Below are 57671 nucleotides of genomic sequence, written 5' to 3' on the forward strand. Positions count from 1 at the left end.
GCCTTCTTTAAAAATATATGCTTATTAGTCTTGTATAGTTTTTCTTTGGTAATTGTATAGCCTAATTCTGAAACATAGTCTATATCTGTATCAAGACTGGCTTCTACTATAATGGTGGTTTCGTTAGAAATATAGCTTTTGTTTGCTAGTGATTCTAAAACCTGTTTTTCTATAAGTTTGTTATATGGAGGATCCATAAAAACAAAATCAAATTCTTCATTTCCATTTAGCTTATTCAAAGCTGAAAATACGTCCTCTTTGTAAAGTGTAGCTTCATCTGTGAACTTTGCTTTGGATAAATTATTTTCGATGCATGAGATGGCTGTTTTATCTTTTTCTACAAAAACAGCTTCACTTGCTCCTCTACTAAGAGCTTCGATACCCATTTGACCGCTACCTGAAAACAAATCTAAGAATCTGCAACCAGGTATATCAAAAGAAATCATATTAAATAATGTTTCTTTGATTCTATCAGAAGTAGGTCTGGTGCCGAGGCCTTCGGGAGTCTGTAAATTCATCCCACGTTTACTTCCGGAAATTATTCTCAAAATTATTACCTCATTATATGTTAAGTTCTCTCATGCATTCATCTAGAAGCTGGAATGCGAGATTTGTAGCCTGCGCTCTAACCTCTGTTCTGCTTCCAGTCAAATGCAATTCTTTAACCTTTACGTTGGACTCACCATATGAACATCCAATATAAACTAGGCCTACTGGCTTAGTTGGAGAACCGCCTCCTGGACCAGCTATACCGGTTGAGGATAAACCGAAATCAGCCTTTGCCTTTTTCTTGACTCCGATAGCCATTTCTTTTGCAGTCTGTTCACTAACAGCACCGTAAGCCATAAGTGTTTCATCTTTTACGCCTAAATTCTTGATTTTGGCCTCGTTGGAATATGTAACATATCCTTCATTGAAACAATTTGAAGCTCCTGGAAAATCTACAATAGAGCTTGCAATCATACCACCTGTACAAGATTCAGAAGTTGAAACTGTAAGCTTGTTAGCTATCAATCTTTCAAGAATATTGGAAATTTCCATAATTAGTTCTGCTCCTTGAGAACTTCACTATTCTGGTAAATGTATATTACAAGTGAAAGAACTGTAAGTACAAGTGATACCCAAATGAACACCTGTCCTAATACCTGCAACCAACCGAATGGAAGGTTTGCAACAAGGATGATAATCATAATCATCTGTGAAACAGTCTTAAGCTTTCCAAAAATATTTGCAGCTATAACAACACCATTCTCAGCAGCTATAAGTCTAAAGCCGGAAATAATAAACTCTCTTGCTACGATAATAATAACAATCCAAGCATATAACTGGCCTGTAGAAATAAGACAAATCATTGCTGAGCAAACTAAAAGCTTATCTGCCAATGGGTCCATAAACTTTCCAAAATTAGTAACAAGATTGTATTTACGTGCAATCTTTCCATCTAACATATCTGTTAGAGACGCTACAATAAAGATTAAATCAGCAATAATACGAAGTGCTTGATTTTCAGGGTTGATAAGTAAAAATAAAACAAAAAAAGGAATAAGTACAACTCTGAATAATGTAAGTTTGTTAGGTAAATTCATTTCCTTTAAATTCATAACTTTACATCTCCTATTAAATCATATTCGTCAAAACCTGTAACTTCAACATCTACGAACTGTCCGCTGGTAAGTTCAGTATCGCTATTTACAAAAATAAAACCATCCACTGAAGGTGTGTCGCGATATGTTCTACCTATAAAGACTCCATCTTCTGGAAGCTTTCCTTCGATGAAAACTCTCAGTGTTCTTCCGATGTATTTTTTATTGTTAGATAAAGATATATCTTTTTGGCAAAGCATAACCTCATCTAACCATTTTTTCTTTAAATCTTCATCTACTTGATTGTCCCAAGTAGCAGCTACAGTACCTTCTTCTTTTGAGTAAGCAAATGCGCCAAGTCTATCAAAAGACATATCCTTGATAAACTGTAAAAGCTCTTCATGCATCTCTTCTGTTTCACCTGGGAAGCCACAAATCAAAGTGGTTCTAAGGGAAATATCTGGCATAGCCTTGCGCAATCTGTCTGCTATATTCATAATGTCAGCTTTATTTGTTTTTCTAGCCATATTATGGAGAAGCTGATCATTACAATGCTGTATAGGCATATCGATATAGTGGCAAATCTTTGGCTCAGATGCCATGCATTCTATAAGCTCATCAGTGATTTCCTCAGGGTAAGCATAAAGAATACGAATCCATTCAATTCCATCGATTTCACAAAGCTTGTGAAGAAGATCTGTGAGTGATTTCTTGCCATAAATATCCATACCGTAGACGGTTGTTTCCTGGGCAACAAGAATGAGTTCCTTTACTCCATCTGCAGCCAGCTGTTTTGCTTCTGTCAAAAGCTTTTCCATAGGTACAGAGCGATAATCACCGCGTAAGAATGGAATTATACAGTAGGTGCAGCGTTTGTTGCAGCCTTCAGCAATCTTAAGGTACGCATAGTGACCACCTGTTGTAAGAACTCTTCGGCCATCCTTAGGAAGCCCTTTTAATTCTTTCTTGAAAACAGGCTTTTCACCGTTCTTTTCTAAGACTATATTGATTGCATTTATTAATTCATCATAGGAATTAGTTCCAATGATAGCGTCAACCTCAGGAAGTTCTTCGAGAATATCCTCAGTAAAACGCTGAGCCAGACACCCTGAAACAATAAGTCCCTTAAGCTTGCCTGACTCCTTATATGCTCCTAAATCGATGATAGTCTGGATACTTTCCTCCATTGCATCAGCGATAAAAGAACATGTATTAACAACAATGATATCTGCGTCTTCCTCGTTGTCACAAATTGTGAAATCGTGGTCAATAAGATCACCAAGCATGTGCTCTGAATCAACAAGGTTTTTATCGCAGCCTAATGAAACAAATAATACATTCATAGGTTAGTTGTTTGCATCCTCATTAATAATTTTGATAGCGCCTTCGTTAAGCTCATTAACAGCGATTGAAAGTGGCTTTTCACCCTTCTGGCAGTTGATGAGTGGCTCAGCTCCGTCGATAATCTGACGAGCACGCTTTGCTGTAGCAGCAACGATTGTGTAACGACTGTTTACAACTGGCTCCTCTCCAACCTCAACATTTTCATTTACCTTTTCCATAAGTTCAACATAAGATGGATGTATCATAATTAATTACTCCTTTCAAATATCTTTAATTCTTCTTGCATTTCTTTAATAGCTGAATGATTTCTTTCTACTCTATAATGTTCAGCCTGAATTATATTATGAACCTGATCTACAGCTTTTTCCAATGAATCGTTTACAATCAGGTAATCATACTTGTCCATGTTTTGAGATTCCTTGCATGAAATTGCTAGTCTCTCTTTGATTACTTCATCTGTTTCTGTGCCTCTGCCAACAAGTCTGTTTTCAAGCTCCTTGGCTGATGGTGGCATTGTGAAAAGTAAAAGTGCATCAGGGAACATTTTCTTAACCTGAAGTGCACCCTGGATTTCTATTTCAAGGATAACATCCTTTTTACGCTCGATTAACTGCTCAACGTAAGCACGAGGTGTTCCGTATGAGTTACCATTGAAAGTTGCATACTCAAGTAACTCGTCGTTTTCTATCATTTTGTCGAATTCTTCTCTTGTTTTAAAGAAGTATTCTCTTCCATCCTTCTCCCCTGCACGAATATCACGTGTTGTAGCGGAAATTGAAAGATTGTAATCATTAGGATGTGCCTCAAGCAAATGCTTCATGATTGTTCCTTTACCAGCTCCTGAAAAGCCTGAAAGAACAATTACAAGACCTTTATCACTAATCATTGTCTATCTCCTCCTTAAATGAATTATCGCTAATTCTATTTGCTATTGTATCTGGCATAAGTGCAGATAAAACCACATACTCATCGCATATTATCACACATCTAGTGCGACGCCCCTGTGTTGCGTCAATTATGTTGCCTTTTTCTTTTGCATTGGCAACTATACGCTTTGAAGGTGCCGAATCGGAGGTGATCATCGATACAATTTTATTGCTATTAATAATGTTTCCAAAACCTATATTTATAAAAGCCATATTATTCTATATTTTGGATTTGCTCCCTAACCTTTTCGATAAGTGTTTTAAGAGTGATGCCGATATCAGCAATTTCAACATCTGTTGATTTTGAAAGAATGGTATTTGCTTCACGATTAAGTTCCTGGGCAAGGAAATCAAGCTTTCTACCAACTTCCTTATCTAAATCAAATACAGATCTTGTTTCTGCTACATGACTCTTTAAACGAACCATTTCTTCATCGATACAAATCTTATCTGCGTACATAGTGACTTCCTGAGCGATACGTGCCTCGTCGATTTTAGTATCATCAAGAAGCTCTTGAATCTTTGAAGTAAGACGAGCTTTGTATTCTTCGATAATCTGTGGACTACGTTTTTCAAGCTTGTCAACGAGAACAAGCATGTCATCCATTTTAGAAACTAAATCAGATTCTAAACGCTGGCCCTCTGCTATTCTTGACTCTACGAATTGATCGATGCAATCTGAAAGAGCTGAAAGCACTAATTCCTTCAGGCTATCTTCATCAGCATCATTTTCTGTAAGCTCAATAACATCTGGAAGACGAACAATGCTGCTAGCCTTCATATCGTTGTCGACACCGAGCTTTTCAGCCATAGCAGAAATAGATTCATAGTATTTAGCTGCCATAGCATCGTTGATAGATACCTGATAGCAGGCATCAGAATGCTCGAGTAAAGTGATGTAAACATCTACCTTTCCTCTGAAAATACTTTCGCTAATTTTGTTGCGAACTACACTCTCTAAAAAATTAAGTTTCTTTGGGAGTTTGATATTTAAATCAAGATATCTGTGATTAACAGACTTCATTTCTATTGTGACACGGGCATCGGAATTTTCAGCAAAGCCCTTGCCGTATCCAGTCATACTACGAACCATGTGAAGATGTCTCTCCTTAGAATTTTATAATAAAAATTACATTACTCTGAAGTGTACACAGTTGTAATTAATTATAATTAAATGTATCATGATAGTCAACAATAAAGGATGAAGTACTAGTACTTTGAAAGGACAAGAAAATGGCATTAGATGGTATTTCTATTCATGCATTAGTACATGAATTTAACGAGACATTTTTGAATGGAAAAATCAATAAAATTTCTCAGCCTGAAAAAGAGGAATTATTGATTACTATAAATACTCAAAATGGAAACAAACGATTGTTAATATCAGCAAACGCTTCTCTTCCATTTATGTATATCACAGATGAAAATAAAACTGCACCAGCCCAAGCTCCAGGATTTTGTATGTTGCTTAGAAAGCATATAGGCGCAGGAAGAATTATTGAGATTTCTCAAATGGGAATGGAGCGCGCCGTTCGTTTTAAAATCCAGCATTTAAACGAAATGGGCGATATTACATACAAATATCTTTATATTGAGATTATGGGTAAACATTCTAACATAATCTTTTGTAACGAAGATAATATGATTTTGGATTCCATAAAGCATATTCCTTCTTCAGTTAGTTCTGTAAGAGAAGTTTTGCCTGGTAGAGACTACTTTATTCCAACTCAGGAAGGCAAAACAAATCCTTTGGAGTCATCAGAGGATTCCTTTAAGAATACAGTTCTTAAACGAAGTGAATCCGTGTTTAGAGCACTTATGTCATCATATATTGGTATAAGCCCTACAATTACCAACGAAATTTGTTTCAGAGCAGGAATAGATTCTGATGCAAGCTGCGCTTCTCTTTTTGACGAACACAAAGATAAGCTTTGGAATAACTTTACCGGCTTGATGGATGATATTCGAAATGATAACTACTCTTACAATATTATTGTAGATGGAGCAAATGGCAAGCCGATTGAATATGCGCCTGTTAACCTTACAATGTATCAGGATATGGAAGCAAAATCTTTCCAGACAATGTCTGAAGTATTAATTGAGTTTTATGCTAAGCGTAATCAATACACAAACATTCGTCAGAAATCCTCTGATTTACGTAAGATTATTACAAATCATATAGAGCGAGCTTCTAAGAAGCTTGATTTGCAATTAAAACAGCAAAAAGATACAGAGAAACGCGATAAATACAAGATTTACGGTGAAATGCTGCACACCTACGGCTACGAAGCAAAACCAAAGGATAAATCCATAACGGTTATTAATTACTATGACAACAAGGAATTAACAATACCTCTTGATCCTGATTTGTCTGCTACCGAAAATGCCAAGAAATATTTTGATAAATATGCAAAGTTAAAAAGAACAGCAGAAGCTCTCAATATTTATATTGAACAGTCAAAGCAGGAATTGGAATTACTACAATCTATCGAGGCTGCTTTGAATATCGCTGAAAATGAAAATGATTTAGCTGAAATTCGACGCGAATTATCTGATCACGGATTCATTAAGAAACATTCTGGTAATAAAAAAGAAAAAATCAAGAAAAGCAAACCATTACATTTTGTTGATGATAATGGATTCGATATTTATGTTGGTAAAAACAACTACCAGAACGATGAACTTACTTTTAAATTTGCTACAGGAAATGATTGGTGGTTCCATACAAAAAAGATACATGGCAGTCATGTAATTGTTAAAACAAATGGTAAGGAATTACCAGACAGTACATATGAATATGCTGCAGAGTTGGCCGCTTACTATTCTTCTGGTCGTGATTCTCAAAAAGTTGAGATTGATTACTTGCAAAAGAAGAACGTAAAAAAGCCCGCTAGCGCTGTAGCAGGCTTTGTAGTTTATTACACTAATTACTCTCTTATGGCTACTCCTACCTTAGAGCACGTAAAATTGATTAGCCAAGAATGAGTTTAATGTGGACCTTAGAGCTGGATGTTTTTCCAGTTCAGGGTCCTTTTTTAATATCTCATTTACATCAGATGAAGCCATCTCTAGCTCGTCAGCATCTTGATAAATATCTGCAACCTTAAAGCTGAATTCGCCACTTTGACGAACTCCAAACATATCGCCTGGACCACGTAATTTCAAATCTTCTTTAGCGATATAGAAACCATCGTTTGATTTAAGCATTATATTTAAACGTTCTGATTCGTGATTATCAGAGCTCGAATTCATCAAAATACAGTAGCTCTGAGCGTCGCCTCTACCAACTCGTCCTCGTAATTGATGAAGAGCTGCAAGACCAAATCTATTGGCGTTTTCAATCATCATGACTGTTGCGTTTGGAACATTTACACCTACTTCTACAACAGTTGTAGAAACTAATATATCAGTTTTATGATTAGCAAAATCATCCATTACCTGGTTTTTTTCTGCAGGCTTCATTTTTCCATGCAATACACCAATTTGATATTTATCTTTAAAGCGTTCTTTAAGTTTCTTGCTGTAATCCGTAACGTTTTGCGCTTCAGTTGTTTCTGATGCCTCAACAAGTGGGCAAATTATATATACCTGATGTCCTTTTGCAATTTCATCGGAAACAAATTTGTAAGCGGTTGCTCGCATACTTTCTTTGATTACACATGTTTTTATAGGTAATCGATTAGCTGGAAGCTCCTTGATTGCAGAAACATGCATATTTCCATAGAGTATCATAGCCAAGGTTCTAGGAATTGGGGTTGCTGACATGACAACAATATGAGGATGATTTCCCTTTGAGGAAAGCTTATCTCGTTGCTGTACGCCAAATCTATGCTGTTCATCGGTGATTACTAATGCCAATTCTCCAAAAGTTCGGCCTTCTGAAATCAATGCATGGGTGCCAATGATTAAGCATTGCTCATTTTCATCTACAAGCTTTTGCATAGCTTTCTTTTCAGAAACCTTCATAGAGCCTGTAAATAAAGCTACTGGAATATCTAATCCGGCATCATCAACCCATTTTTTGAAGCTTTCATAGTGCTGCTTTGCAAGCACTTCTGTAGGCGCCATGATTGCTGCCTGATATCCAGATAACGCAACATCCAACATGGCCAAAAAGGCAACGATGGTTTTACCACTTCCTACATCACCTTGAATTAATCTCTGAGTAATGTATTCTCCTGTCAAATCAGTAGAAATGTCATTAATAACCTTTAATTGATCATTAGTTAAAGCGAAAGGTAATGATTTTTTAAAATCGTCTGTTTCCTGATGATGTGTGATATTGAATGTATTCGGATATGAAACGCTCTTTTCTTCCTGTAAACGGGAATTAAGTATAAAGAAAAACATTTCTTCATAAGCAAGGCGACGGCGTGCTTTTACCAGCTCATCAAAATTCTTAGGAAAATGATAGGCGTAAATTGCATCCTTATATGACATAAAATCATTTTTGGATTCTATATCCTCAGGTAACCTGTTTTCTGGAATGTTACAGTGCTCAAATCCGCTTTTAACTGATTTTAATACAAGATTGTTGCTGAGGCCTTTAGTTAAATGATAAATAGGCTGTATTTGCTTGCGGATTTCCTCGTATTTATCTCTTTCAAATATTAAAGGCTGTGTAATCTTGTATCGACCCTTGTCAAATAATAGCCTTCCGTAGAAAACATATATTTTGCCTGGCTCCAAGCTGGATTTAATATAATTTGAATTAAACCAAGCTAAATCAACTGCCATATCATCCACATAGGCTGTTGTTGATAATACATCCAGTTTGTTTCTTGTTCTAAATATCTTTGGGCTTGTCTTGATGCGCCCGGCTATACTAACAAGTGAATTGACGTTATCTTTGTTTGGTATAGATACTTCAGGATAAATTAAATAGGTACGCGGAAAAAAAAGGAGTATATCCTCTATGGTATATACTCCTAACTTATTTAATAATTTAGTTGTCTTCTCTCCAACGCCCTTAATAGTGTCAATCGGTGATAACAACTCCATAATATTACTCCACTGAAACGATGTATGCGTATACAGCCTGTCCGCCTTCTGAAATTTCAACTTCAAGATCTGGATACTTCTCAAGGACCTTGTCTCCAAGTGCCTGAGCATCATCCTGATTTGAACCTTCACCCCAGTAGATAGAAACTACAGCGGAATCATCAGAAACCATCTCGTCGATCATCTCGAGGAATGCAGTTGAAATATCAGCATTTACAGAAAGGAGGCCTGAATCGCCCATACCCATCCAGTCGTCTTTTCTGATTTCTTTGTCATCAATAACTGTATCACGAACAGCGTATGTAACCTGACCAGTCTTAACATTAGAAATTTCTTCTGTCATTGCTGCCTGGTTATCTTCAACGCTAGCGTCTGCAGCGAATGAAATAAGAGCTGTAATTCCCTGAGGAATTGTCTTTGTAGGGATAACAATAATCTTTTTATCCTCACAAATAGCAGCTGCCTGATTTGCTGCAAGAATGATATTTTTATTGTTTGGTAAAACAAATACAGTCTTTGCATTAACCTTTTCTACAGCTGAAAGAATATCGTCTGTAGAAGGGTTCATTGTCTGACCACCTGGAATCATGTAGTCACAACCAAGCTCTGTAAAGATAGATGTAAGACCATCACCTGTAGCAATTGAAACGAATCCCATTTCCTTTGCAGGCTCTGTAAACTTTGGAGCTTCTTCTTTAACATCTTCTTTTTCGCTAGAGAATACTACTTCATCAGAATTTGTCTCTGTGATTGTAAGATCAGAAACCTTTCCAGATGCTAACTTCTCTAATTTTGCTCTTAATTCTTTGATCTGGTATGAAGCAAGTGGCTTCTCAGATTCGATAACGAATTCAACAGCATACTTAGAAATAGCTGGCTTAGCCTTTGGAGCCTCTACAGCTTCTGTTGTGTAATCAACTTCCTTACCAATAAGGGCATCGTAAGCTCCCTTAAGAACTTGAACAAGACCCTGTCCGCCTGAATCTACAACACCAGCCTGCTTCAAAACTGGAAGCATATCTGGAGTTCTTGCAAGTGTATCCTCTGCTTCTGCGATAACAGCTTCAGCAAATTCTACGATGTTGTCTGTCTTTGTAGCCATCTCTGCAGCCTTGTCAGCAGCAGCACGGGCAACTGTAAGAATTGTACCTTCCTTTGGTTGCATAACTGCCTTGTAAGCAGTCTGAACAGCCTTTTCAAAGGCCTCATTTAAAAGTGGAATATCAACTTCGTCGTGGCTTGAAATAACCTTTGTAAAACCACGGAAAAGCTGAGACAAAATAACACCTGAATTACCTCTAGCGCCTCTAAGTGAGCCAGATGAAATAGCCTTAGACAATGTCTTCATGTCTGGATCCTGAAGTTCCATTACAGCATTTGCTGCAGACATAATAGTCATAGTCATGTTTGTACCTGTATCACCATCAGGAACTGGAAAAACGTTTAATTCGTTAATCCATTCCTTTTTAGATTCAAGATTTTTTGCGCCCGAAAGGAACATCTTTGATAATAAAGACGCATCGATAGTTTGAATCTCCACGTATAAATCCTCCTTAGTCAATAACTCTTACGCCTTCAACGTAGATATTGATTGTATCAACAGTTAAACCAGTAAAAGACGAAACTTTATATTTTACTGTTTCGATGAGGTTTTCTGCTACTGCAGCAACGCTAACACCATATGAAACAATAACATGAAAATCTAACGAAATTGTGTTGTCCTCATTGATATTGACACTAATTCCGTGATTTAAATAATCTTTCTTGAGAAGCTTAACTAAGCCATCTTTCATATTGACAGCAGCCATGCCTACAATGCCGAAGCACTCTACTGCAACTGAACCGGCATAAGTAGCAATAACATCTGTGTCTATAACAATCTTACCAAGCTCTGTTTCCATTTGACCTTGCATAAAATTACCTCCAAATTCGCATATTTACTCATGATGAGAACATTATATACTATGTTTACTAAAAATGAAAGTAAGGATTAATGCCTAAAACAAAAAATAAAAGCCACCCTTCCGAGTGACTTTCAATATCGTGTGTAAGATTAAGCACGCTCAACCTTGCCAGAACGTAAACAAGAAGTACATACATATAACTTCTTAGGTGTTCCATTCACATTACACTTAACGGACTTCACATTAGACTTCCACATATGATTGGATCTTCTATGAGAATGGCTCACATTGTTACCGAAATGAGCGCCTTTTCCACAAACTGCACATTTTGCCATGATTGCACCTCCTTGTAATTTATTTCAAAAACAAATTGCATTGACTAAACGCAACAAACGAATTATAGCAAAGCAAATTGTAAATTGCAATGATTTTTTCACTATATCTTGATTTTATTTTTTAAATATAGTGTGTTACTGGAAATATGCATTAAAAACCTTTGCTGCCAATGGTGCTGCATGCTTACTTCCGTATCCTGCTCCTTCCATTATAACAGCAATAGCCAGTTCTTTTCCAGTATTATCTATCGCGTATCCAACAAACCAGGAATGGGTCATACTTTTATTTGTTGTATACTCTGCTGTTCCAGTTTTGCCATATACTTTTAAATTGCCAAAATCTACGCTATCAGCAGTTCCATCCATTACAACAGCTTCCATGTATTCATTAAGTAAGTCTACCTCAGAATCGGACATAATTTGTCCATAACTCTTTTCATCTGTCTGACTAACAATATCGCCTTCGGCGCTTACCAGTTTATCAGCGTAATATGGTTCCATCAACTCACCGTCGTTTGCAATTGCAGAAACAAGCATGCACATGTGAAGTGGTGAAACTGTGGTGTTACCCTGACCTATGGATGTTTGACCGACAAGCTTATCGTCACTATTTGCAAGAGAAAAATAGGATGCTTTAGTAGCTTCAATCTGAGTAGGCAATGTATCGTTAAATAATAATTCCTCTGCTGTTTCAGTGAACTCATCTTTATCAAGATTGATTCCCATATATGCATAGGCGCTATTGCAGGAGTTGGAAAATGCTTTTAATAGATTCTCTGAACCGTGAGATTCATTACTACTACAATGAATGGTATAATCTCCTACTTTAAGGGAACCCTTACAATTAAAGCTAAAATCAGAATTACCATTATTTGCTCTTAAATAGGCAATGGTGGTGACAATTTTAAATGTCGAGCCTGGTGGATACGCTCCTTGTGTGGCTCTGTTTAAAAGAACTGATTTGCTGTTTGATTCACTATTGATGTCATCCCAGTATGTTGCAATTGTGTTTGGATCGTAATCAGGTTTGGATACCATGGCAACAACTTTTCCTGTAGATGGCTCGATTGCTATTACTGCCCCGTCGTACATTCCCATACCTTCGTAAGCAGCTAGCTGAGTTTCATAATCAAATGTAGTGTATAAATCGTCTCCAGGGCTTTTCTTGCCGCTGAGATTATTGTTAATCTGATCTTTAAGCGAAATGTGGCTCTTCAGCAAATCGAATGAATAATAGGCTTCTAGCCCAGCCATTCCCTGATCCACATAGCCTACAGCATGGCTAAATAGCCTTTCGTCTGGATATACACGTATTTCCTGCTTGGAATCATCGTAGCTTGTTTTGGCTATAATATGCCCGTCTGCGGTATATATGCTACCTCTGGTTACATCATCTGAAAAAGCAGAAAATCTTGAATTATAAGAATTATATATGAAATCTTTTGCTCCTTCTTTCACGTAATAAGAAAGGTAGACAATCATAGCAATAAAAACCATGGCAAACATAATTGCTATAACATATATTTCTTTTCGAATTGCTTTCTTAGTAGTCTTCTTTTTAGTCATAACGTCTTCTGCCTTTGTTTATATAAATTAATTCATCAGAACACTGTGCGATGTAGAAACAAATAAACATTGAAAGTAAAGAGCTGCCACCATAGCTGATAAAAGGTAAGGTGACACCTGTGGATGGTATAAATTTGATTACGCCACCAATATTTAATATAGCTTGAATCGAAAAAATAATTGCGATTCCATTGATAACCAACATATAAAAGCTGTTAGAACATGCAAAAGCTCTATTAAAAAGCATAATGCTGGTACACATTACAATAACTATTAAGCATATAGCTACAACTGCCCCTAATTCCTCTGAAATAGCTGCAAATATGAAGTCTTTGGTAACAACCGGTATCTTATTTGGCTGACCATTTGTGAGTCCGGAGCCGAACCATCCTCCAGATCCAATTGCGAATAATGACTGTGTAATTTGATATCCTTTATCATCGATAACTGATAATGGGTCAGACCATGCAATAAATCTAGATTGTATATGAGGAAATCTATTGTATGCGAATATTCCGCCTGCAAAAGCTACAATAAATTCCAACGATAAAACAATATAATTCTTGTAAGCTATGAAAATGATAAAAACATAGGCAACAAGAAATATCATAGCTGTTCCTAAATCTTTCGAAAAAAATAATACCAAAACATGTAATGCAGCTCCTATTGTAGAAAACAGAAAGCCGCGCATATCTTTGTAAGTGACTATGCAGCCGCTGATAAAGAACAGATAAGAAAGCTTAACAAATTCACTAGGCTGTATGCTTATGCTTCCAAACGAAAGTGATAGCTTTGCACCATACTCCACCTTTCCTGCGAAATGCACTATTAAAAGAAGTGCAATACCAACAAGAGCAAAAATAAATAGCTTTCGATTGATATGCTTGATGTTTTTAAGCACAAGCATAGCTAAAATAGCAAATCCGGCAGATGCAATGGCAAAAACAAACTGTCTGGTTGCCCTACTCATATCAAGTCTTTCTAGCGCAATAAAACTAAAGCTTAGAAGCATCAACATATTATTTAAGAGAGCTCCAGATTTGCCATAGTTTAGTTTGGACATTGATATGCCTATTGCAATAAATAAAGCCAGCTGAAAGATAGTCAAAAGAATAATTCTAGGGTCTTCTTTTACATAGTATAAAATGATGGAGCCGTTTATCAGAAAACAGACCACCATGATAGATTGAATAGTAGAAAAAATCCCCGATAAATCTTCACCGATTTTTGCCTCAAATATCTGTATAACATCTAATAGTGTAAACACCATTACAAAGATTAAAATTGTAATTCTGGAAAAAGTTATCAGAACGCTAACCAACGTTATTCTACTCCTCTTTTTAAATGTCCTTTAGTAAAGTCTTCTTTGAATTTAAAAGGTTGATTCTTGATAAATACATCTTTATAAAGATTAAGTATTTCTTCGGTTTCTGATTCAGATTCAACAGTAAAATCTAATCGGAATTCTTTAACACCGAGAGATAGCAATTCGTCCTTTAAATCAAATGCCATATATCTCTTACTGTTGTAGATAGTGTTGTAACAATTATTACAGTCACATGCTACAATGAAGCTTTCATTTTTTCGGTCTACCAGTGTAATCTGGCTGTTAGCCTTTTTACATCCGATAGTGTTCTTTACAGTGCAATTAGCTGTAATCATCATAGGAATACGGCTGTAAATAATCATCTGAGAATTATGATTATCTCTGTGCTTTAATTCCTTTAACGAAAGCTCATAAGGGATACAGCTATAATTGAATCCAAGCTTTTCGAATGATTTAACGCTTCGGTTGTTGAAAGTATATAACCTGTGGTCCAGTATTACTTTTTCCTGAGGATAATTAATACTAGATAAATAACCTAGCTCATCGTAGCTTGCTGCTATTACACCATCTGCTCTATCGTCTATATCTAAAGACTTGATTTTGCTGCTTCTAAACACTGCTGGCAGGTAAATATATACTTTGCCAGAGAAATATTGTTTTGCAGTCTCGAATAAATGGGATGGAACCGCAATAGCATCAATAAAATCAAAGTTTTTCAATGCTTTAATCTGCTCTTCTTTTAGCAATGTGATGAAAGCCTTTGGGGAAGTCTGAATATTGCTTTGAACCTTTAATTCCTCAAATGGAACCACTATTTTATTCTTCTCAGTAGATAATACAGCAGTAAGCTTTGCAATGGCCTCTCTTCTGGCACTCTTCAAAGCAGAAACAGGCAAGAAAATATCATCATCATAATCAATGTTTAATTTATCAATTTCAAATGATGTATTTCCCAGGCCAGATATCGCTTTTACGATATCTTCTTTGCTAGTGGCTCTATTTTGAGCCTTTTCAATAACACTTCCTGTAAATTTACCTTCATTTCCATTATCATCCATGAAAGTAACCTGAAGCTCTTTTCCTAGATTTGCGCTAACCTTGCAGTTAACTTTTATTTTTCTTTCTGAAATTTCTGCATTAGAAGATTCTGCTTTTGTATGTGATGGAGCCTCGAAAGTCATCATTTCAGGGCCGTTGTGGGAATGCAAATATAAATCTGTAAATCCGCTTCTGTTTCCTGAATTTAAAAGACGTGTTATGTCCTCATCTGATACAGAATAATTAGCAGCACCCTTGTATAAATACTGGTCTATATAATGTCTATATACAGATAAAACTCCCGTTGCATAGTCTATCTGTTTCATTCTTCCTTCGATTTTAAAGGACATTACACCTGCTTCAATCATTTCAGGAAGATACTTTATAGTACAAAAATCCTTAGGGCTAAGGATGTAATTTCCTTTTTTGTTAAGCTTATTATTTTTATCATCAAAAGCTTCGTATGGAAGTCTACAAGGCTGAGCACATCTTCCTCTGTTGCCGGATCTTCCACCTAAAATTGATGACATCAAGCACTGTCCTGAATAGCAAACGCAAAGAGCACCGTGCACAAAAGACTCGATTTCCAAATCAGGGCAAGCACTATGGATTCTGCTAATTTCATTGATAGATATCTCGCGAGCTGTAACAATACGAGATGCGCCTAAATCCTCAAAAAACTTGGCACCATATTCGGTACAAAGACTAGCCTGAGTGCTCACATGAATATGAGTATCTGGGAAATAGGTTCTTATGAAATTAAATACGCCAAAATCCTGAACGATAAATGCGTCAATTCCATTTTCCACGTATGCTTTTAGGTATTCGTATAACTTGCCTTCGATTTCAAGATTTTTAAGCAAAGTATTTACAGTAAGATAAGCCTTCGCACCGTGTAAATGAGCATATTTGATAGCCTCTTTGGCATCTTCGATTGAGAAGTTTTTAGCATAAGCTCTGGCGCCAAATAAATCTCCACCAAAATACACTGCATCAGCTCCTGAATTGATAGCAGCTTTAAATATTTGTAAATCGCCTGCTGGCGAAAGTAATTCTAATTTATTCATAGATATCCTCATAAAATAAGGGCCCCATCAAGGGACCCAATTATTATACATCTGAAATAGAACCTAGAAGGGCATCCTCTAGGGAAGCCTCAAGCTTTGTCTTGTGAAGAAGAAGCTCCTTGTTCTCCCTTTCAAGCTTTGTAATTGTTTCTTCTAAAGTTTCTGTCTTAAGCTGTGCTGATATTAAATCGTGTTTGAGATTGTAAATTTCTTTATCACGAATATCTAAATCAGATTCAAGGGATTCAACCTGGGTCTTCGCCTTGAAGTAATCGTCAGCAATATTTAGCTCAAGCAAAGTAGCCTTTAAATCAGCAGAAATACGCTTGTAATCGTCTATTGAATTAAACTCGTCAAGCTTTGAATTTATGTAGTTGGCAACCTTTTGAAGATATTCCTCCTCTTCGTAACCGCTCAACGTATAAACTTTTCCGCCTATAAGCACTTTTGCGCTCTTCTCGGAAACCATATACCGCATCCTCCCTGTAGAAAATCAATTATAATTATATATATTATTTTGCATAAAAACAAGATTTCACATTACATTTTCTGGAATTGGCATGTGAAAATGTTCGTATGCTTCTTTTGTTGCGACTCGGCCCTTTGGAGTGCGGATAATTAAGCCGTTTTGGAGAAGATATGGCTCGTAAACATCCTCAATTGTTCCTGAGTCCTCTCCTACTGTGGCGGCAAGATTGTCCAGGCCAACTGGACCACCGTTAAAACGCTCGATTATTGCAAGCAATATGTTTCTGTCGTTATTATCCAATCCTAATGTGTCAACCTCTAAAGAATCTAGTGTGGCGGCAGCTACATCCTTTGTGATAACACCATCAAATTTAACTTCAGCGTAATCTCGCACTCGTTTTAAATACCTGTTTGCCAAACGAGGGGTTCCTCTTGATCTAAGAGCTATTTGGTATGCTCCTTCATAATCTATAGGGGCATCCAACTTTCCAGCAGAAGCAGTGACGATTGTTGATAGTTCTTCTGGAGTGTAATAATCCATATGGCCGATTATTCCGAATCTATCACGAAGTGGAGCTGATAAAAGACCCGGTCTTGTGGTTGCTCCAATAAGTGTAAAACGAGGAAGCTTTGTGTGAATTGAACGAGCTGTTGTATCTTTGCCCATAACAATATCTACAGCGAAATCCTCCATTGCAGAATACAGAGTCTCTTCTACCGGCTTTGAAAGACGATGAATTTCATCGATAAATAATACATCACCATCCTTCAAAGTCATAAGAACAGCTACTATTTCACCTGGTATGGTAATCGCAGGGCCGGATGTAACTTTAATATTTGAGTTCATCTCGGAAGCTACAATTCCTGCAAGAGTGGTTTTGCCAAGACCTGGAGGTCCATATAAAAGCACATGATCCAGTGCCTCACCACGCTTTTTTGCAGCCTCGATATAGATTTGCATGTTCTCTTTGACTTTATTTTGACCAATGTAGCCATCAAAGCTCTTTGGTCTAAGAGCGTTATCTGTAACTAAATCCTCGTGAGATGCAATTGTAGATGTTATTTGTTTGTTTGAAAGCATATATTCTCACCCTTAAATAAATGACATTTGTTTTAGTGTATCAGAAAGCAACTGTTCAGTGGTTGTAGAATCTGTAATTGTCATCTTGTCTAAAGCTCTAGCAGCGTTGCTTGGAGAATAACCAAGTGCTACAAGGGCCTCTAGTACTTCTTCTTTTACAGTTGAAGTGGTGGCAATCTTTGTCTGGCCTGCTGAAAGCTTACCTTCGAATGCATCTACAATATCAACTTTATCCTTTAAATCGATTATTGCTCTTTCTGCTGTTTTCTTTCCTACTCCAGGAACTTTAGCAAAGGCCTTGGAATCGCCTCCTGCTACAGCAAAACGAATGTCTGAAACGGTCATGGAACTAAGGATTGCAAGAGCCCCCTTAGGCCCAATTCCGCTGACAGAAAGAAGAAGCTCAAACATCTTAAGCTCCTCCTTGTCATAGAATCCATATAAAGTAAGAGAATCCTCTTTTGGAATCAGCTTGGTGTTAAGCTTGATTTCTGAACCAATAGCAGGAAGACTGCCAATTGTATTCATTGAAGAATTAACACCATAACCTATTCCATTATTGTCAACGATAATGACGTTGCCATCAATATCAGTAAGTGTGCCTCGAATGAATGCTATCATATTTTCTCCCCAATAAAATAAAATCCTTTACAACAGTTTAACTTAACCTCAACGATTTTTCCAATCAAAGATGCATCTCCTGGGAAATGTACTGTTGTATTGTTTTCAAGCTTGCCTGATACCAATGATGAATCCTGTTCATTTACCTCTTCAACAAGCACCTTTTGAACAGTTCCTTCAAGGGATTTTACTTTTTCGTGTCCATGCTTTTGTACTAAGGCAAGCAATCTATCAAATCTATCCTTGATTACGTCTTCAGGAACCTGATTATCCATTGTAGCTGCTGGAGTTCCAGTACGCTTAGAATAAATGAAAGTGAAGGCGCTATCATAGTGAACTTTATCTACTACATCCATTGTCTCAAGGAAATCTTCCTCTGTTTCACCAGGGAAACCAACGATAATATCTGTAGTAATCGCTACATCAGGGATGCGAGCTCTAAGCTTTTCTACTAAGCCGAGATAATGCTCCTTTGTGTAACGTCTGTTCATTTTCTTAAGGATTTCGGTACTTCCAGATTGAAGAGGTAAATGCATGTGCTTGCATACCTTTGGAAGTGTAGCCATTGCCTCAATAAGGTCATCTGAAAGATCCTTTGGATGAGGAGTCATAAAACGAATTCGCTCAAGTCCCTCGATATCATTGACCATTTTAAGTAGCTCTGCAAAGGTAACCTTTTCTTCAAGTCCTACGCCATATGAGTTAACATTCTGACCAAGAAGCATAATTTCAACTACGCCATCTGCCACCAATGATTTAATCTCGTTAACGATATCTTCTGGCTTTCTAGAACGTTCTCTTCCTCTAACATAAGGTACGATGCAATATGTACAGAAATTATTACATCCGAAACTGATATTTACACCAGATTTGAATGGGAATTTTCTAGAAATTGGAAGATTCTCTACGATTTTGTCGGTATCCTTCCAAATATCAATAATCATACCCTTTTTATTGAGTAACGCTGTTGTAAATAACTCTGCAAACTTGTAAAGGTTGTGTGTTCCAAAGATTAAATCTACAAATTTGTAGTTGTTCTGCAAGTGCTCGATAACAGTAGGCTCCTGCATCATACAACCGCAGAGACCAATCATCATATTCTTATTCTTTTTCTTGTAACCGTGAAGAATACCAAGATGACCGTAAACTTTATTATTTGCGTTCTCTCTAACAGTACATGTATTGTAGATTACAAAATCAGCATTCTCATCTGTTGTTTCTTCATAACCAATTTCCTTAAGAACACCAAGAAGCTTCTCAGAATCTCTTGCGTTCATCTGGCAACCAAATGTTACAACACAGCAAGTAAGCTTTCTTCCAAGCTCTTCTTCTCTTTTAGCTACAATTTTTGCAGCTTCCTTAATGAAATAATATTGGCGTTCTGGCTCCTCTGTTGGAGCATTGTTTAATAAATCTGTAATACTCATTTTAATTCCTAACTATTTTCTAATTTGTCCGTTACCACGGATTGTATATTTATAACTTGTTAATGCTAAAAGTCCCATAGGGCCTCTTGCATGAAGTTTTTGTGTGCTAATTCCTATTTCTGCTCCGAACCCAAACTCAAATCCATCTGTAAATCTGGTTGAAGCATTAACATAAACACAAGATGCATCAATGCCATTCAAGAACATATTAGCATTAGCTTCGTCATTAGTAATGATCGATTCTGAATGTCCAGTATTGTATTTATTAATATGTTCAATTGCCTCTTCTACTGAAGAAACAGTCTTAACTGAAATTATATAATCTAAATATTCCTTACCAAAATCTTCCTCTGTTGCATCAAAAGAACCCTCAAGGTACTGCTTAGAATCAGCATCGGCAAATATTTGTACGCCGTGCGCTCTAAGCTTTGCGTTTAGAGCAGGAAGTAGCTTGGCTGCTATATCTTTATGTATAACAAGAGATTCACAGGCGTTACATACACCAATTCTCTGTGTTTTCGCATTTTCGATAACAGATATAGCCATATCGATATCTGCATCATAATCTACGTAAATATGGCAGTTGCCAGAACCTGTTTCTATTACTGGGACAGAAGCATTTTCTACAACTGATTTAATAAGGCCAGCTCCTCCACGAGGAATAAGAACATCTACATATCCATTCATTCGCATAAGCTGATTTGTAGATTCTCTTGTAGTATCTTCAATTAATGTAATAGCATCAACTGGAAGATTTTCCTTCGCAAGAGTATCCCTGATAATCTTTACAATAGCCTTATTTGATTCAAGAGCATCCGAACCACCTTTTAAGATGGTTGCATTGCCAGTTTTGAAACATAAGCCAAACACATCGGCAGTTACATTAGGACGAGCCTCGTAAATGACGCCAACAACACCAATTGGCACAAGCCTTTTGGCTATATGGAGCCCGTTAGGTCTATCCCATTCTTCGGTGATTTTTCCGATTGGATCCTCCAGTTCCACAACCTGACGCAGTCCCTCTGCCATCCCGCTAATTCGAGATTCATCTAATTTCAATCGATCTAGCAATCCCTGGGATAATCCCTTTTTCTCACCGTTAGCCATATCGATTTTATTAGCACTAATAATATCAGTGCTATTTTCCTCAAGGGCATCTGCAACTGCTAATATCCCTTTGTTTTTAGCCTCGGTAGATAATAAAGCTACTTTGTACTTTGCTGCCTTTGCTTTTGTTGCCTGCTCAATTAATGTCATGATCTACTTCCTTTCAAAACCAAGTTTTCAGTAACAATATAATCCATCGGTATATCATGGGATTCGATTTGAATATTCTCCGCCAGCTGCTTTGAAAAGCAAGGCGCAATGCTTGTTATTTCTGGATGCTTTTCGAAAAATCTATCATAAAAGCCGCCTCCATAACCAATTCTATTAAGCTTTTTATCGAATATCAACCCTGGGGTTATAGAAATAATTGACTGATTGAAATCAGTAAGTAAATTCATGTCAGATTTCGGTTCCATAATATTGTATGAACCAATAGAAAAATCCTTTTCTAAATCGACTATTTCATAGAAATATAACTGATGATTCTTTTTATCACATTTTGGGAAATATAGATGCTTTCCCTGCTGTAATAAAATGGAATATAACTGTTTTAAATCAACTTCGCTTCCAAATGGATAATAGCATAAAAAAATATTAGCTCCTTTAAAATCAGATTCTAAAAGAGCCAAAACATTTTCACTAATAAGGGATGACAATCGATTTCTTTCTGAAATTGAAATACCATCTCTAATCCTTTTATAAGTTAATCTAATATCATTACTAGTTTGACTTACTTCCATATTTTTCGCCAAGGTTTTCTACCTTACCATCTTCGTCTACGATATCGATATTGTTAAGCTGGGTTCTGATATTGCCCTTAATTGCATCAATATAAGCTCTTCTAAGCTTAGCCTGCTCTGCTTTTTCAGCATCAGTAAGACCTTCACCTTTCTGCTTATGGTAAAGTTCATTAATTCTTGCGATATCTTTCTCTGTAATCATAATTAATCCTCTAACAAATCTAATATATGGACATCATCTCTTTTATTTGCTGTAAAGAGTGTGCCTTTATCTTTATTTTCGAAAATACGATGAATATTTCCTATATGTGCGCCGTTTGTAATAACCATATCCGCACCAGAATATGTAGCTATTTGTGCTGCTCTAAGCTTTGCAGTCATTCCTCCTGTGCCAACATTTGATGTACTATCAGATGAAGCCATTTCAAAAACAGAGTCTATATCCTTTACAACTGGCACAAACTCAGCATTAGGGTTTGTGTTTGGATTGTCAGTATAAAGACCATCTATATCTGATAAAAGAATAAGTGCATCAGCGTTAACAAGGGCTGCAACAATAGCTGACAATGAATCATTGTCGCCAAATTGAATTTCATGAGTGGCAACAGTATCATTTTCATTAACTACAGGAATAACACCTAGATTAAAAAGCTGTTCAAAGGTATTACGAGCATTTTCTCTAGATTCTGGATCGGTCATTGTCTTTTTGGTCATAAGAATCTGGCCGGCTCTTTGATTGTACTCAGAAAAAAGCTTTTGATAAACCGACATAAGATAAGCCTGGCCAATAGAAGCACAAGCCTGCTTTGTAGCTAAATCTGAAGGACGTTCTTTTAAACCAATTGCATATCGTCCAACAGCAATTGCACCTGAAGATACAAGACATACATCCTTGCCTTGAGCACGCAAATCACAGAGCTGTCGAACAAGTCGTTCCAACTTCGTGTAATCAATATTTCCAGTTGCATCATGTGTTATGGTTGATGAACCAACCTTTACAATAACTCTTTTCTTTTTTGTAAAATCTACACCGTACATATTCTTCCCCCAAATAATATCCGGTACATAATACCACTATTTTTGCATATATTCAATAAATTGGGCCTTAGGAATTGGTTTTGAAAAATAATATCCCTGCAAATAATCTACATTTAGATCTTGCAACATTTTGACATGTTTTTCCGTTTCCACGCCTTCAACTAAAATCTCACAGCCTATATCATGAATCATCTTGACAGTATTATTAAGAATAATCCTTCCTCTTTCATGATTTTCAGCATTCCAAAGTAAAGTCTTATCGATTTTTATAACATTAAAATCCAATGAGAAAATGCCTTCCATGTTGGAATATCCTGTTCCGTAATCGTCCATAGATATTGAAAAACCAACTGATTTGAGCTTGTGCGCAACAGTTGCAAGCATATCATAATCTTCAGCACCAACCGTTTCAGTGATTTCGAAATTTATCATAGAATGATCTATGTTGTATTCATCTACTATGTTAGTAATATGTTTAAAGAAACCAGGCTGAAGACATTGAACAACTGATAGATTTACATTTATACAATCAATTTTGTTATTTGTTTGAATGTTTTCTTTTATGAAATTGCATACTTCTCTAAGAACATAATCATCTATCTGTTCAACCATACCAATTTGTTCTGCAATAGGGATGAATTCCTCAGGTGAAATATAACCAAGTTCTTTATCCTTTATTCTAACCAAAGCTTCCGCTCCATGAAGTTTAAAATCCTTCATATAAACAGTAGGTTGATAGTATACTTCAAAGCCATCGTTGGCAATATTCTTTCTGATAGCCTTCTCTATATCAGAACGACGCATTATCCACTCTATTGTAGCGTTATTGTTGGCTACGCTTGAAGGGACAATGCAATCAGAAATGTACATAATATCGTCAATATTCTTTAAATCGCCAGGTATAGACATTTGAAAAACATTGGCATCAAGCTTAATGGCGGAATCATTTAGTTCCCAGATGTTATTAAATCTGTTCTCAATGGTAGTTATAAGTTTTTCTGCAAGGCTACTCTCGTTTTTGCTGCATATAAGTACAAAAGTCTCTCTGGTTGGATGATATATTTGGTGAGCAGGAATTAACGATTTAAAAAACTCTGCGCAGGACATAATAAGTAAGTCATAATTTGAAGAACGGGCTATTCTTTCAAGTTTATTAGCGTTTAAGATCTTTACGAAGATCAAAGTTGAATGTTCATTCATAACAAGCATATTGTGAACATCCATCTGGAAGGCTCTTCTATTATAAAGGCGGGTTCCTGCATCGATTCTATCGTCCTCATTTTCAACTGCAAGCATAGCTCCCATCATTCCTAAAGCTTCCGCCAACAATTCACATCTAATATTTATAAATTTGTATTGTATCCATACACCGATAAAGACAATAAAGAAGAAATAGATGAGTGCCACACTTTTTCTGTGAGTAAGCGCTTTCCATGAAAACAATATTTCAAAGAATGCTAATACAAAATAGAAAATTGCCGCCCAATATATGAAGTACTCGCCAGTATTTCTATGGAACACGTTGTTGGAATCATAGTAAAACACCCAATTTGTGAAAGGATTTGACAGTGCAATTATTTCTGTAATAAAAAAAGGAACCTGTAAAAGCATTCCAGAAATAAAATCTCGTCTTCTATTTTTGCCAGTTACACTACATACATAATTATACAAAGCAGGACATAATGCTGTGTGAAATATAAAATATGTATTTTGCGATAACAATAATAAAAAATGATTATATATGGATCCACTAGATGTGATTTCAAAATAAGCTGTAAAAATTTGCGATATTGAATTTAGTGAAATTATAAATAGCAAAAACAAAAACCATCTATGTTGAGCTTTTTCTGTTCTTCTCTTGAGTAATGTTAACAAAAGAATAGATATCGTTATTGCAAGAGCTGCTGTAAAAAAGGCTATATGAAATTGATTTCTAATTAATATCATCAAATTCCTCCATAAGAATTAATTCAAAAAACATAAATAATTTTAACAAATATTCATTCTTTTGTTAACAAAAAAATGCTCCTCGCAAAAAAACGAGGAGCATAATAAACAATTTATTTATTTCTCGATGTATTCAATTGCGCTTTCAGCTGCGATTCTACCATAAACAACGATATCAGCAACAGCATTACCGCCAAGACGGTTAGCGCCGTGGATACCACCAGTAACCTCACCGCAAGCATATAAGCCTTCAATTGGATTACCATCAGTATCAATAACCTCTGCAGAAGTGTTAATCTTAACACCACCCATACAGTGATGGATACCAGGTCCAACGTTTACTGCATAGTAAGGACCAGAAGAAAGGTCAGTCTTTACAGCACCGATTTCACGTCCGAAGTCTTCATCAACTCCAGATGCAACGTAACCAGACCATGTCTCTACTGTTTCTTTTAAAGCTGCAGTTGCATCAGCATCAAAATCCATTGCCTTTGCAAGATCATCAAGAGTATCACCATTTACAAGGTATCCACCCTTTTCAAGCTTAGAAATAACAGCTGAACCTTCATACATATCCTGGTTTACGATAAGCCATACATTACCTGTAGGCTGCTCGATTTCTGCTGCTGAAACTTCATCGCGAGTACCTGTCTCGTTGAAGAATCTGTGGCCTTCCTTATTAACAAGGATAGCACCATCACCACGAAGAGCCTCACCAACTAATGTACCATCTGTTGGAACAACTGTAGGATGAAGCTGAATCTGATCAAGATCAACAAAATCAGCGTTAAGATCTCCTAAGAAATCAATTGCATCACCACTTGCTGTAGTAACGTTTGTAGAAATGTATCCTTCTAAGTCAGGACGATATTCTGTAACCTTATCCATGTTACCACCGAAACCACCTGTAGCTACAATTACAGCATCGGCATGAATTGTAACATTGTTTCCAGATGAGCCTGTAGCCTTAACGCCTGCAGCCTTGCCATCTTCCATAATGATTTCTGTAGCAGCTGTGTTTGTATGTACTTCGATTCCAAGCTCATCCATTCTTGCAGAAAGCTTATCTACAAGGTAAGAACCAACTGGAATAATGTTTCCGTCAGCATCAACTGGTCTATGTGTACGGTTTGCACTTAAACCACCCATAGTTGCAAGAGGTCCGTTTAATTCGATGCCCTCTGAATCAAGCCAATCGATAGCACCTGATGTATTTTCAGCTAATACCTTTACAAGCTCAGGATCGTTCATGTTCTTACCACTTGCCATTGTATCATCGATAAATGACTGAACTGAATCTTCAACACCCTGCTCTTCCTCATAATGAGTCTCAGCAGCGTTCATACCAGAACTTGCACGTGCAGTGTTACCACCAAGGATTGAGTTCTTCTCAAGAAGGATAACTGACTTTCCTTCCTCTGCAGCACTGATAGCAGCTGTCATACCAGCTCCACCACCACCGATAACTACGATATCAGCAGTTCCTTCGTAGTCCTCAGCAACAGTCTTTGTACCATTAGAACCATCAGCAACAACGCCAGCTTCATTAAGAGCTGCATTTACAGCCTCAAGGAAACCTGTAGAACTGTATGTAGCACCAGCGATAACGTCTACATTACTGTTCTGCTCTTCGATAATTTGAGTCTTTAAGTTGCTCATTGCAACACCACCTACAGAAGGTGTTTCATCAGGAGCCTCGTAAGTAATATCTGTGATAGTATCACCATCAACAAATACTGTTACTTCGATGTTACCTCCAAAACCTTGTGCATTAGCAACATAAGACTTACCAGAAGCTCCTTTCTTTACGAGTGGAGCTAAACCACAGAATAATGCAAGTAATATACAGATTGTTACACCTAAAATTTTCTTTGTACTATTACGCATATTTCCTCCTTACAAAATGATCTTTCTTGGACAAGCTTCTGCACATTTGCCACAGCTTGTACATTTATCTTGATCTATGTGAGCAAAGAATCCATCAACATGAATAGCATCGCTTTCACAGACCTTTTCGCACTTGTGGCAACCAATACAGCCAACTTTACAAACGCTCATAACATCTTTTCCCTTGTCATTATTGTGACAACGAACAGCGTGACCAAAATCGTAAGGAATAAGCTCGATAAGATGATTTGGACATACAGCCACACACTTACCACAAGCCTTACAAGCTTCTTTGTCAACTAAAGCTACACCGTCAACAATATGAATAGCGTCAAATGGACAAGCCTTAACGCATGAGCCGAAGCCCATACAACCATAAGAGCAAGCCTTAGGACCGCCTCCTGGCACATATGCCATAGCCTGGCAATCCTCGACGCCTGTGTAATCGTAAAGCTGAGTAGCATTTTCACATGTTCCGTGACACATTACAAATGCAACTTTACGAACACCTTCTTCAGCAGCTACACCCATAATCTCAGAAATCTGAGCTGCAACAGGTGCGCCACCAACTGGGCACTGATTTACAGGTGCCTCTCCCTTTGCGATAGCTGCAGCCAAGCCAGAACATCCAGCGTATCCACAACCACCACAGTTATTTCCTGGAAGTGCTGCAAGAACAGCCTCTTCACGTGGATCAACTTCAACCTTAAACTTTTCAGATGAAAAGCAAAGGAAAAATCCAATTATACAACCGGTAGCGCCAACTATAACAGCTGCCAGTAAAATTCCTGTTATACTCATTTGTTAGCCCTCCTTAAATTACTCCAGCGAAGCCCATGAAAGCCATAGCCATAAGTCCTGCTGTAACGAGAACGATAGCTGAGCCCTTGAAGGCCTGTGGAAAATCGTTGTATTCAATCTTTTCTCTAATACCAGCCATGATTACGATTGCAATTGTGAAACCAAGTGCAACACCAAAACCGTTAATTACTGATTCGAGAATGTCATATTCCTTAGTTACATTATTGATAGCTGTACCAAGCACTGCACAGTTTGTTGTGATAAGTGGAAGGTATACACCAAGCGACTTATAAAGTGAAGGTACGCTCTTTTTAAGGAACATCTCTACGAACTGAACAAGTGCAGCAATAACAAGAATGAAAACGATTGTCTGCATATATTCAAATCCAGTAGGAGCTAAAATAAACTTATAAATAAGTGATGTAACAAATGATGAAATAGTAATTACAAAGATTACTGCTCCACCCATACCTGCTGCTGTCTCAACCCTCTTTGATACTCCAAGGAATGGACAAAGACCAAGGAACTGAGAAAGAACAACGTTGTTAACAATAGCTGAAGCTACTAATAAAAGAATTAAGCTTGTTACGTAACTCATTATTTCTCCTCCTTTCCAGCGATATCGTCAGCATATGAAGAATCAGAACCAGATTTCTCTACGTCTTCTGTATTCTTTGCATTTGCAGTCTGTTTTGTTTCTGTAGGAACAGCCTGTGGCTTAGCAACATCCTTAGGATCAACCGGTGGAACCTCATCAGCCTTGTGAACCAAAGACTTTCCTGTGCATGCACTTGATAAGCTACAACCTGAGCAATCTCCGCCTAAGCATCCCTGCACTGCTGGAAGTGGCTTGCCCTTTGCTTCCATGTTACGTCTAACAACGTTCATGATTGCAACAAGACAACCAAGCACGAAGAAAGCTCCAGGAGCAAGACCAAATAATGTAATATGATAATCATTAAGAGGTGCAATAACTGCTCCAAAGATAGATCCGTTTGCAAGAATTTCACGAACAATACCAATAAGAGTAAGTCCTACTGTGAAACCAAGACCCATACCAATACCATCGAACATTGAAGGTATAACTGGATTCTTGCTAGCGTAGCTCTCTGCACGTCCTAAGATGATACAGTTAACTACGATAAGTGGAATATAAATTCCAAGTGATTCATATAATGAAGGTGTAAAACCTTCCATCAAAAACTGAACAATTGTAACGAAGGATGCAACTACAACGATGAAAGCTGGCATTCTTACTCTATCTGGAATGATATTTCTAAGTGCAGAAATAAGCATGTTAGATAAAACAAGAACAACTGTTGTAGAAAGACCCATACCAATACCATTAATTGCTGATGTGGTAACAGCAAGTGTTGGACACATACCAAGCATTAATACAAAGGTAGGATTCTCCTTCCAAAGTCCGTTATAAACTCTTTCTAGGTTCTTATTCATTAGAAGCACCTCCTACAATAGATTCGAAGTAGGTGACACATGCGTTAATACCACCTGTCATAGCACGTGATGTTACAGTGGCAGCTGAAATAGCATCTACTTCGCTTGATGAAGATGCGCCAGTCTTTGTAACTGTAAAGATTTCTGCTGCTCTGTTAATGAACTGAGCTGAGAATGAACCATCACCTGTATCTTTAGCCTTCATACCAAGACCAGCTGTTTCTGAGATATCTGTAATTGAATAGCCATTGATAATACCATCATTTGTGATACCAACAGAAAATGTAATATTTCCGCCATAACCAGCAGATGTAGTAACTGTAAGAACATAACCGATTACATTGTTTGATGCATCAAGTGCCTCTACACAATTATCGATTGTTTCTGTGCCGTATCCTGCCTGATTAACATAATCTGTGGCAGCTGAAGAATCAAAATTCTCCATTTCAGCGAATGAAGCTGCATCTGCGAATACTGAAGAATATGCTTCCTTCATAGCGTCCTGATGAGCTTTCTCAATAGGAGCTTTTGTGATTTCGTATACAAGTCCTAAAGCGAAGCCTGCTACAAGAGTAATACAGGTAAGGACTAAAGCGTCTTTTACCAATTTATTCATTAGACTTCACCTCCTTTGAAATTCCAAAGGCTCTAGGTACTGTAATCTTCTCGATAAGTGGAACAAGAAGGTTGCTAAAGATGATAGCGTAGCTAACACCTTCTGCGCTGTTTCCGAAGAATCTGAAGATACCTGTTAAAACACCAAGACAAATACCAAAAATGACTTTGCCAAGAGGTGTGATTGGTGATGTAACATAATCTGTTGCCATGAAGAATGCACCAAGCATTAATCCACCACCGCAAAGGTGTGCAACAAGGAATGTTGTATCTAATCCATGTCCTCCAAATAAAATAACGAAAATGGAGAATGTAAGAATATAAACACCAGGAATAACTAAATCAATTACTCCTAATAAAATAAGGATAATTGCTCCAATCAAAATACAAAGTGCACTAGTCTCACCAATTGTACCTGCTGTACGACCAATCAACATATCGAGAGTGTTTACATTACCACCACCGATTGATGCAAGAGGTGTAGGACCAGCAACGCCATCGTACTCGAAATGAGTCATTGTTCCTGCGAATGAAATAAGCAAGAAAACACGTCCACCAAGTGCTGGGTTCATGAAGTTCTGACCTAATCCGCCAAATAACATCTTTACAACTACGATTGCAAAAACGCTACCGAGTACTGCCTGCCATACAGGAAGTGTATGTGGTAAGTTGAGTGCAAGAAGAAGTCCAGTAACAGCTGCACTTAAATCGCCGATTGTATTCTTCTTCCCTACTGCTTTTTCAAATAAGAACTCTGATAATACACAAGATGTGATACATACTGCTATAAGTAATAATGCACGAATTCCAAAATTGATAATACCAAATAGTGTAGTTGGCATAAGGGCAATTATCACATATAACATGATAATACTACTGTCGTCCTTCGCTCTGACATGTGGAGATGAAGAAACTTTTAATAAATTACTCACTTTCTACCCCATCCTTTCTACTTTTTTCTCTTATCTGCAAGAATTTGTTTTTTCATAGTCTTAATTGACTGAGCAAGTGGCTTTCTAGCTGGGCAAGCAAAGCTGCAGCTACCACATTCAATACATTCAAGACCATACCATTTTTCGAACGTTTCCTTGTCTCCATGATCAGAGAACTTAGAAAGTCTAGAAGGTATTAATTTTTCAGGACAAGCCTCAACACATCTACCGCAATTGATACAAGCAGTAGTTTCGTACATTGAAACTTCATCTTCTGATAAACAAACAAGTGCGCCAGATGTCTTTGTTGTAGGGATATCAGCATCCATAACAGCAAATCCCATCATAGGACCACCTGAAATGATTTTTGCTGGCTCTCTAACGAATCCGCCAGCTGCTTCAAGGATTTCCTTGCAGCTCATACCAATGCAGATTCTGTAGTTGCGTGGCTCCATAACTGCATCACCAGTAAGTGTGAAGATACGGTCCATAACTGGCTTTCCTTCAACAATTGCTGTATAGATAGCATTTATAGTAGCAACGTTGTCTACGATACATCCAGCATCAGCAGGAAGCATCTTTGAGTTAATTTCACGACCTGTGCACGCCTTAATAATCTGACGCTCACCACCCTGAGGATACTTTGTAAGAAGTGGAACCACTTCGATACGTGGCTCGTTCTCAACAAGCTTCTCTAATGATGCAATAACATCAGATTTATTGTCTTCTACGCCAAGTAAACCTTTTGCCTTTGGGAAAAGCTGAAGAATAATCTTCATGCCAGTGATAAGCTTTTCAGGCTCTTCAACCATACTTCTATAGTCTGATGTAAGATAAGGTTCACATTCAGCACAGTTTGCAATAATATATTCGATCTTCTCAGGATTATTTGGTGAAAGCTTAACATGAGTAGGGAAACCAGCTCCTCCCATGCCTACAATACCTGCATCCTGAATTTTCTTGATGATTTCTTCATTGGAGAGTTTTGTGAAATCCTCGCAAGGTACAAAACCTGTCTCAATGAATTGGCCATCACTTTCAATTATGATAGAATTAACCATGTCGCCTGTTGCGACGCGTCTTGGCTCAATAGCCTTGACTGTACCGGAAACGCTTGAGAAAATTGGTGCAGATACAAATCCGCCTGCTTCAGCAATTTTCTGACCTCTGAGCACACTATCGCCTACTGCGACACATGCTTGTGCTGGTGCACCTATGTGCTGGGATAATGGATATACCATCAAGCCCTGTGGCTTAATATCCTTAATAGGCTTTTCTTTGGAAAGTTCCTTGCCTTCATAAGGGTGAACGCCACCTTTAAATGTTCTAAGGCCCATTAGCATTTACTCCTCTCTTTCTTTAACGTTAATTAAATTATATCATTTAAAATACTGAAGTAGAGAAAATTTATCATTAATATTGTACATTTTTAAATACCAAAGTATGAAAAATTTGTGTATAATTTAATGAAAAAAACTTTAAAAAGCGAGTTATATTATGGAAATATTTAAAAACACTTACGAATTAGATAACTTAAGCTATGCAATTGATAAATATTTTGATAAAACCACACTTTTCTTCGATATTGAGTGCACAGGCCTTTCTCCAAGGAAATCTTTCATTTATTTAATTGGATATGCTACAAGAAGCGAAAATACAGTTACTATCACACAGTTATTGGCAGCGAATGAATCTGAGGAAATCGATATTATTACAGAATTTGAAAACGTCATGTCTGGATACGATAAACTGCTCGGATTCAACTCTACACGATTCGATGAATCTTTTATTGTAGAAAGATGTAGAAAATACAATTTCAACACCAAGATTAAATCTAAGAATCATATGGATATGTATTTAAAAACTACAAAAGCCAGATGCCTTCTTGATCTTCCAAACTATAAACAAAAGACTATCGAGCAATATCTAGGGTTAAATCGCGATGATAAATACAACGGAGGAGAACTTATACCTGTATACGAAAAATACTCTCAAACAGGCGATTTAGAGTCCAAAAAACTTATTCTTCTCCATAATTATGAAGATGTTCAAGGTATGATATATATTACCGATATTTTGGCATACCCTGATTTGTTTAATTCGCAATTACGATATATTTCTCATGAACTCGAATCTAATAAACTCAGATTTATAGTAGAAACCGATATCGCAATTCCGAATTCGATTAATAAACAGCGAGATTACGGTTTATACATTATAAAGGGCAATCGTATATACGTTACGTTGGATTTGTTTGACGGAGAACTGCTCACCTTCCTGCCCGATTACAAGAACTATTATTATCTGATAAATGAGGATATGATAATACCTAAATCATTAGGAGAAAGCATGGATAAAAACAGTCGACGTCCAGCTAAAAAACAAGATTGTAAAGTAAAAAAGGAAGGACAATTCCTTGCCCTCCCTGAAAAAATCGATATTGGAACTACCCGATTATTCAAACCTTCATATGAAGCAAAGGAGGCATTTGTGGATGTCAATGACATTACTCCTAATCTTCTATTGACGGTTGTAAGATACATGCTTAAGCACTAGTTCTTCTCATAATAGAAAGAGTAACGACGCTTATATCCAAGATCTTTGTAATTAATAACCTGCTCTGTAGAGCCGATGAATAAAATGCCACCAGGACGAAGTGATTTGCAGAATTTATCATAAACTTCGTCCTTCGCTTCATCTGTAAAGTAAATCAATACATTTCGACAAACAATCATGTCGTAGTTTGTAGGATATGTATCGCGAAGCAAATTATGCTCTTTAAATTCTACGCACTTCTTTATCTCTTCACTTATCTGGAATGAATTTCCTACTGGTGTAAAGTACTTCTTTTTTAAATCTGCAGGAACATTTGCAATACTTTTAGCATTGTATAGGCCAACCTTTGCAGTTGCAATTACCTGCTTGTCAATGTCTGTTGCAAGAATCTTAATCTTATTAAGAGGAAGATGCTGCGATAAAGCCATTACCAAAGAATAAGGCTCATCTCCAGTAGAACAAGCAGCACTCCAAATTTTAAGATTCTGGCCAGAATGCTTGATAAGCTCCGGAATGAATTCTTTTGTAAGAAGATCCCACTGCTCTGGATTTCTATAAAACTCAGAAACATTTATAGTGAGGAAATTAACGAACTCATCAAAAACTTCTTTATCACTCTTTAAAAGAGCAACATAATCGTGATACTCCTTGCATTTATGTTTAGTAACAAGAGAATCGATACGTCTACGCATCTGCTTCTCTTTATAGGAACTTAAATCGATTTTAGTAAGATCATAAACCTCTTTCTTGAATCCATCGTAATTGTCCATAAAATCTTCTCCTATCTATTTTTATATTTCTTTCTGTAACTCGGAATAGATACATTATATACATTATTTGTGTATTTATTGTTATTTTTCTAAGAATAATTGCATTTGAAATAGAAAAAAGGTCTAGATTTAAAACCTAGACCTTAAAAATAGTCAAAAGATTATTCTTCTGTAGCAGCTACTTCTTCGATATTTACATCTGCAACATCTGCATCATCAGCAGCCTCTGGCTCAAGAAGAGCCTTGATAGAAAGGCTAATCTTCTTCTCAGCATCGTTGAATTCAACAACCTTTGCTTCGATGTCCTGACCAATTGTAAGAACATCTGAAGGCTTTTCAATACGATCCTTAGAAATCTGAGATACATGAAGAAGTGCATCGATTCCAGGAGCAAGCTCTACGAAAGCACCAAAGTCTTTCATACGAACTACTTTACCCTTTACTACAGAACCTACTGCATACTTATCTGCAGCACCATTCCATGGATTCTCGTTATCGAACTTGCAAGAAAGAGCAATTTTGCCATCCTTGATTTCCTTAACGAATACCTTGATTGTATCGCCAACGTTAAGAGTCTTTGTAGGATTCTCAACACGGCCCCAGCTCATCTCTGAGATATGAAGAAGACCATCAGCACCACCTAAATCGATGAATGCACCGAAGTCTTTAACATTCTTAACTGTTCCTTCGAATTCCTGTCCAACAGCAATCTTAGACATAAGCTCTTCCTGAGCCTTTGCTCTATCAGCAACAAGAAGTGTCTTTCTGTTACCAATGATTCTACGACGCTTTGGATCGAACTCTGTGATTACAAAGCTGATTTCCTGACCCTGGTACTTTCCAAGATCCTTTTCATAAACATCTGATACAAATGAAGCTGGAATAAATACTCTAGCCTCATCAACAACAACTGTAAGGCCACCCTTAAGAACCTTATCAACTGTAGCTGTAAGAACCTCTCCGCTTTCAAAAGCTTCTGCAAGTCTTTCGTTGCCCTTTTCCTGAGCAAGTCTCTTGTATGAAAGAAGAACCTGACCCTCACCATCATTTACCTTGATTACGATAGCTGATAAAGGATCACCAACTTTAACTACAGTAGTAAGATCGACGTTTGACTCATTTGTGTACTCTGAACGTGTTATGATACCATCTGACTTGTAACCGATATTTAAAACGATTTCATCTGGCTTTACGCTAATAACAGTACCGTCTACTACCTCTCCATTGTGTATAGTTTTAAATGATTCCTCCAACATTTGTTCAAAACTCATTTCTGACATTTCTTTTGAACCTCCTCAATAATATTGTTTGGGGTGGATGCCCCTGCGGTAATACCTACACTTTCAATGGAACTAAGGTCAGATGGCTGGAAATCATCAGCCGTCTGTATATAGTAAGTATTGTTGCATCGTGTTTTGCATATCTCGTACAACTTTTGTGTATTGGATGAATTTTTACTTCCAATAACAAGCATAGCATCGACCTGTGACGCAATGTCAAAAGCCTCAACCTGCCTTTTATTAGTCGCATCGCATATTGTATTCAAAACAATAATATGATAACCTTTTTGCTTTATAATTTCAACTAATTCTTGAAATTTATTGTGGTTAAAGGTGGTTTGAGAAACAATACAAATAGTATCGTGAGAATTAACTGAAAAGTCTTTAGCGCTTTGCTCTCCTGAAATCACTGTATACTTATCTCCGTTAATCCAACCAACTATGCCTCGAACCTCAGGATGATCCGGATTACCAATGATTACAATGTACTCTCCATTCTTAGAATGTTCATCAACAGCACGATGAATCTTTTTTACAAAAGGACATGTAGCATCAATAACATTGTGACCAGCAGCCTTTAAACCTTCCTCAACGGCTTTTGTAACACCGTGAGAACGAATGATAACAGTTCCTGGCTCATAATTCTTATTGGAATCCTCATCCATAACCTGAACTCCATGGCTCTCGAAGTCTTTTACAACTTCTTCATTATGAATAATGGGACCATAGGTATAAAGCGGAGAAACTCCCTCTTCTATTTGTTTGTTTACAACATCAACAGCTCTTTGCACTCCAAAGCAAAAACCTGCAGATTTAGCTAAGATTACTTCCATATAAAATACCTTTATTTACATAAATCTATAATTGCAGCAACCACTTCATCAATAGTCATGTCTGAACTATCAACTAACACTGCATCATCAGCCTGCTTTAATGGGCTTATTTCTCTGTGAGAATCTCTATAATCTCTTTCTTCGATATCTTTTGCAATCTGGTCAAAATCAGCCTCGACTCCCTTAGCCTTAAGCTCATCAAAACGTCTCTTCGCTCTGCATTCAACAGAAGCTGTAAGGAAAACCTTAACATCAGCATTAGGAAGAACTACAGTACCAATATCTCTTCCGTCCATAATTACATCTGTAGTTTTAGCAAGCTCCTGCTGTAAAGCAACAAGCTTTATTCTAACTGCAGAGTAAACTGATGTTGCGCTGGCCATGTTTCCAACCTCTTCTGTTCTGATAAGACCAGTAACATCCTCACCATTAAGGATTACATGCTGAGCACCATCTTCATATTTAATAGAAACAACTATTTCATCTACCTTTTCAGAAATAGATTTCTCGTCATCTGAAGCGATACCTGCTCTAAGAAAATAAAGTGCCATTGCTCTATACATAGCACCAGTATCTACATATACATATCCTTTCTTTGCTGCAACAGCTTTAGCTATTGTAGATTTACCTGCACCTGCAGGTCCGTCGATTGCAACATTCATTGCCATAATATATATCCTCCGTAAAATAATTAAATACTAAGTCCAGCAAGATAACCTGTAGACCATGCTATCTGAAGATTAAATCCGCCTGTAAAGGCATCCAAATCCAAAACCTCTCCTGCAAAAGAAAGGCCATTTATATTTTTACATTTCATAGTGGATGGGTCAATATCCTTGACGCAAACTCCACCCTGAGTGACAATTGCTTCTTTGAATTCTCTAAGTCCCGTAATAGTAAAAGGGAAATTCTTAAGGAGCTTAATAATATTGTTTCTCTCTTCCTTGGTGATAGAGTTGATTTGTCTATTGTCATCGATATCCAAAAGTTCTATAAAAACAGGAACCATAGATGAAGGAAGAAGACCCCTAAGAACTGAGCTAAGATGCTTATTCATATTGTCATTAAAGTCCCTAAGTATTCTGGCATCTAGCTCCTCTACAGAAAGCGCAGGCTTCAAGTCGATAAAAGCATTAAGCTTACCTTCACTTTGTAAAGTCTTGCCAATTATAGAGCTTGCTGAAAGCACAAGTGGACCAGATACACCAAAATGGGTAAATAGCATTTCACCAAAATTATCATAAAGCTTTTTCTTTCCATTATATATAGAAAGATTTACATTCTTTAGAGAAAGGCCCTGCATAGACATAACATAGTCTTCTTTAACATTAAGTGGAACTAAAGCCGGTCTTGTATCGGTAACACCTAAGCCGATTTTTTTAGCCCAGCGAAGACCATCACCTGTAGAACCGGTAGTCTGATATGAAAGCCCTCCGGTACAAACAATAACATGATCAGCCTTTAACTGAGTTTTATCCTTAAGTGATACTCCAACAGCTGTATCATTTTCAATTAATATATTAGAAACTTCTGTGTTAAGAAGAATATTTACATTGTATTCATCAAGACCGTTTTTTAAGGCTTTTGTAATATCCGAAGCGTGGTCCGAAACAGGAAAGGCTCTATTTCCTCTTTCAACCTTTGTCTCGGTGCCATGCATTTCAATGAAGCCAATCATAGCATCGGAATTGAAGGTATATAATGCACTGTACAAAAACTTAGGATTGCTAACAACATTCTTGAAAAAATCTGTTTCATCACAGGCATTTGTAAAATTACATCTACCCTTTCCTGTAATATAAATCTTTTTTCCTAGCTTTTCGTTTTTCTCTAACAAAGTGACATCATGGCCACACATACTAGCAGCATAAGCTGCCATCATGCCGGCAGCACCGCCACCAACAACAATAACTTTAATCATTAAAAATCTCCTGAATAATTCATTTTAATAGAATCATCCACCAAATCTATCTCATCATTTTCGTAGAATTGATAATCATTCCATATGTTTTCAATCATATCTAGATTGTTGGCAACCGTAGCTTGATTACGATTGCAAAGCTCAACGATTAACGCATTTATTACAGACAAAGGGGCCACTAGCGAATCTACTACATAATGCATTCCGCTTTCTGCAATGAGATTGCAAGAACTGTAAAGATTCATAGGTGAATGAATGGAATCTGTAATAGTAACAACATGAGCTCTTCGATTATTTGCAAACTCCAAAGCCTTCAATGTGCGCATTGAATAGCGTGGGAAGGAAATACCAATGATACAATCCTCCTCGTTGATATGAATCATTTGTTCAAATAGCTCTGAAGTAGAGCTTGTTTGAAGATTAATTACGTTATCAAAAATCATATTTAGATAAAATGCTAAAAATGAAGCCAATGGTGCGCATGTACGCAGACCTACGATGTATATTCTTCTAGCACTATTAATTGCTTCAACTGCATTTTCAAAAGCAGCTTCATCGATAGATTCCATGGTGTTTTTAACCTTTAAGGCATCTGCGGATAATACAGAACGCAAAACTCCATTTTGCTCGATGCCTCCATTTGTAAGCTCAATTCTATCTGTAGTATTAAGCTTTGTTCTAACCATTTCCTCTAATGCTTGCTGGAACTCTGGATAACCCTTATACCCAATAAAAGAAGCAAAACGTACTACGGTAGATTCAGATACGCCAATAATATCTCCAAGCTTTGCTGCAGTAAGGAAAACCGCCTTGTCAAAATTATCAATAATATAATTTGCAAGAAGCTTTTGTCCCTTTGACATTCTGCCGTAATTTTCATTAATTTTTGAAATTAAATCAGTTGTAGTAGCCATAAACACTCCTTTTACTAATCATTGAGATATTTATTATACTATGCAAAAAAAGGCAATGCAAGAAATCTTGCATTGCCTCATCACTATTGAAATTAAACTGGATAAGCTTTATTTTCCTTATCTGCCTTTGCAGGATCAACCTTTGTCTGCTGAGCCTCACGATACTCGAAGAACTCTGTAGCAACCTTTGGGAATAATGCGTATGATAACACATCCTCATCCTGCTGTTTCCATCTAGCACATTCCTCTTCAAACTTCTTAAGTCCTGGCTCAAGTAAGTCTGCTGGACGGCATGTGATAGCTTTATCTTTGTCAGCACCAAGTGCCTTCTCTACAACCTCTGGGTTGAAAGGCTTAACTGTCTGACCATACTTTCCAAGGAGAATATCCTTAGTCTGCTCTGTAACAACCTTGTATCTCTCACCCATAAGAACATTGAATACAGCCTGTGTACCAACAATCTGAGAAGAAGGTGTAACAAGTGGTGGCTCACCAAGATCCTTACGTACACGTGGTACTTCCTCAAGAACCTCACGAAGCTTATCTTCCTTACCCTGCTCTTTAAGCTGGCTGATAAGGTTTGAAAGCATACCGCCTGGAACCTGATAACGAAGTGTGTTGATGTTTACACCAAGTACCTTTGTTGACATAAGACCACTTTCGATGCACTCTTCTCTGTATGGTCTGAAGTAATCAGCAATTTCTGAAAGAAGTTCCTGATCAAATCCTGTATCATAAGGTGTTCCTTCGAATGCAGCAGCCATAACTTCTGTTGCAGGCTGAGATGTACCAAGTGCAAAAGGTGAAATTGCGCAGTCGATGATATCACATCCTGCCTCTACAGCCTTCATATATGTCATACTTGCAACACCTGATGTGTAGTGAGTATGAAGCTCGATAGGAAGGCTTGTAGATTCTTTTAATGCTGAAACAAGCTCTGAAGCCTTAGCTGGAACAAGAAGACCAGCCATATCCTTGATACAGATTGAAGATGCACCCATATCTTCGATACGCTTTGCAATATCCTTCCAGTAATCAAGTGTATAAGCCTCGCCAAGAGTGTATGAAAGGGCAACCTGTGCATGTCCTTTCTCTTTGTTTGTAGCATTAACTGCTGTCTGAAGGTTTCTGATATCGTTAAGGCAGTCAAAAATACGAATGATATCGATACCATTTGCAATTGACTTCTGAACGAAGTATTCAACAACATCATCTGGATACTGGCTGTATCCTAAGATGTTCTGACCTCTGAAAAGCATCTGAAGCTTTGTATTCTTAAATCCATCACGAAGCTGTCTAAGTCTATCCCATGGATCTTCCTTAAGGAAACGAAGACATGCATCAAATGTAGCACCACCCCAGCACTCTACTGCGTTATATCCAACCTGGTCCATTTTATCAATGATAGGAAGCATAATTGAGGTAGGCATACGTGTTGCTATAAGAGACTGATGCGCATCACGGAGCACTGTCTCTGTAATTTTAACTGGCTTTGGACTAATATCTGCCATTTGTAATTCCCTCCTGAATAATTAATATATAAGAACTAAACACCGAATATAGCCATAAATACACCGGCTGCTACGGCTGTTCCGATAACGCCTGCTACGTTAGGTCCCATAGCGTGCATAAGTAAGAAGTTTGTAGGATCTTCCTCTGCACCGACCTTCTGTGAAACACGGGCTGCCATTGGTACAGCAGAAACACCTGCCGATCCAATAAGTGGATTGATTTTTCCACCTGTAATATGGCAAAGAAGCTTTCCGAATAATACACCAGCAGCTGTACCGAATACGAAAGCAACAAGACCAAGAACAACGATCTTGAGTGTAGCTGGATTCAAGAATGCTTCAGCTGATGTAGACGCTCCTACTGATGTACCAAGTAAAATAACTACGATGTACATAAGTGCATTTGATGCTGTCTCTGTTAGCTGATTTACAACACCAGACTCCTTGAATAAGTTACCAAGCATAAGCATACCAACAAGAGGAGCTGTTGTAGGTAAAATCAAACATACAATAATTGTAACAACGATTGGGAAGAGAATCTTTTCAAGCTTTGATACAGGTCTAAGCTGTGCCATTTTGATTGAGCGCTCTTCTTTTGTTGTAAGTGCCTTCATAATTGGTGGCTGAATGATTGGAACAAGTGACATATATGAGTATGCTGCTACAGCAATTGGTCCCATAAGTGCTGATTGTCCAAGTTTACCAGCCAAGAAAATAGATGTAGGTCCATCTGCTCCACCGATGATTGATACAGCAGCTGCTGCCTGATCTGAGAATCCTAAAAGGATTGCAAGAAGGTAAGCTGTGAAAATACCAATCTGTGCTGCAGCGCCAAGCCAAAAGCTTATTGGATTAGCGATAAGTGGACCGAAATCAGTCATTGCTCCAACGCCCATGAAAATAAGCGAAGGAAGAATTGAATACTCATCAAGAGTATAGAAATAATAAAGCAAGCCGCCTACACCATTAGATGTTTCCTCTGGTGATGCAATAATGTCAGGGTAAATATTAACCAATAACATACCAAATGCGATTGGTAATAAAAGAAGTGGTTCATATCCCTTTTTAATTGCAAGATAAAGGAAAACACAGGCAACCGCTATCATGACAAAGTTTCCCCAAGTCAAATTCGCAAATGCAGTTTGACCGGCGAGATTTAACAATGTCTCTCCAACGTAACTCATGTGTAATCCTCCTATTAGTTCATAGTTGCAAGTAATGCGCCAGCCTCAACCTGCTGTCCTTCGTTACAATTGATTGATGCAACAGTACCATCCTGTGGTGCAACAACAGGTGTTTCCATCTTCATAACCTCAAGAACTACAACTGGATCACCCTTCTTAACTGCTGTACCAGCTGCAGCTGCAATCTTAACAACCTTACCAGCTGCTCCAGCTTCGATTTTAACACCGCCTGCAGCGCCTGTAGCTACTGGAGCTGGTGCTGCTGCCTTAGGTGCAGCTGAAGGAGTAACTGGAGAAACACCAGAACCTCCCTTATCTTCTACAGTAACATCATATACTGTTCCATTAACAGTGATTGTATAATTTTTCATGGAAAAATCCTCCTAATTCTAATGTCTTTTCTTGATAGAACGAACTACAAACGAATCTGTAGAAGCTCCTGTACTAGCAGCGATTGCTGCGGCAATTACAGCAACAAGCTGTAAATCATCTATTTCATTTTTAACTGGTGCAGGTGTATTGCTAACAACTGGAGCAGCAACAGCACCCTCTTTCTTTTCTTTAGATCTCTTTTCAAGCTTAGGAATAATCTCAAAAAGCTTGATTACGCCTGACATTACAACAAGCATACAGAACACAATAAGGATACCCATTACTGTATTCAAAGCAGCCTTCTGCATTGTCTCACCTAAAGTGTATACTGGCTCGATATTCATTGCAGTTGGAGTAGATGCATCTAATGTACTGTAAACAAAAGTCATCTTTAAATCTCTTTTTGAGTAATCTCCAATAAGTGTTGCAGTGATTGTCTTACCAGATTTCTCGACATTAAATTCGCCGATTCCAACATATTCATTGGACTCATCGTAACAGTCCTTGTAATCCTCAAGAAGTGTTACAAGTGTTGCACCATCTTCATATGACGAAATATATGAAATATTGTAGTCAATTGCTGCTTCATCAAGTGTTGAAAGCTGTGTAAGCATGCTAGACAATTCTGATTGATAGTCAGCTTCTGTACGACCACCTAAAGTATCATCCTTTTGGCCGCCACACGCCATCAAACCAAGAGCAAGCGCTAAGGTGCATAAGCAAATCTTTAATTTATTCTTCATATGTTCACCTTCCTGCTCTTAAAAGAACATTTCAAATCCTGCAATAATATATTTTCTAGCATCTGCCATTGAAACGATTCTATCGATATGTCCGTGAGCAGCTGCTGTAAGGGCACTATCCTGAAGCTCAGCGTAATCTTTTTCGATTGCTGCAGCATCTGTACCATTATCTGCAAGAATCTTTGCAGCCTTAGAAGCTTCCATTGCTCCAACAGATGTGCTATCAAAAGCATAAACTAAATCTGCACCAAGTGACTTAGAATTCATAAGTACATAAGGTGTGCCGTAGCCCTGCTTTGTAATAAGATTAATCTTTGGAACGCTAGCATCTACAAAGCGCTGTGTCATTTGTGAAAGAGCTCTTGGAAGTCTCTTTTCCTGACATGTGCAAGACTTGAAAGCTGCAACATTAGTAATTGAAAGAACTGGAATTTCATACATATCACAAAGATCTACGAAATCAGCAGCCTTCTCACAGCCAGCAGCTGAAAGAACAGCTTCGCCATCAACCTCTCTATTACCAACAACGCCGATAGTAACACCATCAAGCTTAATAAGGCCTGTTACCATTTCTTTAGCAAAACCAGCCTTAAGTTCAACAAACTGTCTGTTATCAGCAAGCTCTGTAGCAACTGCAGCTGCATCTGTGAGCTTACCCTCAAGGCCTTCTGCTGCTCTATTAAGATCATCACTTGCTTCTACGATGTCGTTTGGAATCATAGAAATAACCTGTCTCATAGATGAAACAACCTCTGCAAGTGAACCATGCATATCTACTGTACCAGCTTCTTCAAACTGGAATGTAGCTGAAGAAGTATCGCATTTATCAGAACTGTTTCCAGAAATTGTATCTGGTGAGTTAATGAAAAGCTTTGCTCCATCAACCATAAATGTGAAATCTGCAAGTGCAGGTAATACTGAAAGACCTCCACCACAGTTGCCAGCTACACAAATAAGCTGTGGAATAACCCCTTTAACATCAGCGGCTCTTTCAATAACAGAACCAAGTGCTTCAAGTGCATCGAACGACTCCTGAAGACGAACTCCACCACAATCAATAAAGCCGATTACTGGTGCACCAACCTTAAGTGCCATGTCATATACAGAAAGAATCTTTTTAGCGTGCATTTCGCCAATTGTGCCACCCAAAACATCGGCATTCTGGCTAAATACGAATACTAAAGTTCCATCCACAAGACCATGTCCAATAATTACTCCGTCTGATGGTTCCTTTTTCGCATCAAGGTTAAAATCAGTGTTGCGACTTGTTACTAATGACTGAAGCTCAACAAAGCTGTTGTCATCAAGTAACGCGTTAATTCTAGCCTGAGCCTGACTTAAATCATTACCCATCTTATACCTCCATTTATATAAAATATTTCAAAATTTCTCGCAAGTTTAATGATAACCATTTTTAGCCCCCATTTCAATGCGAATGTGTTAAAAAATTGTCATAAATTTATGTTAAAAAGATTGGTCATTATTTTCCTTGAAAAATAGGCACAAAAATAGCCAATCCAAGGGATGGATTGACTATATAAAACACATGTAAAATTAAATGGTAACTTCTACATTGCTAGCCTCATTTTCAGCCTCGATTTTGAACTCTTCAATTTGAGTTTGAGAAAGCTCAGGAAGCTCCTCGATTGAACTAACGCCAAATGAACGAAGGAACTCCTCTGTAGTACCAAAAAGCATAGGTCTACCAGGTGCATCGAGACGGCCAAGCTCTGTGCAAAGACCAAACTCAACAAGCTTTGAAACAGCAAAATCGCAGGAAACACCACGGATCTTTTCGATTTCCGATTTAGTGATTGGCTGCTTGTAAGCAATAATAGAAAGTGTCTCCAGCAAAACATCAGTAAGAACATATTTCTTAGGTTGCTTTGCTATACGAATAAGGTATTCGTAAATATCAGGGCTAGTGCACATCTGATAAGCCCCATCGATTTCTGTAATTGTAATACCTCTATTCTGTTCTTTATAGCTATTTTTTAAAGATTCAATAGCTTCAACTACCTGCTTTTCTTCTATTTCAAGAGCCTTTGCTATCTTAGATGGCTCAACAGTGCCACCCATTGCAAAAAGTATACCCTCAACTATATTTTCGATTTCTTTTAATTCCATAATACCCCTTCAAAAGCTGTCTAAGCAGCAATCTTTGATTCTATAAGAATATCTGTAAATGTATCTTCCTGAGTAATATTAATCTGACCAGCCTTCATCATTTCAAGAATGCAAAGGAATGTAACGATAACCTCTGTCTTTGAATGAGCTGCCTCAAGAAGATTTCTAAAACTAAATGTATTGTGAGCCTTTGCAAATGCAATGGTCCATTCCATTTTCTGCTCAAGGCTAACTTCTTCTTTTTTGATTTTACCGAATGTAGAACGAATTGGATCTCGGCGATTATCCTGTCTCTTAAGAACTTGATTAAAAATCTCGTTTAGCTTGTTAAGAGTTAAGTCACTCATGAGCTCCTCTAAATCAACTGGCTGCTCATATTTGAGAACTTCCTCAGGAATAGTAGGCTCCTTGTAGAATACAAGGCTAGCATCCATCTGTCTATCTCTAAGCTGGTAAGAAATTGTTTTGTACATTTTGTATTCCAACAACTGCTGTACCAACTCTGCACGAGGATCCTCAGCTTCCTCTCCATCATCTTCTTTTTCTTCACGAGGGAGAAGCATACGGCTTTTGATATCCAAAAGTGTGGTGGCCATAAGTAAGAACTCACTCATAACATCCAAATCGCTTTGGTCCATAGCACGGACATATTCCATATATTGATCAGTAATCTCAACAATAGGAATATCGTAAATATCAACTTTGTTTTTATCTATCAGGTGAAGAAGCAAATCCAGCGGCCCCTCAAATGCCTGAAGCTTAACATTCATTTCCAAGTTTTTCTCTCCCTATAATCTACGAACATAAAATGGTCTCGTACGCCTAGACCACGTATGAGACCATTATAAAAGACTATATTGTGTATGTCAACACGATATACCACTATATGTAGTTGTCAGACAATTTTAAAGTGACTCTAAAGTCTTGCGGATTTCAATGATGAAATCCCTTGAATTAAGGACTGTTGGGTTCTCGATAGATGTGATAAGTGCCAAGTCTTTGGTCATCTTACCATCTTCGATTGTCTTAATACAAGCCTGCTCAAGCTTGTCAGCAAACTCAGAAAGCTCTGGAATATTGTCTAATTCACCGCGCTTTCTAAGTGCTCCTGTCCAGGCAAAGATTGTAGCTACAGAGTTTGTAGATGTCTCTTCACCTTTTAAGTGCTTGTAATAATGACGCTGAACTGTACCATGAGCTGCTTCGTATTCATAATAGCCTGCTGGGCTAACTAGTACTGATGTCATCATAGCAAGTGAACCAAATGCAGATGAAATCATATCTGACATAACATCACCATCATAGTTCTTGCATGCCCATATAAATCCGCCCTCAGATTTCATTACACGAGCAACTGCATCATCGATAAGTGTATAGAAATATTCGATTCCTACCTTATCAAATGCGTCCTTATATTCTTTATCAAAGATTTCCTGGAACACATCCTTGAATCTATGATCATATTTTTTTGAAATAGTGTCTTTAGTAGCAAACCAAAGATCCTGCTTTGTATCTAAAGCGTACTTGAAGCAACTATGAGCAAAGCTTTCGATAGAATTGTCAAGATTGTGCTGCCCCTGAACAACGCCAGGACCATTAAATGTATGAACAAGAGAACGCTCTTCTGTTCCGTCTTCAGCTGTGTATACAAGCTCAACTTTTCCAGCTCCTGGAATTCTCATTTCAGTATTCTTGTATACATCACCGTAAGCATGACGAGCAATTGTAATAGGCTTTTTCCAAGATTTAACATTTGGGTCGATGCCTTTAACAACGATAGGTGCACGGAAAACTGTGCCATCAAGGATTGCACGAATTGTACCATTTGGACTCTTCCACATTTCCTTAAGGTTGTATTCAGTCATGCGTGCAGCATTAGGAGTAATGGTGGCGCACTTTACAGCAACACCATATTTCTTTGTAGCTTCAGCTGACTCCACTGTAACTTTGTCATCTGTCTCATTTCTGTGCTCTAAACCTAAATCATAATACTCAGTCTTTAAATCAATGAATGGAAGAAGTAGCTCGTCCTTAATCATTTGCCAAAGGATACGAGTCATCTCGTCTCCGTCCATCTCAACCAAAGGTGTCGTCATCTGAATTTTGCTCATACATTATCTCCTTAACCCAGTCCGCCAGTAGCTATCAAGCTACTGGCTCAATTAACAATCAAATTACAGTATTACTTTACCACGAGGTTTACGATTTTGTTTGGAACGTAAATCTCTTTAACAAGGTTCTTGCCATCGAGAGCTTTTGCTACATTTTCGTCAGCCTTAGCGATTGAAAGAGCTTCATCCTTATCGCATCCGTTAGGGATTGTGATTGTAGCTTTAAGCTTTCCGTTAACCTGAACAGCAATCTCAATTGAAGATTCTACAATCTTCTTAGGATCAAATTCTGGCCACTGTGCAAGTGAGCAGTATCCCTCACCGCCAAGTTCTGCATACATCTCTTCACAAAGATGTGGTGCAAATGGGCTGAGAATCTTTACAAGAAGCATAAGGTTATCCTTTGTGATATGACCTTCTGCTACGATATCGTTAAGGAGTCCCATCATTGCAGCGATAGCTGTGTTGAACTTCATAGCTTCGATATCTTCTGTAACCTTCTTTATTGTCTTATGAATTCCTGTTTCAATCTTTTCGCTATTTGCTTCATCTGTAATGATATCTGTAAGACCAGCAAATCTCTCAAGGAATCTCTTACATCCACGAACTGAAGCATCTGACCAAGGAGCAGCTGCGCCATAGTCACCCATGAATAATACGTATGTACGAAGTGTATCAGCACCGTATGCATCTACGATATCAAGTGGATCGATAACATTGCCACGAGACTTAGACATCTTCTGTCCGTCCTCGCCAAGGATCATACCCTGAGCACTTCTCTTCTTATATGGCTCTGGAGTATTAACAACACCAAGGTCATATAGGAAGTGATGCCAGAAACGTGAGTAAATCAAGTGACGAGTAACGTGCTCCATACCACCGTTGTACCAATCTACTGGCATCCAGTAGTTGAGCTTTTCTCTAGCAGCAAATTCGTTGTCATTATGTGGGTCGATGTAACGAAGGAAATACCAAGAAGAACCTGCCCACTGAGGCATAGTATCTGTCTCGCGCTTTGCATCGCCGCCACACTTAGGACACTTGCAATTTACAAAGCTTTCTACTCTAGCAAGTGGAGACTCTCCATCTGTACCAGGCTCAAACTTCTCCATTACAGGAAGCTTAAGTGGAAGCTCCTCATAAGGAACTGCAACATCGCCACATGTAGGACAATGTACGATTGGAATAGGCTCGCCCCAGTAACGCTGTCTATTAAATGCCCAATCCTTCATCTTGAACTGAACACCAGCCTTACCACAACCAAGCTTTTCAAGCTCCTGAATCATTCTATCGATTGAGTCCTTTTTGTTGTTAAGACCATTAAGGAACTCAGAATTAATCATGTTTCCTTCGCCTGTGTAAGCTTCTTTTGTAACATCTCCACCCTCAATAACAGGGATAATATCGATACCAAACTTAGTAGCGAAGTCCCAGTCACGCTGATCATGAGCAGGAACGGCCATAATTGCACCAGTACCGTAGCCCATCATAACGTAATCTGAAATGAATACAGGAATCTTCTTACCTGTGATTGGGTTGATTGCATCAAAGCCCTCAACACGTACACCAGTCTTGTCCTTTGAAACAAGCTGTGTACGCTCAAACTCAGACTTCTTCTGGCACTCTGCTCTGTAAGCAAGGATAGCGTCCATGTTAGAAATCTTGTCTGCATATTTATCAATATATGGATGCTCAGGAGCAATAACCATAAATGTAACACCGCAAAGTGTATCTGGTCGTGTTGTGTAAATCTCAAGCTTGTCTTCGATTCCTTCAAGTGTGAAGTTTACGAAAGCACCCTTTGATTTACCAATCCAGTTAACCTGCTGCTGCTTGATATTCTCTGGGAAATCAAGACCATCAAGTCCCTGAAGAAGCTTATCAGCGTACTCTGTGATACGAAGATACCAAACGTCCTTTTCCTTCTGGATAACGTCTGTATCGCAGATATCACATTTACCACCCTGTGAATCCTCGTTTGAAAGTACTACCTTACAATGTGGGCAGTAGTTAACAAGAGTCTTATCTCTGAAAACAAGGCCCTTCTCGAACATCTTAAGGAAAATCCACTGAGTCCACTTGTAGTAGTCCTCCTGTGTAGTGTCGATTGTACGACTATAATCAAAAGAGAATCCTACACTCTTAAGCTGAGTAGTAAATTTCTTGATATTGTCATCTGTAATCTTTCTTGGATGAGTGTTTGTCTTTACAGCGTAATTCTCTGTAGGAAGACCAAATGCATCAAAACCGATAGGGAATAATACATTGTATCCCTGCATTCTTCGCTTTCTAGATACTACCTCAACTGAAGAATAAGCCTTGATATGTCCAACGTGCATACCAGCACCAGATGGATATGGGAACTCTACAAGACCATAGAATTTTGGCTTATCAGAACCATCAACAGCTTTGAAAATCTCGTCCTTTTCCCAAGCTGCTTGCCATTTTTTCTCAATAGCTTTAAAGTTATGTTTCATTTTCTCACCTCGTAATCTATACAACTAACCGAAATTATAATAAAAGCTGTAGAGTTTTGCAATGAAAACATCTACAGCTTTTTAATAATTATCGCTCTTGTCCTGTGGTGACACGACCTTCTTCCTCGGGGTCATACCCTGTCCAAATATTATCACCAAAATTGTAATAATAAATACTAAATCGGTCAATTGTGGAATCCACTTCAATATATGAAGATAAATCTTTCTTTAGAAAATCTCTACACTTTACCAAATGTCCGCCATTTATTGCATCAGCCGGATAAGCCAAGTAAACATAAACAATTCTATTATTATCCTCATCTAAAAGCGCATACTCATAGGCATGACTTTGGCCATCAATGGCAATATATGCAGGATAATTATAGGACTCATCATCATATAAAATATGGCTAATATGATAGTCACTATCTTCCTTGATAGTGTCATAGATAGTACATTTAATTTCAGATAAACGTTCTACTTCCTTATCATAATTCTCATCTGTATACGTGGCCTCTAAAATTATGTCGCCATCTGTATCAAAAAGCCCTGTTTTAAGAAAATACTCATAGTCCGAGGATAACATATCAGACACATCGTCAGGAAATATTAATAAACTACTGTTTATATCTCCTCCGTATTCCTCTAATATGTATTCTTTATCATAGTTTTCAATTCCCGTTTTATGTACATAAGGTTGCGACATTTCATAAAAGCAAAGAACATATATAAATAAAAACACAAGAATAAATCGCAAACTAAATATAGCAAGAACTCCTACAATAACTTTTACAACTAGACCAAAATGCTTTTTCTTCGCCAGCTTCTGCAAAATGCCATTAGTATACAAAGTGGTTATTGCCATACCAACAAAGCCAAGAAAAGAAAAAAGAATAGCCAAAGCCCTCATAAAATTGGGCTCATAATTAATGCATTGAAGCGCTATTGCAAGAGTAAGTAAAAAGGTCCCCACCAAGCTAAAGCCTCTCACCCAATTAAGAAGATTAGTTTTTTCAGCATCTGCATAATCAGCCATTTTCTCAGCAACATCATGTAATTCTTCATTCATCATATCGCTTTTTCTTTCACCTTCAATTATCTCGCGAACATCTACATCAAAGAAGTCAGCAATTTCTACCAGTAAAGATATATCTGGCAAGTTGCTTCCGGTCTCCCATCTTGATATAGTTCGTGAGCTCACATTGAAAACCTGGGCAAGCATTTCTTGAGTCATTTGTTTTTCATTTCTAAGCTGTTTTAAAAACTTGCCAATTTTCTGTTGATCCAAAGTGAATTTCCTCCTTTCGTTGATAATTGAAGTATAAAATATAAGCTAAAAATTAACAGGACACAAAACGAGAGTGCCCTGTTTTAAGCCATTAGACAAGGTTGTCTAACTTATTTTAATTCAAGTGAATGTGATATGTATGGGATATAACCCATTTTGCTAGCATAGTTATACACCTCTTCTTCTACCTCGGAATCATTTGCGTATTCCAGTACGTATGCATCTTTATTATCATCCAAGACCATATTTAAGTAATCACTAAAATACTCTCTGTCTTCATCGGTATTAACACCAAAGGAATCGTTGTCCCAATCTATACAGGTGTATACACTCTCCTGATTAACTCCATCAAGAATGGCATCCAAAGAATAATAGCGATTATAATACTCGGTTACATAGGAATCCCCGCCGTTAATAAGAACATATCCGCCTTTATCTTTTAAATCCTCCAGTATGTTTGATACACCAGAAAAGATTTCTTCTGTAGGATACTGATAATAAACGTCACAATTATCTACGAAAAATCCATCGACGCCCTTATCCATAAGCTCATCAGCTTTAGCAGAAATAAATTCCTGCCATTTTGCCTGGGATACATCAACCCATTGTTCATCCTCCCAGTTTTCATATGTTCCTAGAGTAATATCTTCATAATCGCTGTAATAATCTCTAAAATTCTCTATAGAACCTATATTAAGATACGTATAAACGATATGACCATCAACTTGTAAGCTTGAAATCTCTTCAGAAGAATAATACTGAGCATCAATAACAATTGTAGATGGTAAATCTCTGTCCTCTAAATCCTCAGGATCAGCCCCTATGTATACGCCATATTCATGGGAAGGCTCAATGCTGCCACATCCAAGAAAACATAATAATGTTGATAAGCAAATAGAAATTATACAAATCTTACTGAACTTCATCTATGTAATATACCTCTACGCCAAAAATATCTTTTGCAATATATAATCTAAGTTCATCCTCATAACCTTCGGTGGCCAGATAATAAATGTCATCAGTAACACTTAATTCTTCATTCTCGAATGACTCAGAATCCACGGTCAAATAGTGAGTATCAGGACCTCTGTTATTGTGATGAATTTCGGCATCAACAACAGTTAACTCTTCCGCTGATTCAACCTCTGCTGTAACTACAGATACTGAATCAGATAAGAGCCACCCACTATATACTCCAAGAATTGCTACACAAATATAAAAATATTTTTTATATTCTCTTTCTTTTGGAAGAACTCCAAACAGTAAAGTGACAATAACAGCAAAGCCAATAATTTCAATCGTAAATACGATATAATTTACATGATTAATATTTAAGAATACTTTTAACAAGCCAAACAGAGAAGACACTGCAGCGCACCAGATAGGTACTTCTCCTGATGCATACATGCTTTTATCGTAATTAGTTTTGTCCTTATGCTCGAAAACCATGTAATTTCTAAAGATGATAAAGTATATCCAAGCACCAATAATACAAAAGATATAAATCATACAGAATAATTTAGTGTCGATAATCAATGAAATACATGGCACAGCAAACAAAACAAATCCTAAAACATAATTTATAGTCTGCAGAATATTTACTTTATTTCTTCTAGAATCCTTTTCTTCTTTTGTAATGGATTTGTCAGTGGACCAATTATATTCTGTCATTGAAATATATCCTCCCGCCTATTAGGTGTAATCTCTTACTATGTCTGCAGCTTTATCTACAGCATCTACGTAGTACTTTTTGAAATTATTAGGATTCACATAAATATCAATAGAATCTCCAATCTTATAAGAATCCCATGGATTAAAATCTAAAACATTGCTTTTAAATTTATAAATATATCCATCAGTAGGATTCTTATATTTGCAATAAATTCTAAAAGGATGTCTACCATTAATTGTTATGCTGTAATCCTGATCCATAGATTCGATTTCACCATAAATATGCTGGCCACTTTCCAGCAATCCTGCCCTCTTTTTCTTGTTAATAATACTAACAATAAGAATAATGTAACCAATTAAAGCAAAGAGACCACCCAATCCTACAAACATCAAAGTGAAGAATAAATCACCGTCGCTGGTATGAACATCTGTAGGGTTATCAGGGTCAATAAGCAAATCTATTTCTTGCCCCTCATACATACTACTTGAATAGAAATCCAAGTGGACATCCTCGTAATACTCTCCGTCATACTCGAATGCAACAAAAACATCATAATCAGTTTCATCTCCACGATCCTCAACGATGATATTGTCAATTACACCATTCACTTCAACTGCGGATTCTTTGAACTGAGACGTTTTAACATTGGTTATAATACCAACAATAATGATAATAGTTCCAACAAGCGCGAAAATACCACCAAAGATGGCCATGAAATACTTTGTCATAAACTTATTCATAAATACATTCCTCCCGTTAAAACAAAATATATTTTCGTATAATACTTAAAAGAATTCAAGTATTGTCATATAAAAATTTTATTCTATTGCAATTCCTACATGCGCCTAATAAAATACCCATATGAAGAAATTATATTTAGCTCCACTTGAGGGCGTAACAGACAGCATTTATAGAAATACTTTTTGCAAATATTATGGCGGCGTAGATAAGGTTTACACCCCATTCATATCTCCTAATTCTACTTTTAAATTTACAACAAGAGAATTCAAAGATATTGATCCTGATAAAAATGATGTCAATATCACCGTTCCTCAATTATTAACCAATAACGAAGATCATTTTTTATGGGCAGCTGCTGAAATAGCAGCTTTAGGCTTTAAAGAAATCAATTTTAACCTTGGTTGTCCAAGTGGTACTGTTGTTGCCAAGAAAAAAGGTTCAGGACTTTTGTATTACCCTGAGGAATTGGATATGATGCTTGATAGCATCTTCAACAGACTTGAAACAGAATGTGCAATCAAAAATGCTAAGGTACCAAATATTTCAATTAAAACTCGCCTTGGCAAGGTAGAACCAGAAGAATTCTATGAAATACTTGGTATTTATAATAAATATCCTATTTCAGAATTGACTATCCATCCAAGAATTCAATCAGATTATTATAGAGAGCCAATCAGAATGGAATTCTTTGATTATGCAATGGCAAATTCCAAACACCCTATTGTATATAATGGAGATTTGACTTCCGTTAATGACATCAAACTAATCGAGGAAAAATATCCTAACGTAAATGCGATAATGCTTGGACGTGGTTTGATTTCAAATCCAGAATTAGCATTAAACTACAATAATCAAAGAGATAACCAAACTATTGATTTAGATACATTCAAAAAGTTCCACGATGAATTACTAAATCAATACATTGATATCCTTTCAGGCGAGAAACCTGTTCTTCATCGCATGAAGGAATTCTGGTCTTTCTGGCAATCAAATTTTAATAACTGTGAAAAAGCAATCAAAAAAATCAGAAAAGCAAACAAAATCCAGGAATACAAAGATTACGTTGCTCTTCTGTTATATAATTACTGATTTACTGCTATAGCTTCTGGAGCTACAATTGCTTCTTTAGCTATAGCTTTTGTTATAATTCCACCTCTTTCGCAGATAGGGCAAACCTCATAATATGTTGACGACAACGGAAGAACCGGAACAAAGAATAATGTAAAATACAGCCTATTTCTTACAATCTTGTAATGGGAAACATTGTTACAATGTGGACATTTGTACAACTGACGATTGTCTACTCCCATCTCTTTATTCATTCTTCTTGTACCAAATAAAATTAACATAACTTTTCTCCTTTGAATTGTTTATCTAGGTAGTATAATAATACTTACTATATGCAAAGTCAATACTAAAGTTGCAATTAACTACTAAAAAAGAGGCTACCATTCGGTAGCCCCTTAGTTTACTTTTTATATGTTATTTATTCCTCATCAACATCCTTAATCTTGTTAGCACGACGCTCAACTTCTTTGGCTTGAACATCTGATGGAACCTGCTCGTAACGAGCTAATTCATAAGAGAATGTTCCATATCCACCTGTCATAGAACGAAGTGTTGTGTCGTATCCATAAAGCTCTGCCATAGGAACCTCAGCAAGTACTTCTGTCTTGCCAGCTGTTTCTGTAGGATTCATTCCAAGAACACGGCCACGGCGTTTGTTCAAGTCGCCCATAACGTCACCTGTGTAAGCATCCGGAACTATAACCTTAAGAGTTTCAATTGGCTCCAACAGGATAGGATTAGCCTTCATAATACCATCCTTGAAAGCACCCTTTGCAGCTACTTTAAATGCCATTTCAGAAGAATCAACTGGATGATAGCTTCCATCGTAAAGATTAGCATGAATTCCAACTACAGGGTATGCTGCAAGTGGACCAGCAAGTACTGCTTCCTGCAAGCCTTTTTCTACAGCTGGGAAATAGTTCTTTGGAACAGCACCACCAACAACTGATTCTGTAAAGTTGTAATGTTCTTCCATATTTCCTGAAGGCTCGAAAGTCATCTTAACGTGTCCATACTGACCATGTCCACCAGTTTGCTTCTTATACTTGTATTCAACATCAGCCTTTCCTCTGATTGTCTCTTTAAATGCAATCTTTGGCTGGCTCAGTTCAATATCAACTTTATACTTTTCATTGAGCTTTTGAACAAGCATATCGATATGTCTGTCACCAATACCATAGATAAGTGACTGACTATTTTCGCCATCGTTAACTACTTTTAAAGTTAAGTCTTCGGCGCAAAGCTTTGCAAGTGCCTGAGCAATCTTATCCTCGTCCCCCTTATTCTTCGCCTTATATCTCTTGTATGTATAAGGTGTAGATAAAGGTGTTCTGATGTAAAGGATTGGATTAGCTTTTGTAGAAAGAGAATCAGTTGTAGCAACCTTTGAAAGCTTAGATAAAGCACCGATATCACCAGCGTGAAGCTCAGGTACTTCCTCTGCCTTACTACCTGTTAAAATGTAAAGCTTGCCGATTTTCTCTTCTGTTTCCTTATGCTTGTTGTAAAGCAAATCATCAGTTTTAAGAACGCCGGAATTAACCTTAATCAATGAATACTTTCCAACAAATGGATCTACGATAGTCTTAAATACGTATGCACTCTTTGGCTTAGCAAAATCATAATTTGCTTCGTAAACCTCATTCGTATTTGCGTTAATTCCAGAAACCTTGCGATCCTCTGGACTAGGAAGATATTTTACAACGTCTGTAAGCATTGTGTACTGTCCGCGATTTGTAAGATTTGAGCCCATCATAACAGGAACAATGTCGCCTGTGCCTACATTTGCACGAAGAGCCTGACGAATTTCATCCTCTGAAAATTCTTCGCCGCCAAAATACCTGTCCATGAATTCCTCTGATGTCTCAGCAACAGATTCCATCAAAGCCTCACGATATTTCTCTAAGTATTCCTTGCTATAATCAGGTACATCGCAATGTTCTACAGTGCCATCTGCCTTCCAGCGCTTTCCAATTTGCTGTATAACATTTACATAGCCAACGAACTCTCCATTTTCACGAATTGGCAAATGGAAAGGAGCAATCTTTTTGCCATACAAGCCTTGAAGTTCTTCAACGATTTCTCTATAGCTGGCATCATCTATATCCATGTCAGTTACAAATACCATTCTAGGAAGATTAAACTTATCGCACATCTCCCAGGCCTTTTTTGTACCAACTTCAATTCCACTTTTTCCAGATATAACAATAATAGCTGCGTCAGCTGCACTAACAGCTTCCTCAACTTCTCCAACGAAATCAATGAATCCTGGTGTATCTAGGAAATTAATCTTGGTATCGCCCCATACGATAGGTGCTAAAGATGTGTAGATAGAAAACTTGTTTTTTTGTTCCAATTTGTCATAGTCACTAATGGTATTACCAGCCTCGATAGTGCCCGGCTTGCTGATTTGACCAGCTAGAAAAGCCATTGATTCGATGAGACTGGTTTTGCCCGCCCCGCTGTGACCAAGTAACACAACATTTCTAATCTTGTCCGTAGTAAAAACCTTCATGTGCCGTACCTCCCAATAGTTATTTGACGCCTTTACCCCGCCGCGCCATGTTGTTTATAAAACTTATAATTATTATATTTAATATTCAGACTATTTACAATGAGTAAATGTGATATTATAAAAGAAAATAATCGCTTTAAAGTGTGAAAGTGAATTAGAGGTGAGGGTAATTATGAAAAGTAAAACAATAGGATTTGTTGGGCTAGGTTTAATTGGAGGTAGTATCGCAAAAGCGATATTGAAAACATATCCAAACACTAGAATTCTTGCAACAGCTTCAAGAGAATCAACTATTGAAACAGCATTTGAAGAACGTCTTATAGATAATAACGGATTGCTTAAGATTCACCAGTTTGGTCAGTGTGATATTATTTTTCTTTGCTCTCCTGTTAAAGTCAATTGTGACTATTTAAGAAAACTTAAAGATGTAGTTAAGCCAGATTGTATCATCACAGATGTAGGCTCAGTAAAAGGGGATATTACTGCAGTTGCCAGAGAGCTTGAAATGACCAATCAATTTATTGGTGGACATCCAATGACAGGTTCTGAATTAACAGGTCTCGAGCACTCTTCTGCTTCACTTTTAGAAAACGCTTATTATATCCTTACAGCTGATTCAGAAATGAATGCAGATACATACTCTCAATTTGCAGATTATATAAAAAGCCTTGGAGCCATTCCTATCCAGCTTACTCCTGAGGAGCATGACGAGGCTACCGCTACTGTATCCCATCTACCTCATGTAGTTGCAGCAGCTCTTGTAAATCTTGTAAACGATACTGACGATGACCGCAAAATATGCAAAACCATTGCAGCAGGCGGTTTTAAAGATATTACAAGAATCGCATCCGGTTCACCTACAATGTGGCAGCATATTTTCCTAAGTAATAAGGATGCAGTGCTTAAACTGATAGGCGATTTCAAAGATGAGTTGAGCCAATTCGAAAATGCGATATCTTCATCTGATCCTGATGAGATAATAAATCTTTGGACAAAAGCAAAGGATTATCGTGATTCTATAACTATTCCAGACAGTGCACACTCACGATTCTTCGAACTGTACTGTGATATCGACGATAAACCTGGTACACTTGTAGGAGTACTTCAATTGCTTGCCAATGCAGAAATAAGTGTTAAAAATATAGATATCATTCATAACCGTGAGTTTGAGCCAGGTGTTCTTAGAATCGAATTCTACACCCAAGATGCTTTAGATAAGGCCCGCACAGTTCTTACTCACAACAATTACTATACTAGACAGAGGACGAATTAATGGCTATTACAAAAGTAAAAAGCTTAAAAGGTGAAATAACAGTTCCAGGTGACAAGTCTATTAGCCACCGCGGTGTAATGTTTGGAGCTATTTCCGAAGGAATTA

Annotated in this window: 57 protein-coding genes (2 of these 57 only partly in view); 5 read left to right on the plus strand and 52 right to left on the minus strand. The window is 37.4% G+C overall.

The window, feature by feature from the left end:
• The 8 genes in view from rsmD to T375_RS02705 are tightly spaced (at most 13 nt apart) and all read right to left on the minus strand, a layout consistent with a single transcriptional unit that may run on beyond the window.
• Nucleotides 1-548: the 5' portion of a 16S rRNA (guanine(966)-N(2))-methyltransferase RsmD gene (gene rsmD, locus T375_RS02670; RefSeq protein WP_044934506.1), read on the minus strand. It extends 4 nt beyond the left edge of the window; the window shows 548 of its 552 coding nt (coding positions 1-548); its start codon is at nucleotides 546-548; its stop codon lies off the left edge, out of view.
• Nucleotides 549-561: 13 nt separating this feature from the next.
• Nucleotides 562-1041 carry a CinA family protein gene (locus T375_RS02675; RefSeq protein WP_044934508.1) on the minus strand — a complete coding sequence of 160 codons (480 nt, stop codon included), beginning with the start codon at nucleotides 1039-1041 and terminating at the stop codon, nucleotides 562-564.
• A 2-nt stretch (nucleotides 1042-1043) separates the two neighbouring features.
• Complete coding sequence (pgsA, locus tag T375_RS02680) at nucleotides 1044-1586, minus strand: CDP-diacylglycerol--glycerol-3-phosphate 3-phosphatidyltransferase (protein ID WP_044935017.1); 543 nt, start codon at nucleotides 1584-1586, stop codon at nucleotides 1044-1046.
• A gap of 11 nt (nucleotides 1587-1597) precedes the next feature.
• Nucleotides 1598-2926: a 30S ribosomal protein S12 methylthiotransferase RimO gene (gene rimO / locus T375_RS02685; RefSeq protein WP_044934510.1), complete on the minus strand. Its 1329-nt coding sequence runs from the start codon at nucleotides 2924-2926 to the stop codon at nucleotides 1598-1600.
• A 3-nt stretch (nucleotides 2927-2929) separates the two neighbouring features.
• Nucleotides 2930-3172, minus strand: coding sequence for a DNA-directed RNA polymerase subunit omega (gene rpoZ / locus T375_RS02690; RefSeq protein ID WP_044934512.1), 243 nt, complete (start codon nucleotides 3170-3172; stop codon nucleotides 2930-2932).
• A gap of 2 nt (nucleotides 3173-3174) precedes the next feature.
• Nucleotides 3175-3810: a guanylate kinase gene (gene gmk / locus T375_RS02695; RefSeq protein ID WP_044935020.1), complete on the minus strand. Its 636-nt coding sequence runs from the start codon at nucleotides 3808-3810 to the stop codon at nucleotides 3175-3177.
• A complete protein-coding gene (locus tag T375_RS02700) occupies nucleotides 3806-4066 on the minus strand; it encodes an extracellular matrix/biofilm biosynthesis regulator RemA family protein (RefSeq protein WP_044934514.1) in 261 nt (86 codons plus the stop codon). The genes gmk and T375_RS02700 overlap by 5 nt, the downstream gene beginning before the upstream one ends.
• Before the next feature lies 1 nt (nucleotide 4067).
• A complete protein-coding gene (locus T375_RS02705) occupies nucleotides 4068-4946 on the minus strand; it encodes a YicC/YloC family endoribonuclease (protein WP_044934516.1) in 879 nt (292 codons plus the stop codon).
• 140 nt (nucleotides 4947-5086) lie between these two features.
• Here T375_RS02705 and T375_RS02710 point away from each other — a divergent pair, with 140 nt between their 5' ends.
• Nucleotides 5087-6838: an Rqc2 family fibronectin-binding protein gene (locus tag T375_RS02710; protein ID WP_044934518.1), complete on the plus strand. Its 1752-nt coding sequence runs from the start codon at nucleotides 5087-5089 to the stop codon at nucleotides 6836-6838.
• On the opposite strand, the gene recG is transcribed toward T375_RS02710, so the two are convergent.
• The 23 genes from recG to rsxC all read right to left on the minus strand — a co-directional run bounded on the left by recG (nucleotide 6806) and on the right by rsxC (nucleotide 31547).
• Entirely contained in the window at nucleotides 6806-8854 is a 2049-nt protein-coding gene (gene recG / locus T375_RS02715; RefSeq protein WP_044934520.1) for an ATP-dependent DNA helicase RecG, read from the minus strand. The genes T375_RS02710 and recG overlap by 33 nt on opposite strands.
• A gap of 4 nt (nucleotides 8855-8858) precedes the next feature.
• Nucleotides 8859-10394 carry a DAK2 domain-containing protein gene (locus tag T375_RS02720; protein ID WP_090393928.1) on the minus strand — a complete coding sequence of 512 codons (1536 nt, stop codon included), beginning with the start codon at nucleotides 10392-10394 and terminating at the stop codon, nucleotides 8859-8861.
• 13 nt (nucleotides 10395-10407) lie between these two features.
• Nucleotides 10408-10767, minus strand: coding sequence for an Asp23/Gls24 family envelope stress response protein (locus tag T375_RS02725; protein ID WP_033154141.1), 360 nt, complete (start codon nucleotides 10765-10767; stop codon nucleotides 10408-10410).
• A gap of 140 nt (nucleotides 10768-10907) precedes the next feature.
• Nucleotides 10908-11093: a 50S ribosomal protein L28 gene (gene rpmB / locus T375_RS02730; protein ID WP_015549663.1), complete on the minus strand. Its 186-nt coding sequence runs from the start codon at nucleotides 11091-11093 to the stop codon at nucleotides 10908-10910.
• Between the two features lie 135 nt (nucleotides 11094-11228).
• The gene (locus tag T375_RS02735; protein ID WP_044934522.1) at nucleotides 11229-12659 is read right to left on the minus strand and encodes a peptidoglycan D,D-transpeptidase FtsI family protein; all 1431 of its coding nucleotides are present in this window, start codon (nucleotides 12657-12659) and stop codon (nucleotides 11229-11231) included.
• Entirely contained in the window at nucleotides 12652-13722 is a 1071-nt protein-coding gene (locus T375_RS02740; protein WP_197019832.1) for an FtsW/RodA/SpoVE family cell cycle protein, read from the minus strand. The genes T375_RS02735 and T375_RS02740 overlap by 8 nt, the downstream gene beginning before the upstream one ends.
• Nucleotides 13723-13982: 260 nt before the next feature.
• The gene (locus T375_RS02745) at nucleotides 13983-16091 is read right to left on the minus strand and encodes a U32 family peptidase (RefSeq protein WP_049960258.1); all 2109 of its coding nucleotides are present in this window, start codon (nucleotides 16089-16091) and stop codon (nucleotides 13983-13985) included.
• Nucleotides 16092-16134: 43 nt separating this feature from the next.
• On the minus strand, nucleotides 16135-16560 hold the full coding sequence (locus T375_RS02750; RefSeq protein WP_044934527.1) for a cell division protein ZapA: 426 nt from the start codon (nucleotides 16558-16560) through the stop codon (nucleotides 16135-16137).
• A 66-nt stretch (nucleotides 16561-16626) separates the two neighbouring features.
• Nucleotides 16627-17640, minus strand: coding sequence for a Holliday junction branch migration DNA helicase RuvB (gene ruvB / locus T375_RS02755; protein WP_033154145.1), 1014 nt, complete (start codon nucleotides 17638-17640; stop codon nucleotides 16627-16629).
• Nucleotides 17641-17652: 12 nt separating this feature from the next.
• Complete coding sequence (gene ruvA / locus T375_RS02760; protein WP_044934530.1) at nucleotides 17653-18261, minus strand: Holliday junction branch migration protein RuvA; 609 nt, start codon at nucleotides 18259-18261, stop codon at nucleotides 17653-17655.
• Complete coding sequence (miaB, locus tag T375_RS02765) at nucleotides 18258-19688, minus strand: tRNA (N6-isopentenyl adenosine(37)-C2)-methylthiotransferase MiaB (protein ID WP_044934531.1); 1431 nt, start codon at nucleotides 19686-19688, stop codon at nucleotides 18258-18260. Before miaB ends, ruvA begins: the two co-directional genes overlap by 4 nt.
• A 12-nt stretch (nucleotides 19689-19700) precedes the next feature.
• Entirely contained in the window at nucleotides 19701-20945 is a 1245-nt protein-coding gene (locus T375_RS02770; protein WP_044934534.1) for a glutamate-5-semialdehyde dehydrogenase, read from the minus strand.
• Nucleotides 20942-21535, minus strand: coding sequence for a 5-formyltetrahydrofolate cyclo-ligase (locus T375_RS13085; RefSeq protein ID WP_049960259.1), 594 nt, complete (start codon nucleotides 21533-21535; stop codon nucleotides 20942-20944). The genes T375_RS02770 and T375_RS13085 overlap by 4 nt, the downstream gene beginning before the upstream one ends.
• Nucleotides 21516-21737, minus strand: a complete 222-nt coding sequence (locus T375_RS02780) for a DUF896 domain-containing protein (protein WP_177175553.1) — start codon at nucleotides 21735-21737, stop codon at nucleotides 21516-21518. Before T375_RS02780 ends, T375_RS13085 begins: the two co-directional genes overlap by 20 nt.
• Nucleotides 21738-21739: 2 nt before the next feature.
• Nucleotides 21740-22573 (minus strand): glutamate 5-kinase, encoded by an 834-nt coding sequence (proB, locus tag T375_RS02785; RefSeq protein ID WP_044934537.1) that lies wholly within the window; start codon nucleotides 22571-22573, stop codon nucleotides 21740-21742.
• A gap of 36 nt (nucleotides 22574-22609) precedes the next feature.
• On the minus strand, nucleotides 22610-24520 hold the full coding sequence (locus tag T375_RS02790; RefSeq protein ID WP_044934540.1) for an EAL domain-containing protein: 1911 nt from the start codon (nucleotides 24518-24520) through the stop codon (nucleotides 22610-22612).
• A 117-nt stretch (nucleotides 24521-24637) separates the two neighbouring features.
• The gene (locus tag T375_RS02795) at nucleotides 24638-26407 is read right to left on the minus strand and encodes a flavocytochrome c (RefSeq protein ID WP_044934542.1); all 1770 of its coding nucleotides are present in this window, start codon (nucleotides 26405-26407) and stop codon (nucleotides 24638-24640) included.
• A 9-nt stretch (nucleotides 26408-26416) separates the two neighbouring features.
• The gene (locus T375_RS02800) at nucleotides 26417-27208 is read right to left on the minus strand and encodes an RnfABCDGE type electron transport complex subunit B (protein WP_044934543.1); all 792 of its coding nucleotides are present in this window, start codon (nucleotides 27206-27208) and stop codon (nucleotides 26417-26419) included.
• Nucleotides 27209-27221: 13 nt separating this feature from the next.
• Nucleotides 27222-27806, minus strand: coding sequence for an electron transport complex subunit RsxA (gene rsxA / locus T375_RS02805; protein ID WP_033154153.1), 585 nt, complete (start codon nucleotides 27804-27806; stop codon nucleotides 27222-27224).
• The gene (rsxE, locus tag T375_RS02810; RefSeq protein WP_044934544.1) at nucleotides 27806-28663 is read right to left on the minus strand and encodes an electron transport complex subunit RsxE; all 858 of its coding nucleotides are present in this window, start codon (nucleotides 28661-28663) and stop codon (nucleotides 27806-27808) included. Before rsxE ends, rsxA begins: the two co-directional genes overlap by 1 nt.
• Nucleotides 28656-29279, minus strand: a complete 624-nt coding sequence (locus T375_RS02815) for an RnfABCDGE type electron transport complex subunit G (RefSeq protein ID WP_044934546.1) — start codon at nucleotides 29277-29279, stop codon at nucleotides 28656-28658. Before T375_RS02815 ends, rsxE begins: the two co-directional genes overlap by 8 nt.
• Nucleotides 29272-30210: an RnfABCDGE type electron transport complex subunit D gene (locus T375_RS02820; protein ID WP_081821939.1), complete on the minus strand. Its 939-nt coding sequence runs from the start codon at nucleotides 30208-30210 to the stop codon at nucleotides 29272-29274. Before T375_RS02820 ends, T375_RS02815 begins: the two co-directional genes overlap by 8 nt.
• Before the next feature lie 17 nt (nucleotides 30211-30227).
• Nucleotides 30228-31547, minus strand: a complete 1320-nt coding sequence (gene rsxC / locus T375_RS02825; RefSeq protein ID WP_044934549.1) for an electron transport complex subunit RsxC — start codon at nucleotides 31545-31547, stop codon at nucleotides 30228-30230.
• Nucleotides 31548-31707: 160 nt separating this feature from the next.
• Here rsxC and T375_RS02830 point away from each other — a divergent pair, with 160 nt between their 5' ends.
• Entirely contained in the window at nucleotides 31708-32766 is a 1059-nt protein-coding gene (locus T375_RS02830) for a ribonuclease H-like domain-containing protein (protein ID WP_044934552.1), read from the plus strand.
• Here T375_RS02830 and T375_RS02835 read toward each other — a convergent pair.
• The 19 genes from T375_RS02835 to T375_RS02925 all read right to left on the minus strand — a co-directional run bounded on the left by T375_RS02835 (nucleotide 32763) and on the right by T375_RS02925 (nucleotide 52709).
• Nucleotides 32763-33536: a CheR family methyltransferase gene (locus T375_RS02835; RefSeq protein ID WP_044934554.1), complete on the minus strand. Its 774-nt coding sequence runs from the start codon at nucleotides 33534-33536 to the stop codon at nucleotides 32763-32765. The genes T375_RS02830 and T375_RS02835 overlap by 4 nt on opposite strands.
• A 161-nt stretch (nucleotides 33537-33697) precedes the next feature.
• On the minus strand, nucleotides 33698-34816 hold the full coding sequence (gene rpsA, locus T375_RS02840) for a 30S ribosomal protein S1 (protein WP_044934556.1): 1119 nt from the start codon (nucleotides 34814-34816) through the stop codon (nucleotides 33698-33700).
• On the minus strand, nucleotides 34804-35649 hold the full coding sequence (gene ispH, locus T375_RS02845) for a 4-hydroxy-3-methylbut-2-enyl diphosphate reductase (protein ID WP_044934558.1): 846 nt from the start codon (nucleotides 35647-35649) through the stop codon (nucleotides 34804-34806). The genes rpsA and ispH overlap by 13 nt, the downstream gene beginning before the upstream one ends.
• 11 nt (nucleotides 35650-35660) lie before the next feature.
• Nucleotides 35661-36317, minus strand: coding sequence for a (d)CMP kinase (gene cmk, locus T375_RS02850; protein WP_044934561.1), 657 nt, complete (start codon nucleotides 36315-36317; stop codon nucleotides 35661-35663).
• A gap of 23 nt (nucleotides 36318-36340) precedes the next feature.
• The gene (locus T375_RS02855; RefSeq protein WP_044934563.1) at nucleotides 36341-37570 is read right to left on the minus strand and encodes a BaiN/RdsA family NAD(P)/FAD-dependent oxidoreductase; all 1230 of its coding nucleotides are present in this window, start codon (nucleotides 37568-37570) and stop codon (nucleotides 36341-36343) included.
• Nucleotides 37570-38484 carry a MurR/RpiR family transcriptional regulator gene (locus T375_RS02860; protein WP_044934565.1) on the minus strand — a complete coding sequence of 305 codons (915 nt, stop codon included), beginning with the start codon at nucleotides 38482-38484 and terminating at the stop codon, nucleotides 37570-37572. Before T375_RS02860 ends, T375_RS02855 begins: the two co-directional genes overlap by 1 nt.
• A 92-nt stretch (nucleotides 38485-38576) precedes the next feature.
• Nucleotides 38577-39995, minus strand: a complete 1419-nt coding sequence (locus T375_RS02865) for an oxaloacetate decarboxylase subunit alpha (protein ID WP_044934568.1) — start codon at nucleotides 39993-39995, stop codon at nucleotides 38577-38579.
• A gap of 35 nt (nucleotides 39996-40030) precedes the next feature.
• Nucleotides 40031-41179 (minus strand): sodium ion-translocating decarboxylase subunit beta, encoded by a 1149-nt coding sequence (locus T375_RS02870; RefSeq protein ID WP_044934570.1) that lies wholly within the window; start codon nucleotides 41177-41179, stop codon nucleotides 40031-40033.
• A gap of 14 nt (nucleotides 41180-41193) precedes the next feature.
• The gene (locus tag T375_RS02875; protein ID WP_044934573.1) at nucleotides 41194-41550 is read right to left on the minus strand and encodes a biotin/lipoyl-containing protein; all 357 of its coding nucleotides are present in this window, start codon (nucleotides 41548-41550) and stop codon (nucleotides 41194-41196) included.
• 18 nt (nucleotides 41551-41568) lie between these two features.
• Complete coding sequence (locus T375_RS02880) at nucleotides 41569-42294, minus strand: OadG family protein (RefSeq protein ID WP_044934575.1); 726 nt, start codon at nucleotides 42292-42294, stop codon at nucleotides 41569-41571.
• Nucleotides 42295-42312: 18 nt separating this feature from the next.
• Nucleotides 42313-43647, minus strand: a complete 1335-nt coding sequence (locus T375_RS02885) for a carboxyl transferase domain-containing protein (protein WP_044934578.1) — start codon at nucleotides 43645-43647, stop codon at nucleotides 42313-42315.
• Between the two features lie 201 nt (nucleotides 43648-43848).
• Complete coding sequence (scpB, locus tag T375_RS02890; RefSeq protein ID WP_044934581.1) at nucleotides 43849-44421, minus strand: SMC-Scp complex subunit ScpB; 573 nt, start codon at nucleotides 44419-44421, stop codon at nucleotides 43849-43851.
• 20 nt (nucleotides 44422-44441) lie between these two features.
• Entirely contained in the window at nucleotides 44442-45197 is a 756-nt protein-coding gene (locus tag T375_RS02895; protein ID WP_044934584.1) for a segregation and condensation protein A, read from the minus strand.
• Between the two features lie 129 nt (nucleotides 45198-45326).
• Nucleotides 45327-46532: an NADP-dependent isocitrate dehydrogenase gene (locus T375_RS02900; RefSeq protein WP_044934587.1), complete on the minus strand. Its 1206-nt coding sequence runs from the start codon at nucleotides 46530-46532 to the stop codon at nucleotides 45327-45329.
• 71 nt (nucleotides 46533-46603) lie between these two features.
• Nucleotides 46604-49009, minus strand: a complete 2406-nt coding sequence (leuS, locus tag T375_RS02905; RefSeq protein ID WP_044934589.1) for a leucine--tRNA ligase — start codon at nucleotides 49007-49009, stop codon at nucleotides 46604-46606.
• A gap of 88 nt (nucleotides 49010-49097) precedes the next feature.
• Nucleotides 49098-50297 carry a helix-turn-helix domain-containing protein gene (locus T375_RS13090; RefSeq protein ID WP_049960260.1) on the minus strand — a complete coding sequence of 400 codons (1200 nt, stop codon included), beginning with the start codon at nucleotides 50295-50297 and terminating at the stop codon, nucleotides 49098-49100.
• A 110-nt stretch (nucleotides 50298-50407) separates the two neighbouring features.
• A complete protein-coding gene (locus T375_RS02915) occupies nucleotides 50408-51223 on the minus strand; it encodes an endo alpha-1,4 polygalactosaminidase (RefSeq protein WP_049960261.1) in 816 nt (271 codons plus the stop codon).
• The gene (locus tag T375_RS02920) at nucleotides 51210-51968 is read right to left on the minus strand and encodes a hypothetical protein (RefSeq protein WP_044934592.1); all 759 of its coding nucleotides are present in this window, start codon (nucleotides 51966-51968) and stop codon (nucleotides 51210-51212) included. The genes T375_RS02915 and T375_RS02920 overlap by 14 nt, the downstream gene beginning before the upstream one ends.
• 21 nt (nucleotides 51969-51989) lie before the next feature.
• Nucleotides 51990-52709 (minus strand): DUF3592 domain-containing protein, encoded by a 720-nt coding sequence (locus T375_RS02925; protein ID WP_044934595.1) that lies wholly within the window; start codon nucleotides 52707-52709, stop codon nucleotides 51990-51992.
• A gap of 121 nt (nucleotides 52710-52830) precedes the next feature.
• Here T375_RS02925 and T375_RS02930 point away from each other — a divergent pair, with 121 nt between their 5' ends.
• Nucleotides 52831-53799, plus strand: a complete 969-nt coding sequence (locus tag T375_RS02930) for a tRNA dihydrouridine synthase (protein ID WP_044934597.1) — start codon at nucleotides 52831-52833, stop codon at nucleotides 53797-53799.
• Here the strand turns inward: T375_RS02930 and T375_RS02935 are convergent.
• Complete coding sequence (locus tag T375_RS02935) at nucleotides 53793-54059, minus strand: zinc-ribbon domain-containing protein (RefSeq protein WP_049960262.1); 267 nt, start codon at nucleotides 54057-54059, stop codon at nucleotides 53793-53795. The genes T375_RS02930 and T375_RS02935 overlap by 7 nt on opposite strands.
• Nucleotides 54060-54196: 137 nt before the next feature.
• Nucleotides 54197-56293 (minus strand): elongation factor G, encoded by a 2097-nt coding sequence (locus T375_RS02940; RefSeq protein WP_044934600.1) that lies wholly within the window; start codon nucleotides 56291-56293, stop codon nucleotides 54197-54199.
• A gap of 172 nt (nucleotides 56294-56465) precedes the next feature.
• Between T375_RS02940 and T375_RS02945 the strand changes: the two genes are divergently transcribed.
• Nucleotides 56466-57566: a prephenate dehydrogenase gene (locus T375_RS02945; protein WP_044934603.1), complete on the plus strand. Its 1101-nt coding sequence runs from the start codon at nucleotides 56466-56468 to the stop codon at nucleotides 57564-57566.
• Nucleotides 57566-57671: the start of a 3-phosphoshikimate 1-carboxyvinyltransferase gene (aroA, locus tag T375_RS02950; protein WP_044934606.1), read on the plus strand. It continues 1169 nt past the right edge of the window; 106 of the gene's 1275 nt are visible here — the first part of the coding sequence; its start codon is at nucleotides 57566-57568; the stop codon falls past the right edge of the window. The genes T375_RS02945 and aroA overlap by 1 nt, the downstream gene beginning before the upstream one ends.

This window comes from Pseudobutyrivibrio sp. LB2011 (assembly GCF_000701765.1).
In the GTDB taxonomy this organism is placed as follows: Bacteria; Bacillota; Clostridia; order Lachnospirales; family Lachnospiraceae; genus Pseudobutyrivibrio; species Pseudobutyrivibrio ruminis.

Coding starts and splice junctions, on each gene's coding strand:
- T375_RS02675 (WP_044934508.1), bottom strand. CDS start 1,041: ATGGAAATTTCCAATATTCTTGAAAGATTGATAGCTAACAAGCTTACA.
- pgsA (WP_044935017.1), bottom strand. CDS start 1,586: ATGAATTTACCTAACAAACTTACATTATTCAGAGTTGTACTTATTCCT.
- rimO (WP_044934510.1), bottom strand. CDS start 2,926: ATGAATGTATTATTTGTTTCATTAGGCTGCGATAAAAACCTTGTTGAT.
- rpoZ (WP_044934512.1), bottom strand. CDS start 3,172: ATGATACATCCATCTTATGTTGAACTTATGGAAAAGGTAAATGAAAAT.
- T375_RS02700 (WP_044934514.1), bottom strand. CDS start 4,066: ATGGCTTTTATAAATATAGGTTTTGGAAACATTATTAATAGCAATAAA.
- T375_RS02705 (WP_044934516.1), bottom strand. CDS start 4,946: ATGGTTCGTAGTATGACTGGATACGGCAAGGGCTTTGCTGAAAATTCC.
- T375_RS02710 (WP_044934518.1), top strand. CDS start 5,087: ATGGCATTAGATGGTATTTCTATTCATGCATTAGTACATGAATTTAAC.
- recG (WP_044934520.1), bottom strand. CDS start 8,854: ATGGAGTTGTTATCACCGATTGACACTATTAAGGGCGTTGGAGAGAAG.
- T375_RS02725 (WP_033154141.1), bottom strand. CDS start 10,767: ATGCAAGGTCAAATGGAAACAGAGCTTGGTAAGATTGTTATAGACACA.
- rpmB (WP_015549663.1), bottom strand. CDS start 11,093: ATGGCAAAATGTGCAGTTTGTGGAAAAGGCGCTCATTTCGGTAACAAT.
- T375_RS02735 (WP_044934522.1), bottom strand. CDS start 12,659: ATGACTAAAAAGAAGACTACTAAGAAAGCAATTCGAAAAGAAATATAT.
- T375_RS02740 (WP_197019832.1), bottom strand. CDS start 13,722: ATGTCCAAACTAAACTATGGCAAATCTGGAGCTCTCTTAAATAATATG.
- T375_RS02745 (WP_049960258.1), bottom strand. CDS start 16,091: ATGAATAAATTAGAATTACTTTCGCCAGCAGGCGATTTACAAATATTT.
- T375_RS02750 (WP_044934527.1), bottom strand. CDS start 16,560: ATGGTTTCCGAGAAGAGCGCAAAAGTGCTTATAGGCGGAAAAGTTTAT.
- ruvB (WP_033154145.1), bottom strand. CDS start 17,640: ATGCTTTCAAACAAACAAATAACATCTACAATTGCATCTCACGAGGAT.
- ruvA (WP_044934530.1), bottom strand. CDS start 18,261: ATGATAGCATTCATTCGAGGCACACTTACTGATATTGATGGCAACGTC.
- miaB (WP_044934531.1), bottom strand. CDS start 19,688: ATGAGTATTACAGATTTATTAAACAATGCTCCAACAGAGGAGCCAGAA.
- T375_RS02770 (WP_044934534.1), bottom strand. CDS start 20,945: ATGACATTAATTGAGCAGGCAACAAAAGCAAAGGCAGCAAAGTACAAA.
- T375_RS13085 (WP_049960259.1), bottom strand. CDS start 21,535: ATGGAAGTAAGTCAAACTAGTAATGATATTAGATTAACTTATAAAAGG.
- T375_RS02780 (WP_177175553.1), bottom strand. CDS start 21,737: ATGATTACAGAGAAAGATATCGCAAGAATTAATGAACTTTACCATAAG.
- proB (WP_044934537.1), bottom strand. CDS start 22,573: ATGTACGGTGTAGATTTTACAAAAAAGAAAAGAGTTATTGTAAAGGTT.
- T375_RS02790 (WP_044934540.1), bottom strand. CDS start 24,520: ATGATATTAATTAGAAATCAATTTCATATAGCCTTTTTTACAGCAGCT.
- T375_RS02795 (WP_044934542.1), bottom strand. CDS start 26,407: ATGCGTAATAGTACAAAGAAAATTTTAGGTGTAACAATCTGTATATTA.
- T375_RS02800 (WP_044934543.1), bottom strand. CDS start 27,208: ATGAGTATAACAGGAATTTTACTGGCAGCTGTTATAGTTGGCGCTACC.
- rsxA (WP_033154153.1), bottom strand. CDS start 27,806: ATGAGTTACGTAACAAGCTTAATTCTTTTATTAGTAGCTTCAGCTATT.
- rsxE (WP_044934544.1), bottom strand. CDS start 28,663: ATGAATAAGAACCTAGAAAGAGTTTATAACGGACTTTGGAAGGAGAAT.
- T375_RS02815 (WP_044934546.1), bottom strand. CDS start 29,279: ATGAATAAATTGGTAAAAGACGCTTTAGTCCTTACCTGTATTACTCTT.
- rsxC (WP_044934549.1), bottom strand. CDS start 31,547: ATGGGCCTTAGAACATTTAAAGGTGGCGTTCACCCTTATGAAGGCAAG.
- T375_RS02830 (WP_044934552.1), top strand. CDS start 31,708: ATGGAAATATTTAAAAACACTTACGAATTAGATAACTTAAGCTATGCA.
- T375_RS02835 (WP_044934554.1), bottom strand. CDS start 33,536: ATGGACAATTACGATGGATTCAAGAAAGAGGTTTATGATCTTACTAAA.
- rpsA (WP_044934556.1), bottom strand. CDS start 34,816: ATGTCAGAAATGAGTTTTGAACAAATGTTGGAGGAATCATTTAAAACT.
- ispH (WP_044934558.1), bottom strand. CDS start 35,649: ATGGAAGTAATCTTAGCTAAATCTGCAGGTTTTTGCTTTGGAGTGCAA.
- cmk (WP_044934561.1), bottom strand. CDS start 36,317: ATGGCAATGAATGTTGCAATCGACGGACCTGCAGGTGCAGGTAAATCT.
- T375_RS02855 (WP_044934563.1), bottom strand. CDS start 37,570: ATGATTAAAGTTATTGTTGTTGGTGGCGGTGCTGCCGGCATGATGGCA.
- T375_RS02860 (WP_044934565.1), bottom strand. CDS start 38,484: ATGGCTACTACAACTGATTTAATTTCAAAAATTAATGAAAATTACGGC.
- T375_RS02865 (WP_044934568.1), bottom strand. CDS start 39,995: ATGGCAGATATTAGTCCAAAGCCAGTTAAAATTACAGAGACAGTGCTC.
- T375_RS02870 (WP_044934570.1), bottom strand. CDS start 41,179: ATGAGTTACGTTGGAGAGACATTGTTAAATCTCGCCGGTCAAACTGCA.
- T375_RS02875 (WP_044934573.1), bottom strand. CDS start 41,550: ATGAAAAATTATACAATCACTGTTAATGGAACAGTATATGATGTTACT.
- T375_RS02880 (WP_044934575.1), bottom strand. CDS start 42,294: ATGAAGAATAAATTAAAGATTTGCTTATGCACCTTAGCGCTTGCTCTT.
- T375_RS02885 (WP_044934578.1), bottom strand. CDS start 43,647: ATGGGTAATGATTTAAGTCAGGCTCAGGCTAGAATTAACGCGTTACTT.
- scpB (WP_044934581.1), bottom strand. CDS start 44,421: ATGGAATTAAAAGAAATCGAAAATATAGTTGAGGGTATACTTTTTGCA.
- T375_RS02900 (WP_044934587.1), bottom strand. CDS start 46,532: ATGAGCAAAATTCAGATGACGACACCTTTGGTTGAGATGGACGGAGAC.
- leuS (WP_044934589.1), bottom strand. CDS start 49,009: ATGAAACATAACTTTAAAGCTATTGAGAAAAAATGGCAAGCAGCTTGG.
- T375_RS02915 (WP_049960261.1), bottom strand. CDS start 51,223: ATGAAGTTCAGTAAGATTTGTATAATTTCTATTTGCTTATCAACATTA.
- T375_RS02920 (WP_044934592.1), bottom strand. CDS start 51,968: ATGACAGAATATAATTGGTCCACTGACAAATCCATTACAAAAGAAGAA.
- T375_RS02925 (WP_044934595.1), bottom strand. CDS start 52,709: ATGAATAAGTTTATGACAAAGTATTTCATGGCCATCTTTGGTGGTATT.
- T375_RS02930 (WP_044934597.1), top strand. CDS start 52,831: ATGAAGAAATTATATTTAGCTCCACTTGAGGGCGTAACAGACAGCATT.
- T375_RS02935 (WP_049960262.1), bottom strand. CDS start 54,059: ATGTTAATTTTATTTGGTACAAGAAGAATGAATAAAGAGATGGGAGTA.
- T375_RS02940 (WP_044934600.1), bottom strand. CDS start 56,293: ATGAAGGTTTTTACTACGGACAAGATTAGAAATGTTGTGTTACTTGGT.
- T375_RS02945 (WP_044934603.1), top strand. CDS start 56,466: ATGAAAAGTAAAACAATAGGATTTGTTGGGCTAGGTTTAATTGGAGGT.